The following is a 57671-nucleotide window of genomic DNA, read 5'->3' as shown; positions in this document are numbered from 1 at the left end:
CCGCGTCCTGTTCCGCTCATTATCGGCTCCCTCACACAGCACTACTGGTGCATTTCGAAATCTTTTCAGAATTTCATAGTCCCACTTTATTGACAAAATGTCGATAAGATGGTGACATAAAATACACATAAATAAGGGAGCAGCAAGAATGGGGAAGAACAGGGACAGTGAAGAAACTGTAGCGGCGTCTTCCGAGACCCGAGAAACAAACTTCAATGAAGTCGCGTTGCCCAGGCATCTGCGCCCCGTTGCCTCAATAGGTCCCATTGTATCGTCTGCGCATCTTGCCGAAGGCGGTTCGCCGGGTATGTCCGAGGTTGAATATGGCCTCATTCTCGCATCGCACGCGTTTTCGCGCTGGATGGTTCGCTGCATGGCTGCAGCAGGATTGCCGGGGCTCTCTCCCATCGAAGTGCTGATTCTTCATTCGATCCGTCATCGTGATCGCGAGAAGAAGCTTGCCGATATCTGCCTTGTTCTCGATATTGAAGATACGCATATTGCGACGTATGCCATCCGCAAGCTTGAAAATGCCGGTCTGCTGACCACCGGCAAGGCAGCGAAGGAAAAGACGGTGAAGATCACCGCCAAAGGAGCAGAAGCCTGCGCGCGCTATGCGCAGATTCGCGAACGCCTTCTGGTTGATTCCACCGCCAATGCGCGCCCGTCTGAAGAAGCGCTTTCGGAAGTGGCTGCCCTTTTGCGTTTCATGTCCGGCGCATTCAATCAGGCCACGCGGTCTGCCATCACACTTTAAGAGGGTTGGAAGTTTGAGCGGAACCGAGTTGAGCGAACGAGTTTCAAAGCCTCTGCTGACCGTTGATGGCCTCAGTGTCGAATTTGGCGCGAGCCGTGTCGTTGACGATCTGAGTTTCTCGGTACATCCGGGTCGCACGCTGGCCGTGGTCGGAGAGTCCGGTTCGGGTAAGTCCATCACGTCGCTTTCCATCATGCGGCTTGCCGATATAAGCGGCGCGAAATTTCCGTCCGGCCGAATTTTGTTCGGCGAGCGCGATTTGCTTAAGGCCGATCAAAAGACGATGCGCGGCATTCGCGGTAAGGAGATCGCCATGATTTTCCAGGAGCCGATGACGTCGCTTAATCCCGTTTTCACCATCGGAAACCAGCTATCCGAAGTGCTGATGCTGCATGAGGGCATGACCCAGCAGGCGGCGCTTGCCGAGGGTAGGCGGCTTCTGGAAATGGTGCGGCTGCCGGATGCGGAAGGACTGCTGAAGCGCTATCCGCACCAGCTTTCTGGCGGGATGCGCCAGCGCGTCATGATCGCCATGGCGCTTGCCTGCCGCCCAAAACTGCTGATTGCCGATGAGCCGACCACCGCACTTGATGTGACTATTCAGGCCCAGATACTGCACATTATCAGAGATTTGCAGCAAGAGCTTGAAATGGCGGTGATTTTCATTACGCACGATATGGGTGTGGTGGCGGAAATGGCCGACGATGTTGTTGTCATGTGGAAGGGCAGGAAGGTTGAGGAAAGCCCGGTCGGGCAGATTTTTTCGAAGCCAGAACATGCCTATACCAAGACGCTGCTGTCGGCGGTCCCGAAACTTGGCAGCATGACGGGCGAAACTTTCCCCAAGCGGATGCCGGTCATGACTATGCGCGATGGCGTGCCGGTTCTGACGGGCGAGGAGCGTATTCAGGACACGGCGCGCTATGATGGGAAGCCGTTGCTTTCGGTAGATGATCTCTATGTGCGCTTTCCGATCAAGAAGAACCTTTTCGGTAAGGTTACGCATGTCTGCAACGCGGTGTCGAAGGTCGCCTTCGATATTTATCCGGGTGAAACGCTGGCGCTGGTCGGTGAATCTGGTTCGGGAAAATCGACCATAGGGCGCACCATCCAGCAATTGCAGACGCCGCTTTCCGGCGATATTCGCTTCAACGGCAAGGCCTATTCGGCCATGAGTGCTGCCGAGCGATATGCCATGCGCCGCGAAGTGCAGTATATTTTCCAGGACCCGTTCGCATCGCTCGACCCGCGCAAAACGGTTGGCTTTTCCATTGCAGAACCGATCCGCACACATGGCCTTCTCGACAATAGTAAGGCGATCGATGCGCGCGTGGCAGAATTGCTGGAGCGGGTTGGTCTCGGCCCCGAACACGCCAAGCGCTATCCGCACGAGTTTTCCGGCGGTCAGCGCCAGCGCGTCTGCATAGCGCGTGCACTTGCCTCCAAGCCGAAGCTCATCATCGCCGATGAAGCGCTGTCGGCACTCGATGTTTCCATTCAGGCGCAGGTTATCAACCTGTTCATGGACCTGCAGAAAGAGCAGGATTTAGCCTATCTCTTCATCAGCCATGACATGGCGGTGGTCGAGAAGATGAGCCATCGCGTCGCTGTACTTTATCTCGGCCAGATCATGGAACTCGGCTCGCGACAGCAAGTTTTCGAAACACCGTCGCATGACTACACGAAGCGGCTTCTCTCAGCGGTGCCGATTGCCGATCCGTCGGCGCGCACCAACCGGCCTGCACTGGAAGGTGAAATTCCAAGCACGACGCGCCGGATCGATGACAAGCCGCCGATCTATCGCCATCGCGAGGTCGCAACCGGGCATTTTGTGGCCGAAACTGCCTGACGCATAAAGTTCAACAGAAACCCAAAGGGGAAAAAACAATGATAAGGAAAACACTTAAAGCCGTTCTCATGGCTTCCGCTCTCTCGGCGGCAGTGTTTGTATCTGCTCCGGCTTTCGCTGCCGGAAAGCTGACCGTTTCGTCGCCGCAGGACCCAGGCAGCTGGGATCCAATCGACACTTTCCTCGTCAACTGGGCTTCTGTCGCCACCAATATTTTCGACGGTCTGGTCTATCGCGGACCGGACCTCAAGATCGTTCCGGCCCTCGCGGCCTCGTGGGAAGAGCTAGACGAAGGCAAGCGCATCCGCTTCCATCTGCGTGAGAACGTCAAGTTCCAGAACGGTGAACCGTTCAATGCTGAAGCCGTCAAGTTCACCTTTGAGCGTCTGCTCGGTGACGAGGGTGCGAAAGGCCCGCAGCGTTCCAACTATATCGCCATCGAGAAGGTGGAAGTCATCGACGACAAGACCGTCGACTTTCATTTGAAGGCACCGGACCCTGTTCTCATCACCAAGCTGGCCGGTTATGGTGGCATGATCGTTCCGCCAAAATACATTCAGGAAAAAGGCGACGATTATTTCAACACGCATCCGGTCGGTACCGGGCCATTCAAATTCGTGTCCTATGAACCGAAGGTGAGCATCAAACTTGAGGCTTTCGCTGATCATTGGGGCGGTGCGCCGAAACTTTCCGAACTGGAATATCGCTTCATCACCGAGCCTTCCACTGCCGTTGCCGAACTTCAGGCCGGTCGCGTCGATCTGGTCATCCCCCCGACCATTCCGATTGGCATGATCCCGACCATTCAGGGCGATCCGAAGCTGGAGCTTGTCACTGCATCGGGTCCAACTGTCTATGCATTGCGCTTCAACACTGCTGACGGCATCACCAAGGACGAGCGCGTTCGCAAGGCGCTAATCATGGCGGTTGACCGTGATGCGATCATCCAGTCCATTCTGGCCGGTCAGGCAGAACCGATTGCAAGCTTTCAGGGCGCGCTGTCCTTCGGTTACGACCCGAACATGAAGCCGTTGCCTTACGATCCGGAAGGCGCGAAGAAGCTGCTCGAAGAAGCTGGTGTGCAGCCTGGCGCAAATGTTCAGATTGACGTGCGCGGTCAGGATGCAAGCTTCAACGAAGTGGCGCAGGCCGTCGCAAGCTTCCTGCAGATGGTTGGTATCAATGCGACGATCAAGCCTTACGACACCAATGTTCTGCTGAATGACATCATCCCGCAAGGCAAGACCGGCGCGATGTTCCAGCAAGCTTGGGGCGGCTGGACCTTCGACTACGATAACACGGCCTATTCCATGTACCATTCCGGTGAGAAGTGGAATCCGTACGACAAGGACGAAAAGCTCGACAAGATGCTGGAAGCTCAGCGTTCGGTTCTTGATCGTGGTGAGCGTGAAAAGCTCCTGCAGGAAATTGCGCATTACGCAGCTGACCGTGCATTGGAAATGCCGCTCTACAATCTCAAGGCGATCTTCGGCGTCAACAAGCGCGTGAAGAATTTTGTGCCGGTTCCCGACAGCCGTCTGCGTCTGACGGATGTGACTGTCGAGTAAGCAAGAATGACAATACGGCAAGCCGGCCATGATCGACTTGCCGCAGCATTTCGGAGGCGCACTGGTGGCCGGATTTCTGATCAAACGAATTTTGCAGGCGCTGTTTGTGCTTGTCGCGATGACGCTGCTTGTCGCTTTCGCGGTCCGCCTGACAGGCGATCCGGCATTGATGCTGACGCAAGGTGCAGGCAGCATTACCGAAGCCGATCTCGCTCGTATCCGTGAAGGGCTTGGCCTCAACCAGCCGTTCTTCGTTCAGTATTGGCAGTTCCTCAAGGGACTGTTCACCATGGATCTCGGACGCAGTTTCCTCGGTGGAACGCCGGTTTCCACGCTCGTTGCTGGTGCTCTGCCCGCCACGCTGATGCTGGCCTTCGCCTCGCTGTTCGTTTCTATCGTGATTTCCGTTCCACTCGGTATCAAGGCTGCGGTGTCGCGTGGAAAATGGGCCGATCAGCTGATCCGCATCTGCTCGCTGGTGGGCCTGTCCTTTCCGAACTTCTGGCTGGCGACCATGCTGGTGCTGCTGTTCGGCATCTCGCTGCAATGGCTACCGCCAAGCGGCATGAGCGGCATTGCAAGCTTCATCATGCCCGCGCTCACCATGGGCATCATCCTGACTGCAACCAATGTTCGTCTTGTGCGCACGGCGATGCTGGAGACGCTGCAATCGCAATATATTATGGTGGCGCGCGCCAAGGGGTTGAGCGAGAACAAGGTTCTCTACAAGCATGCGCTGCGCAATTGCGCCATTCCGTTGATCACCTATCTCGGGCTTCAGTTCGGCGGTCTTCTCGGTGGTATCGTCGTGGTGGAACGCGTATTCAACTGGCCGGGCATGGGCACGCTTGCCTTCGACGCGGTGGCCGGGCGCGATTATCCTGTCCTGCAGGCCACCATCGCGATCCTTTCCATGCTGATCATCGGCGTCAATCTTCTCGTGGACATCGCCTACGGCCTTGTCGATCCGCGTATCCGCACGGAGTAGGACCCATGGCAACCAAGACCTCATCCGTTCTGTTTTCGCGTTTTGCGAGCCTCGAATTCATCGTCGGCGTCGTGCTGACCGGCTGCATTTGTCTGGCGGTGATTTTCTCCGGCTATCTGTTTCCGGGCGGCGCCAACAAGATCGATCTCCTGGCGCGCCTGACGCCGCCATTTGTCAATCAGGCCCATATTTTCGGCACCGATCCGCTGGGCCGCGATGTGCTGGCGCGTGTCATTACCGGCGGCAAGATTTCGCTGTTTGTCGGTTTTGTCTCGGTGATCGGCTCCGTTCTTATCGGCACCATCATGGGTCTCGTCGCGGGCTATTATCGCGGCTTCTGGGATATGGCGCTGATGCGCTTTGTCGATGTGCAGCTGGCCATGCCCTTCATTTTGCTTGCCATCACCGTGATGGCTATTCTGGGTGGCGGGCTTTTCAACACCATCATTTTGCTGATCGTCTCGCAATGCGTGCAATATGCGCGACTGGTGCGCGGCTCGGTGTTGTCGTTGCGCGAGCGCGAGTTCATCCTGTCAGCCCGGGCCATCGGCGTGAAGGACTGGCGCATCATCTTCCAGCATCTGCTGCCGAACCTGCTTGGTCCGGTCATCGTGCTGATGACGCTCAATGTCGCCAATAATATCCTGCTGGAATCGAGCCTGACCTTCCTGGGCCTCGGCGTTGATCCAACCATTCCAAGCTGGGGTGGCATGCTGGCCGACGGGCGCACTTATCTCCAGACCGCATGGTGGGTGAGCATTTTCCCGGGCCTCGCCATTCTATTCACGGTGCTTGGTCTCAATCTTCTTGGCGACTGGCTGCGCGACAGCCTCGATCCAACTGGCAGGAATTCCCGATGAGCGTGCTTTTTGAGAAAACCTATCCGCGTACGGTTCATGCACTTGTCGAACGCTTCCTGAAACCGGAAATGCGCGGCGCGAAGGTGGAAGCCTGGCTGTTCGATGACCAGCCGAGCCGCTTTGCCGCGGAAACGACGCTGCGCGAGGCAGGCGTCGAAGTGCGGCTGCGCTCGGCTTATAAGCCGCTCCTGCACTTCTTTCTGGAAGAAGTTGATGGCTCTGCGCTGAAGTCGGCAGCGATCCGTTATCCGCGTCATGACGCCTGTGTGCAGAACCGGTTTCTGCTTGAGACCTATCCTTTATCAGCACTTCTTCCGGAGGCGGAGATGGATTTCTCGGCTTCGGGCAAAGACGATTTTCATTATGAAGTCGATCTGGCCTTTGCCGATGGCCATACCGAGAGCCGCCGGGTTTTCGCACCGAACCGCGTGCATGTGGATTTCATCGGTGAAACGCTGGTGTCGCCAACCGGCTGGCTGGCCGTCACGCAGCACGGCAAGATTGAAAGCGCGCGCTATGAGACATCCTATGAAAAGCTGTTTCATGACACCATCTCCACCATCGCCGCCCATGACTGGAAGCGTGGCGAACCTTATTTCGATGAGCTGAACATCGCGGTCAGTCTGCCGATCACCGACCGCCGCCTGCCTTACGATGAGGAAACGCTGAGCCTTACCGAAGCCATGCACGAGGATATTTACTTCTCGCTGCTCGAAGTTTTTCAGAAGAAGTCCGGTCGCCCGGTGGGCGATCGTGGTTTGCAACCGGGCCAGATCGTGCCGGAAGTCCGCTTTCGCGATGCCGAGCCGTCGGTCAAAGTGGAGACACGCTCGCTTTCAACCGATGACGCGCTGACGGCAGAACAGGTTCTGGAGACGGCGCAAGCGCCGCTTTCTGCCGATCAGATCCGCCGTGAAATCGCCAGACTGGGCGGCAAGCCGTTCGAGGCAAAGACCCGTTCAGGCAGAACGGTGCGCGCGACCTATCGCAAGGGCAGCGATGCCGCGATGATGATCAGCGCCGGACAGCACGCCAATGAAACGACCGGCGTTGTCGGCGCGTTACGGGCGGCCAACCGGCTTGCTGCGCGCGAAAGCGCGCATTTCACGATCTCCCCGCAGGAAAATCCGGACGGATACGAGATACACAAGTGCCTTTGTGCGCTTCAGCCGCACCACATGCATCACGCCGCGCGCTATACGGCGCTGGGTGACGATCTTGAATATCGCAGCGGTGAGGGGCTTTATGAAAAGGCCATTCGTATCGAGGCTGAAAAGCTGACGGATGCGAAACTGCACGTCAACCTGCATGGTTATCCATCGCATGAATGGACGCGTCCGCTGTCCGGTTATGTGCCGCGTTCCTTTGCCATGTGGACGCTGCCGAAGGGCTTTTTCCTGATCATCCGCCACCATGCCTCCTGGGAGAAGGCAGCAGAAGAACTAATCGACCGCGTGACGAAACATCTGGCCGCGATTGATGGCCTGGTTGCCTATAACAATGCCCAGATCAGGCTGTTCGAGCAGCATGCAGGCGAAACGGGTTTCCGCATCATCAATGGGTTTCCGTGCCTCGTCGGCGTGGATGACCGCCATACGGTGCCATTGACGCTGATCACCGAATATCCGGATGAGACGGTTTATGGCGATGCTTTCGTCAAGGGACACACGGCGCAAATGGAAACCGTGCTGGCATCCTATGATGCCTTGCAAATGATGTTTCCCTAGGATGCGGTTGCTTAAAGATAATAGACGCCAATGCGTTTGCCGCCGATAATTTCGACGGCGATCTCCATCTCGTAAATGTCTGCAAGGATTTCCGGATGAATAAGTTCATCCGGGCTTCCTTGATGCACAACCTTGCCGTGGCGCATGGCGACTATGTGGTCGGAATAGCACGATGCGAAATTGATGTCGTGCAGAACCAGAACAACGGTTTTTCCAAGTTCGTCTGCAGCTCGCCGCAACAGCTTCATCATTGAAGCTGAATGCTTCATATCGAGGTTGTTGAGCGGTTCGTCCAGCAGCACGTAATCTGTGTCCTGGCATAGCACCATCGCTACGAATGCACGCTGGCGCTGTCCGCCCGAAAGTTCATCCAGAAAGCGTCCGCTTAGATCTTCAAGACCGAGATAACCGATGGCCTGCTCGACATGATTGCGGTCTTCACTATTCGGGCGGCCTTTAGAATAGGGATAACGACCGAAGGTTACGAGGTCGCGCACGGTCAGGCGGGAATTGATCGCATTTTCCTGTCGTAGGATCGAAAGGCGTTTTGCCAGCACATCACCGGATGTCGTTGAAACATCGAGTCCGTCTACGGTCACACGACCCTTGTCCATTGGCAGGAGACGGCTCACCATCGAGAGCAGCGTCGATTTTCCTGCCCCATTCGGCCCGATGATCGAGGTTATGCCGCAAGCAGGCAATTTCAGGGTCACATCATCGACGACAAGTGTGCTGTTGTAGGATTTGCTGACTTGGCTGATTTCTATCAACGCGCGTGCCCCCTGACGAGAAGGATGATGAAGACAAGGCCGCCCAGAAACTCGATGATGACACTGAGTGCGGTATTGAACGAGAAGACCCGTTCAAGAATGGTCTGTCCGCCAACGATGCAGAGGATTGCAAGCAAGATGGCTATAGGCAGGATAAACCGGTGTTTTGCCGAACCGGCAAGCATGTAAGCCAGATTGGCAACCAGAAGACCGAAAAAGGTTATAGGTCCAACCAGTGCGGTGGAAACGGAAACCAACACCGTGACCATGAACAGGATTTTGCGCACGATGCGTCGATGATCGACGCCCAGATTGATTGCCGGATCTCTGCCGAGTGACAGGACGTCAAAGACATAGACGAAGCGCAGACCGTAGAGCGAAACAGCCGCGACAATGACGGCTGACATAATCAGAATGTCGCTATTGATGGTGTTGAAACTGGCGAAGAAACGGTCTTGCAGAACCGCGAAAAGATTTGGATCAAGCATCCGCTGCATCAGGTTGGAAATGCTGCGGAAAAAGACACCGCAGACAATGCCGACAAGCATAACGAGGTGCAGGCTGCGCGTTGCTCCGGAGAAGAGCCGGTAATAGAGTGTACCAGCGAAAATCACCATGATAGCGGTTTCTGCCAGAAAGCGAATATTCGGTCCGATCCAATCGATTTGAACGGCGCCGAAGAAGAAGACTACCAATGTCTGAATCAGAATATAAAGCGCGTCGAACCCCATGATCGAGGGGGTTAGGATGCGGTTGTTCGTGACTGTCTGGAACAACACCGTTGATACCGCAATCGAGTATGCGACCAGTAACATGGCTGCAAGCTTGGTGCCGCGGAAGGACAGAATGAAAGACCAGCTTCCCTTTGCGCCGACTGTCATGAATGCTGCCACTGCAAGCAGAGTGAGCACAGAGAGGAGCGAGAGGATCAAGGTAGGGCGCTTAAGCAAGGCGTGAACCCCGCCGCAACAGAAGATAGAGGAATATGACGCTTCCCACGACTCCCATCATCGTACCGATTGGAATTTCGTAAGGAAAGCGGACTACTCGCCCGACAATATCGCAGGCAAGAACAAGTCCAGCGCCGAGTATTGCAACCCACGGTACAGCCCGCCGCATATTGTCGCCGATGAACATGCTGACGACGTTCGGGACGATAAGACCAAGGAAAGGTATCATGCCAACGGTCACGACGACTGATGCGCTGACCATCGAAACGATGACAAGGCCAAGTGTGACTACACGGCGATAATTTAGGCCAAGGTTGGTGGTAAAATCCTCGCCCAATCCCGCGACCGTGAAGCGGTCAGCGGCAATGTAGGCGATGATTGTAAGGAAGAACGCAAGCCACAAGAGTTCATAGCGTCCGCGAAGAACGCCGGAAAAATCGCCGGTTGTCCAGGAATTGAGCGATTGCAGAAGATCAAAGCGGTAAGCAATGAAAGTAGTGATTGCACTGACAACGCCACCAAGCATGATGCCGACCAAGGGCACGACAAGAACGGATCGCAACGGAATGGCGCGAAGAATGCGAAGGAACAAAGCAGTTCCGGCAAGCGCCGTAACAGAAGCGACCAGCATTTTTCCGATTACAGGCGTTTCTGGTGCAAACAGTATGACCAGAAGGATGCCAAGACTGGCAGATTCCACCGTGCCGGCCGTGGATGGTTCAACGAAACGGTTGCGTGTCAGCATCTGCATGATCATGCCTGAGACGGCCATGGACATGCCTGCCAGAATGATTGCAAGGGTGCGTGGAATACGGCTGACAAGCATGACTTCGGCGGCACGGTCAGTGCTTTCGGTGCCGAATAGCGTACTCAGCGACACATCGCTGACGCCGATAAACAGGCTGATGACAGCCAGTACGACAACAACGGCAATGGCTGCTGCAAGTCCCTTCACGCTCGTTTCCTGTTCTGTTGCCTGATCACGATTTCGGGCCACCTGCTATTAACCGAGTGGCCCGACCGGATTGGGTTTGGAAAGCTGTTACTTTGCTTTGTCGAAAGCCTGGGAAAGCTGATCGATCGTGCCGTGAAGCGCGCCGAGACCGCCACCAATCAGATACCAGTTCTGAGCGTTCAGATAGACAAGCTGCTCTCTTTTCCAGGCATTGGTCTGGCGCACGAGCTCATTGTCCAGAACCTGCTTTGCCGAATTGCCTTCACGACCGATGGCAGCATCACGATCGATGACAAACAGCCAGTCGGGATTGGTTTCGAGGATAAATTCCGAGCTCACGGGCTGGCCATGATTGCCGATGGAAAGGTCAGGCGCTGCAGGCTTGACCCCGAAACTGTCATGCAAGACGCCGAAACGAGAACCGGGGCCATAAGCGCTGATTTTGCCGCCGGAAGTGAGGATCAGAAGGCCGGTGCCTTTGTTGGCGGCCTTTTCCTTCAATGCAGCAAGTGCGGTATCAAGCTTCTCGGCTTCCGCCTTTGCTTCTGCTTCCTTCCCGAAAATCTGGCCAAGTTTCTCGACATTGGCTTCAGTGTCGGCGATGAAATTCTTCGCATTGGTCGTCAGATCGATGGTTGGAGCGATCTTCGAAAGCTCACCATATTTCGCAGCCGAACGACCTGCCACAATAATAAGATCTGGTTCTGCCGCATTAACGGCTTCATAGTCAGGCTCGAACAATGTGCCGATTTTCGCATACTCGTCGCCCTGATATTCCTTCAGATATTCAGGAAACGATATGCCGCTGGGAACACCCGTCACCTTGACGCCAAGGCGATCCAGATTGTCGAGGGTGCCAAGATCGAAAACCAGTACCTTTGCCGGTGAGGCTGGAATTGCTGTTTCACCCTGAGCATGCTTGATAGTCACATCAGCAGCATTTGCAGTGGAGGCAATGCTCAGCGCCATTATGGCGGCACCGCACAAGCGTGTAACCTGTTGAGCGATATTCAGCATGATTTTCGATCCTTTCGTCAATCCTGTGCTTTACAGTCAAGTATCTTCTCCGTCAAAGACCGAGAGAGAAAATTCAGTTGTTTTTGCCTTTGGGGTTTTGTTCGAGCACAATGAAATTAAGGCTGTCCGCCACCGTGAGCGGTATCATTGAACCGTGGCTCTCATTCTCGAAACGATGAAAGGCTACGTCGACTTGCGGTAGTTCTGAAAGCTCTTTGAAGATGTCTGAACCGGAAGGTCCGCCACGCAGTTTCTTCAGACGGTCATCGTCCTGTTTCGTCTGGCCGGGGCGGCTACCGCGTTTGCCGGAGGTTTCTATAAGCAAGCGGATTGGGCGAGGGGTATCCTTGAAGCGCGTAATGAACTGATTTTTATCAGTTAGAATTGAACGATCATTCCACCAGATCGATGGGTCCGCTGCGCTATAGCTCTGGAAGGAATTCGTGTGGTTGAACAAGGCATAAAGGGTGAACAATCCGCCCAAAGAGTGGCCGAACAGGGCCTGTCGGCTTTTATCGACGTTGAAACGCTTTTCGACTTCCGGCTTTACCTGATTGTCGATGAAGTCGAAGAATACATCTCGTCCTCCAGTCTTTGGTACATTGGAGTGGACTGGGATCAAATCGTCAGGTGTCGGAGGCGTGAGGTCGAAATATCGCAGGCGGACGATTTCTTCCTGATTGTCAGTCGGGTAGCCGATGCCCACAAATACAGCCTTAAGGGCAGAGTTTTCTGCCATGAGCTTTGCTGCAATCGGCAACATGCGATTGCCGTCGACCATGTATATGACAGGATAACCACCTTCGGGTGCAACCTCCTGCGGTGCAGCGGTGAATATACGATAGGCGATGCCGTTGGCTTCCATATCAAAGGACGAGGTGGAAGGCTCAGCAGCCTTCACGGTGGAAACAATCAGTATCCCCGTCATCATCAGGCATGCCTTCTTCACGATATTCGACAGTGCGCTCATAAGAGCATCCCATTCATGGAAAAGACGCCAGCCATTGCGAGCAGGCGTCTTTTTGTTGTGATACTAGAAGCGGGAGGTCATGCCGACCCAGAGGCGACGACCATCGACGACTGTATTGAAGTCATCGACATCAACCTTCTTGTCGAAGACGTTGTAGACGGCAGCGTTCAAAGTGACATTCTCGCTGAAGTCATACGAACCGCCGATATCGAAGGTTGCATAGGGCTTGTATTTGCGAGCGACTACCTTGCCGTTCCTGTAGACGGGTTCACCGGCTGTGCCGATACGCGCACCCGCATTGGTTTCTTCGCCGTGGTAGTTACCGCTGGCCCATGCACTCAAGCCTTCAACCGGCGTTATCCAATCTGCACGCAAGCTGGCCATGTGCTTCGGCGTACGTGTCAGAGGCAAGCCCTTGTAGTCACCGGTCTGCTGTTCGGAGTCGGTGTAGGTATAGTTGCCGCGCACGGTAATTGTGTCGGTTGCTTCCCAGTTGAAGGTTAACTCCACACCTTGCATGACGGCCTCATCGATATTGAAGCTGTACCAGAGACGATAGTTCGGATCTTCGCTCCAGCGAATAGGATTACCATTGGCATCCGTCACCAGCGCATTGCTGATCTTGTCCTTGAAATCCGTGTAGAAATAGGTTGCGCCGAGGCGAAGGCCAGACTGGTTGTCCCAGAGAACACTCGCTTCATAGCTTGTGCTTTTTTCAGGCTGCAGATCTGGATCGCCGATGATCACGCCACAGGTGCCGTTTGGACCATACGAGCATCCCGCGCCGCCCGTCGTATAAGCATATCCCGGGGCGATAGTACGGAGTTCCGGTGCACGGAAGCCGGTGGAGATACCGCCCTTGAACGTCAGTTGTTCAGTTGCGTGCCAGACGGCATAGCCGCGTGGGCTGAAATGGGAGCCATAAATCTCATGGTCGTCCATACGCAGACCGCCTGTCAGGGCGAAGTCTGGCGTGATCCACCATTCATCTTCTGCAAAGAGCGCCCACTGGCGAACGCTGAACTCTTCATCCAATCCGGTACGACGTCCTGGGTTCTGATCGGTCAGCACCGATTGCGAAAACTGTCCACCGGTTACCAGCGTGTGATTACCGTAAAATTCGAACGGAGTTGTGAACTTGCCATCGAGTACCGAATTACGGATATGCGGCGAACGCAGGTTCTCGACGTAGCTCTTGGTCTTGTTGTCCCAGTTGAAATTGGTGCGTTCTGCCCATTCTTGCTGGAATGAGAATTCCGACGTTGTCGGTCCCCAGCGACCAGTATGGCTGATCGACCAATGATCGCGATCATTGTAGTTGTAGGAATCCGAGCCCGATGCCGCCGTGTTGCCGACGGTGGCGTCGCGACGAAGGCGAGTCTTGCCCAGCTCGAGCATGATATCATGATCTTCATTCGGCGTGATTGTAACGCGACCGGTGATGTCGATATCTTTCTGTTCTGGCGTCCCGCTGACGATATTGTCTTCCTGTCGCTTGAGACCGCGTCCCCAGACCTGAACACCGACGAGGTTCGGGACCAGCGGCCCGGTCATGTAGTAAGACCCCTGCAACGAATTTCCGAATTTGGAATGCTGCTGAACCGTGCCGTCTACAGAGAAAGAACCGCTCCAGGTGTCGGATACTTTCTTGGTGATCACGTTGATAACGCCGCCCATCGCGTCCGATCCGTAGAGCGAAGACATGGGGCCACGAATGACCTCGATCCGTTCGATTGCGTTCGCAGGCGGTAAGAAGCTCTGCTCGAAGCCGGAGTTGCCGTTGGTGCGGGCATCGCGCGTGCTCTGGCGCTTCCCGTCAACGAGCAGCAAAGTATAAGAACCAGGAAGACCACGAATGAATATGTCGCGCTCGGCCGCCGGACCTGTCACCGCGACGCCCTGAACGTCTTTCAGAGCATCGGTCAGATCGCGATAGGCGCCTTTTTCCAACTCTTCGCCAGGAACGACAGTGATGCTTGCCGGAGCGTCGGTGATGTTCTGTTCGAACCCTGTTGCCGTGACAACAATCTGATTAAGTTTGACGGCTCCATCAGTGGTCGTTTCGATGCCCGCTTCCGTTGCCTTTTTCTTCTTGGTGCCAGCTTCGTCTGAAGTTGCCTCTTCCGCAGCGTTGATCGCGGTTTGCGCGATTGCATTCATTTCGCTCAGAAGTAGCGTTGTGGAAAGACACGTCCCTGCAAGGATCGCCCGATAAATGAGCGATTTGCTGGCCAAACGCCTGTTTTGTGTACCATCGGCCCACAATCCCCGAAACAAGCTGGTCATTTTCGTCACCGTTTAAAGTTGAGTTTTCAAGTCTCCTTATGTATGGCTGTCGGGTAACGTCAATCGTGATGTTTTATAAGTGTTCTAAATTTCAAAAACCGCAAATGGACAGGCAAGAAAGTGATGTCGGGCAAGCAGGTGAAAACGCAGCAACAAACGGAGAAAGGTGAGAGTGAAAGCCTTCGTTTGGGACAATTGCGCTTGCTTATCGCTCTTGATGCACTTCTTGTGGAAGGCAGTGTTGGCGGTGCTGCCAAACAGATGGGTTTAAGCATTGCGGCTATGAGCCGACTGCTCGGACAGATTCGCGAAAAGTTCAACGATCCCATTCTGGTTCGCTCTGGCCGAAACATGGTGGCTACACCAAAAGCCGAAGCGCTCCGTGGGCGTCTGCGGCGGTTGGCGAATGAGGCCGAAACGCTGTTGAGTCTGGACTTTACCGAATTGCCGAAGTCGAGCTGTACCGGGCATCACGGGTGGAAGCGAAGCGCCATTGTAACACCGCCGCCGCTCGGAATCCGTAAGGTTGTTGAGCTTGAAAACCATCCGACACCGGAGCAGCTTGCAGCACAGTTCGCCAACATCCAGGATGAAAACGATCCGGTCAGGCGACTAGCGAAATATATAGCTGTTGTAGGGCGAAAAGCCGGGCACACCCGTCCGCTCGAGATGTCTGAGGCCGACGATGCATTCACGACGATCTTTACGGGTAAGGCCGATCCGATGCAGATCAGTGCGTTGCTCCGGCTCATTCACTATCGTGGGGAAACTGCACCGGAACTTGCTGGCATAGCGCGAGCAGCGAGACGAATTTATTCCATGGACGCGGGCTTGAACATGCCGGCGCTGGACTGGCCAGCTTATCTATCGCCGAATTCTGTGCAGTCACCGTGGTTCATGCTTTCAGCCTTGCTAGTCGCGCGGGCTGGTTATCCTGTTGTCTTACACGGTAATTGTGGCACAGGTGAAATCTCGGGCAAGCTTGAGATAGCGGCCGAAGCTATCAATCTCCCGATCGCGACATCACATTCACTCGCAGAAGGTGCATTAAGAGCGCATGGCATCTGTTTTATGCCGTTGGCCGGTTTCGCTCCTCAGATTCATGCGCTGATGGCGCTTTACCCACTGTTCGAGTCGCGTTCATCGATGAATAGCCTCGTTCATTTGCTCAATCCGATGAATCTCAAGGCATCGTTTTTGGGGGTTACACAGCCCACATATCGTGAGTTACACCGCGATGCGGGCGTACTTCTTGATATGCCTTCAATTTCGGTGGTTTCGACCAGCCGGGACGTTGCCGAGTTAGTTCCGCATCGAACGCATACGATCCATAGGCTTCTTAATGGTCGTGAAACAGATTTATTGCTTCCGAGCCTTTCCAAGGAAAGTGGTGACAAGCATTCGAGCTTCAGTTCATTCGAATACTGGTACGGCATCTGGTCTGGCGCGGCAACGGACAAACGCGCAGAAAATACAATCGTTGCGACGGCTGCCATGGCGATGATGACGGCTGCCGCCGCAGACAACGAAAGCCATGCGCAATTTTTCGAGAAAGCCGAAGAGCTCTGGCGAAATCGCCACAGCCGGGCGGCGGCGTGATTTGGAAGTAGTTGCGATTGTGGAACGTAAAACTGTTTCACGTCCGGCAGAATTTGAAAAAGCTTTCTCTCGCTCGTTCGAGGATGGCAAGCCCATGCTTTGTCTACTAATTTTGTAGGCTTTATCTTTCTCCCCGTGAATTCGATTGCAACAGGGGAGCTTCGATGGTCAATCAGGTACTCGGCGAGGCGGGGACGTCTATTTTTGAGGCGATGTCGCGACTTGCTGTTGAGCGTGGAGCCATCAATCTGGGGCAGGGATTTCCAGAAGGCTTTGAACCGCCTGAACTCCTTGATGCCGCTGCTCGCGCTCTTCGTGAAACTTCACAACAATATCCGCCCATGATGGGGCTGCCGGTTCTCCGCCAAGCTGTCGCAGAAAACGCAAGGCGATTTCTCGGTATTGATGTAAACTGGGAAAGGGAAGTGCTAGTTACGTCCGGCGCTACGGAAGCACTCGCCGATACGTTTCTGGCGCATCTGGATACGGGCGACGAGGTTATCTTGTTCGAGCCGGTCTACGATGCTTACGCTACGCTTATCCGCCGCGCAGGCGGGAAGGTGGTGCCGGTACGGCTGAAACCGCCTCATTGGGAACTACCGCGAGAGGAGCTGGTAAAAGCGATCTCTCTTCGTACCAAACTCATTGTCGTCAACACGCCGATGAACCCAATCGGCAAGATACTGGATCCAGATGAGCTGGACTTTCTCGCCGAACTTGCGATCAAGCATGATCTCGTGATCGTTTCGGATGAGGTCTACGAACATCTCGTCTTCGACGGTCACCCGTTTCATTCTATGTTCGGTGTTGAGAAAGTCCGCGACCGTGTCGTGCGAATTGGTTCCGCCGGAAAGAGCTTTTCATTGACAGGATGGAAGGTCGGCTATGTGACAGCCGCCGAAAAACTTCTGGCCCCGATCGCTCGCGCCCACCAGTATGTCACTTTCACCACGCCGCCAGCATTGCAGTCGGCGGTTGCGGTTGGGCTTTCGTTACCTGATAGCTACTTTGTCGGCCTTCGAGCGACGCTGGCATCGCGACGGAATCTGCTGGTTGAAGGGCTGAAATCTGCGGGGTTTGATGTCGTAGCTGTCCCTGCCACCTATTTCGCGGTGGCCGATATAAAGTCGCTCGATCATGGCGGTGACGATCTCGATTTTTGCCGACGGTTGACACTTGAAGCTGGTGTAACCCCGGTTCCTATCTCATCTTTTTATGGTGCACGCGATGTGCGCAGCCACGTCCGTTTCTGTTTCGCCAAGCGCGAAGAAACGCTGCGGGAGGCCGCTTCACGGCTGATCCAGTGGAACAATGAGCACAATTGGCGCGCCGCATCATAGGCGCGCCCGAAAATCACTACAGGGAAAATAAGATGCATTCAGTTTCATTTTTGCGCGGCGCAGTTTCCGCGGCACTCTTCTCAGTGCTCGTCGCTTCACCGGCGCTTGCGGAAAAAATCCGGTTTGGTGTGACGTCGGGGCCGCATGCTGAAATCGCCGAAGCACTCGCACCCGTTGCCAAGGCAAAGGGGCTGGATATCGAGATTGTGGAATTCTCGGACGGTGCACTGATCGATCCGGCGACAAATGATGGCGATCTCGACGCCAATGGCTTTCAGCATACACCCTACTTCGATCAACAGAACAAGGATCGGGGTCTCGGTCTCGTTGCTGTTGGCGGACGTACTGTCTTGCTGCCAATGGCTGGTTACTCACACAAGTACAAATCTTTGAGCGAGCTGCCGGAAGGCGCACAAATTTCCATTCCCAACGATCCGAGCAATGCAGGCCGTGCCTTGAAGCTTCTTGAAGCTGGCGGCGTTATCAAGCTTACGCCGGGTGTAACTTTCAACGCAACAGAACTCGATATTGTCGATAATCCGAAAAAGGTCAAAATCATACCGATGGAAACGGCCCAGCTTCCACGGTCGCTGGAAGACGTGGATTTCTCCGTCATCACTTCACATTTTGCGCTGAGTGCCGGACTGGTTCCGACCCGTGATGCGATCCTGATCGAAGACCAGTTATCCGATTATTTCTGCCTGCTTGCTGTCGCGGGAAAGAACAAGGATGCCCCGTGGGTCAGGACGCTTGTTGAGGCTTATAAATCTCCTGATGTCAAAGCCTTCATTGAGAAGAAGTTCGATGGCAATATCGTAGCGGGTTGGTGACATGAACGTGCTCGTACGCAGCGGACTTGTGTCGAACGCCGTACCGGACGATACAAGTCCGGCGCCGTCGATCATCGACATACGTTCGCTGACAAAGACCTATGACAAGAGGGCTGGTCCGGTCATCGACAATGTCTCGCTTCAAATAGCCAAGGGAACCATTCACGGAATCATTGGTCGTTCAGGCGCTGGAAAAAGCACGCTCGTGCGTTGCCTGAATGGTCTGGTGCACCCAACCGGAGGACAAGTCGTTGTTTCCGGGCGAGAGATCACAACGTTGCGTCGAGGCGAATTGCGACAGGTTCGTCGTGAAGTATCAATGATATTTCAGCATTTTAGTCTGCTGTCTTCACGAACTGCTTTCGGCAACATAGCCCTGCCACTGGAGCTCACAGGCGTTGATCGCAGCACCATAAGAACTCGCGTGAACGATTTGCTTGATCTGGTGGGCCTCAAGGGAAAGGCCGATGCTTATCCATCGGAACTGTCTGGTGGTCAGAAACAGCGTGTGGGTATCGCGCGCGCATTGGCTCTGGAGCCGAGCGTTTTGCTGTCGGATGAGGCGACGTCGGCGCTTGATCCCGAAACCACGGAGCAAATTCTTTCGTTATTGAAAGATATCAATCGGCGACTGGGGCTGACGATTGTACTCATAACGCATGAAATGGACGTGGTGCGCCAGATCGCAGACCACGTGACGGTTCTTGATGGCGGCAAAGTCGTTGAAAGCGGAGCGACCTTCGACGTCTTCGCCTTTCCGCAAACACCGATCGCCCGGTCATTTCTGGCTAGCATCGTCGCCCACGACCTACCGCCGGAAGTATCGCAGCGGGTGCTTCCACAACCAGTTGTCGGATCGGATCCGGTTCTGCGCATTATCTTTTCCGGTGAAGCCGCGCATGCGCCGGTCGTTGCTACGCTCGTGCAGCACTTCGGGATAAATCCGAACATATTGCACGGACGTATAGACTATATCGGTGGCAGACCACTGGGCATCATAACACTCGTCGCTGAGGGTGGTTCCGCCGATCTCGCGGACGTTCGCAATTATCTGTCTTCACTCAATCTTCATGGAGAGGTCATCGGTCATGTTGTCCGATCTGCTTCCGCCGGCACTCGTCGGGCTCTTGCTTGAATCGCTGAAGCAGACGGCTACTATGGTGGCCGCATCTGCCATTCTGTCGACATTGATTGGCCTGCCGCTCGGTGTTGCACTGGTTGTTACCAGTCCGGGCCAGTTTCTCGAACGGCCGGTCTTCAATCGTGTTGCGGGCACTGTCGTCAATCTGGTTCGATCCACGCCATTCATCATTTTGATGGTGGCGATCATTCCCTTAACGCGCCTGATTGCCGGAACGACCGTTGGTACCTATGCGGCCATCGTGCCACTGACCGCGGCAATCACACCTCTCTACGCACGGCTCGCCGAAACGGCGATGCGTGAGGTGGACCAGAACCTGATCGAAGCCGCCGAGAGCATGGGTGCAACGCCAATTCAGATCATCTTCAAGGTGCTCTTGCCTGAAGCGCTACCGGGGATCATTGCGGGGCAAACCGTTACGCTTGTCAGCCTTGTCGGGTACTCGGCGATGGCAGGAACAGTCGGCGGCGGTGGACTTGGCGATCTCGGAATTCGCTTCGGATATCAGCGCTTCATGCCGGAAGTTATGGTGGCCGTCGTCATCATCCTGGTTGTGATCGTGCAATCCATCCAGATCACGGGCGACTACGCCGCCCGTCTTGTCAACCACCGTGTGGCGCGCAGCCGTCGTTCCCGCTGAGAGTTTTTCAGGAGCTTCCAATGACTATACATACCACCCCAATCAATCTGCCTCTGCTTGATTTGTCCCGTTTCAACGGCAGTGCCGAGGAGCGCGACAGTTTCATTGAGGAGCTGCGCCGCACTATTCACGAACATGGCTTTTTCTATCTCACGGGACATGGCGTCGATCCGAAACTCGTGGAGGACGTTGTTGCAACGGCGAAGACGTTCTTCGCACTTCCAGCGGAAGAAAAACTCAAGATAGAAATGGTGAAGTCATCGCATTTCCGCGGTTACAATCGTGCTGGCCTCGAACGGACACGTGGCGAGCAGGATTGGCGCGAACAGCTCGATATCAACACGGAATCAGAACCTGCCGAGATCGGTCCGAATAGCCCGGCATGGAAGCGTTTGATCGGCCCGAACCAGTGGCCGGAAGCCCTGCCGGAACTTAAGCCGTTGCTGCTTGCCTATCAGGCTGAGGTGACGCGCGTTGGCATTGATATTCTGAAGGCTATCGCCGCGGCTTTGGGACAGTCGGAAGACTTTTTCGCCCAGATTTATGAGCCGCATCCATCCCAGCTCCTGAAGATTATCCGTTATCCGGGGCGCGATGTGGCGGAAAGTGAGCAAGGAGTGGGCGCGCATAAGGACGGAGGTTTCGTTACTGTTCTGTTGCAGGATGTTGTCCCCGGTCTGCGTGTTCAGCGGGAAAACGGTGAATGGATCGATGCGCCTCCGGTTCCTGGCACCTTTGTCATCAACACCGGTGAACTGCTTGAACTTGCCACCAATGGGTTCGTGCGGGCGGATGTACACGGCGTTGTTGCACCTCCAGCCGGCGTGGAACGCTTTTCCGTCGCCTTCTTTCTCGGTGCTCGATACGACGCGACGATTCCGGTTATAGATTTGCCAGATGAGTTGAAGACCAAGGAGCGCGGTGTGACTGTCGACGCGCTGAACCCGATCTTCCGAGAGGTCGGTGCAAATAATCTCAAAAGTCGCCTCCGGTCCCATCCTGATGTTGCGCGTGCTCATCATGCGGATTTGCTGACACCCGAACAATTGGTGGATCGCTCGCCCGGATCGGCATATTGACAGGTTGATCGTCATTTTCCAGGGCGTCGTGGTCGTGCTGACGAGGATGCCCTGTTCACCCCATCCCTTGACGGCTAATTGTGCTGGCCTCAACAGTCGTCAAGGAACGAGTTCGGGGGTACGTGGTTGATCCAGATTGTTCCGGATCATGCGACACCCTCACGAGTGACCGCCGCTCATGTTTCGCTTTTTCGCTAACATTTATAAGCTGCGATTGCTGACAGGTGAGCGCGGCAGCTATCATTATGGTGGAAACCTTTTATCATTTTGCCAAGCGGATGCCGGTCTTTTTTCAAAAGTTTCGGCAGATTGACCGCGTAGTTGTCATTTTGAACAATTTGTTCCCACGAAATTTAACAAATCCACGGCTTGATCGTTCAAAGCATCAATGGAAATCTCCCTGCACTTATAAAAGCGTGAAGTAGGGAGGGGATCGCTGAAATGCCTGTAATGCCCAAATTGTGTGCCGATACCATAGTATATAACGGTACGATCTGGTGTGGATATGAAGAGGGCACAGTCGAAGCCCTGGCCATCTGGCAAGGCAAGGTGCTCGCGACGGGTACGAAGGACCAGATCTGGTCTCTGAAGGGCGACGATACGCATTTGATCGATCTGAAAGGGCGCTTTGCCACGCCCGGGCTGAATGACGCTCACCTGCATCTCATTTCGATTGGGTTGACACTCAAGTGGATTGATGCCACGCCGCAGGCGGCCCCGACATTGCAAAGCCTGCTTGACGCCATTCGGGAACAGGCCGCTTCCGCCCCTCCCGGGGCATGGATCAGAGCACGCGGCTATGACCAGACCAAGCTCGATGTCGGTCGCCATCCGCATAAGTCGGAGCTTGATGCTGTTGCTCCAAACAATCCTGTCATGGTGGTACGCGCATGTGGCCACGTTTCGATCTTCAATTCGAAGGCATTTGAACTGGCGGGTATCGACGAAAATTCCCCGGTACCGGATGGCGGCTTGATCGAGCAGAAGAATGGTACTTTGACAGGGATGGTTGCAGAAAATGCGCAAGGTGCCGTCCGCAAAGCGATCCCCAAGGCAACGACGGAAGAGATGATCGAGGCCATTGAGGCCGCAGGCAATCTTCTCCTTTCCTATGGCATCACCAGCATTATGGACGCCGCTGTCGGTCAGGTTGCGGGCTTCGATGAAATCCGTGCCTATAACCTCGCCAAACTCGACAAGCGCTTGCCGGTGCGCACCTGGCTCGTACTGCTCGGCGATCCGGGACCTTCCATTGTCGAAGAATGCTACAAAGCAGGCCTTGTTTCCGGTGTCGGCGATGACATGCTGACAGTCGGTGCCGTCAAGGTTTTCCTAGATGGATCGGCGGGTGGACGCACTGCATGGATGAGCAAGCCGTATCTCGGCGACGACGATAATATCGGTGTCCAGATATTGCCGGATGCAGAACTGGAAGCGCTGGTGCTCGATGCCCATAAAAAGGGTTATCAGTTGGCTTGCCACGCTATCGGCGATGCAGCGATTGGACAGCTCATTACAGCCTATGAAAAGGCACTCGCAGCGCATCCCGATCCAGATCGCCGCCATCGTATCGAACATTGCGGTTTCTCTACGCCGGAACAGCATGAGCGGATGAAGAAAGCCGGGATTTATCCTTGTCCGCAACAGGTCTTCATATACGATTTCGGTGACGCCTATATTTCTGTTCTTGGCGAGGAACGTGCTCGTTCAAGCTATCCGCTGAAAACTTGGAAGGATCTGGGCTTTAACCCTGCGACTGGCAGTGATTCACCGGTCTGCCATCCGAACCCCTATCCAAACATCTATTCGATGCTTACGCGCGAAACGGGTAAGGGAACGGTGATGGATACCCGCGAATGCGTGACCATCGAAGAGGCCCTGCAGGTTTATACGGAGTTCGGTGCTTTCTCTCAGAAGCTGGAGAATGTGAAGGGCAAGCTTGTACCTGGGCAGGTTGCTGATATTGCGGTCTTTTCACGCAATATGCTCACCGCGAGACCGGAAGAGATTCTCAACGACACGTATTGTGTTCTTACCATGCGTGACGGTGAGGTCGTATTCGAACGGTCGTGAGTTAAATGCTCCCGGTTTCCGGGGTCAATAAAAAGAATTGAAGCGTAAACGCTTCGGGGCGATTTCGGGCAGCGAGGTTTCGACAGAGCTGCCCGAAGAACGGTTCATCTGAATCGCAAGAATGACATTTATGAAGGGGAACAACATGAAAAAATTTGCATTGCTGGCTGCGCTGTCCGCAGTCCTGCTGGCCGGAACGGCGGCTTACGCGGCGGACGAACCACGTTCGGGAGGCGTCATCAATTTTGTCGCGCCCTACGGCGACAGCTTCTCGACGCTCGATATTCAAGCATCACCTGCCACACAAGACGAGTTCTACGCCAAGGCGATTCACCGTACGCTCTATGATTGGGATGCTGATCTCAATAAACCGGTACTCGGTCTTGCAACCGATGTGACTGTGTCCGACGACAGGCTCGTCTATACCTACAAGCTTCGTCAGGATGCATTTTTCCACAATGGCAAGCCTTTGACGGCAGACGACATTATCTGGAGCTACACCCGGATCATGGATCCGAAAAAGGCATTCCCACCGGCACGTTACATCGCCGAAATCAAAGGGGCGGAGGAATATACGCAGGGCAAGGCCAAGGAAATTTCCGGTCTGAAGAAGATCGATGACCATACGCTCGAAATCACGCTGAAACAGCCAATTGATCCGGGCTTCCAGTTCATGCGTAACAACACTGCCATTTACCCGGCAGGTGAAGGTGATAGCGAAGAGTTTCAGCGCCACCCGATTGGTCTCGGACCTTATAAGTTTGCGGAATATGTCCCCGGCTCTCGCCTGACAGTGGAGAAGTGGGACAAGTACTACGAAAAGGGCAAGCCCTACGCCGATAAGATCAATATCATGATCATGGGTGATGCGGCCGCGCGCGACGTTGCGTTCCGCAACAAGGAGATCGACGTAGCCGTGCTCGGGCCGGCACAATATACGGCCTATCTGGCCGATCCTGAACTTGCGAAGAATATGGTCGAGGTAGCCGAGGTCTATACGCGCGCCGTCGGCTTTAATCCGGATTTCAAGCCGTTCCAGGACAAACGCGTTCGTCAGGCAATCAACTACGCCATCGATAGCGATCTCATCATCAAGCGTCTCGTCAAAGACAAGGCCTATCGTGCTGTTGGTTGGCTGCCGAACTCATCGCCAGCCTTCGATAAGGATGCGAAGCCTTATCCGTATGACCCTGAAAAAGCAAAAGCTTTGCTTGCTGAAGCAGGGTATCCCAACGGCTTCGAATTCGAATTGACAGCAACACAAAACGAGAGCTGGGGCCTGACTATCGTTCAAGCGATCATTCCGATGCTCGCCAAGGTCGGTATCAAGGTGAAAGCAAAGCCGGTTGAAGCGTCAGTGCTTGCGGATGTAGTTCCGGCTGGCAATTTCCAAGCCTATATGTGGTCGCTCGAAAGCGGTCCGGATGCACTGACGGCGATGCAGTGCTTCTATTCCACGACCCCACAATCTGCGTGTAACTACCAGAAGTTCTCGAACGCAGAATTCGACAAGATTGTCGATGAGGCAAAGGTGGCGAAAACCGAAGAAGAGAAGAACGAGCTTCTGAAGAAGGCCAACAACCTGTTGCAGGAAGAAGCGCCGGTCTGGTTCTTCAACTACAATAAGGCTGTCATGGCACATCAGCCATGGTTGCATGGCCTGCAGCCGAACTCGGCGGAGCTCGCCGTTCAGTCCTATGAAAAGCTGTGGGTTGATGACACGGTTCCGTCCGGTCGCTGATTCTGGCTGATCTGGATCGGCCCGCTCGTTATCGGGCGGGCCTCTGATCCCCTTTGCTCCAGCGTAGTTTACGCTGATCCGAAAGGAGGACCATGTGCTCTATTTTATTTTTCGGCGCATCTTGCAGATGATACCGACGGTTGTCGCTGTATCGCTGCTGATCTTCGTCATTTTCAGTGTTGTTCCGGGCAGCATCGCTTCTGGCCTAATTGCCAATGGCAAGGGCATGAACGACCCGAAGATGGTCGAAAAGATCACCCAGGAATTTGGCCTCGACAAGCCTGTCCATGTGCGTTTCGGCAATTATCTGGTTCAACTGGCACAGTTTGATCTTGGTACGTCCTATCGATCCAGACAACCGGTCGTCTCGCTTATTCAGGAGCGCATGTGGCCGACATTGAAGCTCGCTTTTGCGGCTATGGGGTTTGCGATCCTGATAGGCGTACCGCTTGGGTTTCTCGCGGCACTTAAACCCGGAAGTCTTCTCGACAGTGTGACGATGATAGGCGCAGTCTCGGGCCTCTCGCTACCACAGTTCTGGCTTGGCCTGCTGGCCATGTATCTCTTCGCACTGACACTCGGATGGTTGCCGAGTTTCGGCTATGGCGATGGAGGCATCAGAAACGTCATTCTGCCCGCGCTGACGTTGGGTGTTGCGCCATTGGCGTTGCTGGCGAGAACAACGCGTGCAGCCGTGCTTGAAGTGATGGGCGCTGATTTCATTCGCACGGCGCGTTCTAAAGGCATGAGCAGCTTTCGCTTGGTGAAATGGCATGTCATGCGCAATGCGCTGGTGCTGATTATCACGACAATCGGCTTGCAATTCGGATCGATGATGGGGCAGGCCGTGGTGGTGGAGAAGCTATTCTCATGGCCGGGCCTTGGCTCCTTGCTGATCGATAGCGTTTCGCTGCGCGACATTCCCGTGGTGCAGGGGGCAATTCTCGTAATCGTGTTGTGGTTTTTGGTCATCAATACGATCGTTGACATTCTCTACGCGGTTATCGACCCGCGCATAAGCCACGAGTAAGCCAATGAAGCTCCGTTTCAATCTCGTATTTGGCGGGTTCGTGTGCATCGTAATCGTTGGCGCTGCCGTATTTGCACCATTGCTGGCGCACTATAATCCGGTTCTCGATGCCGATCTGATGAATGCAGAACTGCCACCCGATGCACAATTCTGGTTCGGCACCGACGCACAGGGCCGCGATGTTTATTCGCGCATCCTCTTTGGTGCGCAAGTATCTTTGACCGTTGGTGTCGTCTCGCAGTGCATCAACACTGTTATCGGTCTGTGTTTCGGCATTTCGGCCGGTTATTTCGGCGGATGGTGGGATGATTTCGTCAACGGTCTCACCAACCTGATGCTCGCAATTCCGTCGCTGATTTTCGCGCTGGCAATCATGGCTGTCCTCGGCCCCGGCTTGCCAAGCCTTCTGCTCGCGCTTGGTCTGACGAATTGGTCCTGGACTTGCCGCATTGCGCGCAGTTCCACCCTTTCGCTAAAGAAGCAGGGCTATATTCAGGCTGCCAAGATGCTTGGCTATAGCGATGCCCGCATCATGATCACGCAGATCGTGCCAAACATGATCGGACCGATCCTCGTTATCGGCACTCTTGGAATGGGCGACGCAATTCTCGCAGAAGCAGCACTTTCTTATCTTGGTCTTGGGATCAGTCCACCGGATCCAAGCTGGGGCAACATGCTCACTGATGCGCGTGAGTTGATCGTGAACGCGCCTTGGGCTGCCGTGTTTCCCGGTTTGGCCATCTTCTTCACGGTGCTTGGACTCAATCTGTTCGGCGACGGTCTTCGCGACTGGCTCGACCCGCATATGAGGACACGCAAGGTATGAGCGAACAAGCACTTCTTGAGGTAGAGAACCTCCGGATCGATATTGTTTCTGGTTCGAGTAAACATAACGTGGTCGAAGACGTATCGTTCACTATCGGAGCTGGCGAGACATTCGGACTGGTTGGAGAGTCTGGCTGCGGAAAGAGCATCACTGCACTATCGATGATCGGATTGCTGCGCAAACCACTGTCGATAACGGATGGTGTGATACGCTTCAAAGGGCAGGATTTGCGGTCAATGTCGTCGCGTGAAATGCGCAAGCTGCGCGGCAATCGCATAGCGATGATCTTTCAGGAGCCGATGACTGCTCTCAATCCGTTGTCGCCAGTAGGGCGTCAGATTGCGGAAATGTTCGTGCTGCATCAGGGCGCGACCTGGCACGAGGCGGAGCGCAAAGCGATCGAAGCGCTTGCCAGTGTTCAAGTTCCTGCACCAGAGCAACGCGTGAAGAACTATCCGCATCAGATGTCGGGTGGTATGCGCCAGCGTGTGATGATCGCTATCGCACTCGCATGTGATCCAGATTTGCTGATCGCTGACGAACCCACGACCGCGCTTGATGTGACTGTTCAGGCGGAAATTCTTCGTCTGATGCAAGAGCTTTGCACTGCACGAGGAACTTCTGTCCTGATGATTAGTCATGATCTTGGTGTCATCGCGAAAATGTGTCGTCGCGTGGGGGTCATGTATGCTGGGCATTTGGTCGAGCAGCGCATAACAGCAGGCCTGTTTCACCACCCGGCTCATCCTTATGCGCATGGTCTTCTGGCCTCTCTACCGCAGCTCGGCTCACGACAGAAAGCAGGTCAGTTGCGGCTGCAGGAAATCGGAGGCGTCGTGCCTTCTATTTCCGCTTTTCCAAAGGGCTGCAGGTTCGAGCCGCGTTGTACGCGCGCGACTGATATTTGCCGTGCGCAAAAACCGGGCTGGACGCCACTTGAAGATGCCGGTGTGGTGAGGTGTTTCCATCATGAATGACACGCATTCAACCAAACTGGCAGAACCATTGGTCCGCATCGACGATGTCTGCGTTTACTTCCCGGTGAGCGGTGGCATTTTCAGTCGCTCAAAGCAATTGCTGCGTGCGGTCAACAACCTCAGCCTGACCCTCAACAAAGGCGAGTGTCTTTCGATTGTTGGAGAGTCTGGTTGCGGTAAATCTACGCTTGCACTCTCCCTCGTCGGCTTGCAAAAGCCGACGAACGGGCAAATCTATTTTGAAGGGCGACCGATCACCGGAAAGGACGAACCGTCCCGGCTGGAACGGGCGAAGATGGCGCAGATGGTCTTTCAAGATCCGTTCGCTTCACTCAATCCGCGCCAGACAGTCTATACGTCGCTAGCGGCGCCCTTGCGACTTCACGGTGTGACCTCGCGCAGCGAAGTCGATGGGCGCGTCGAGGAAATTCTGCGTCTTGTCGGTTTGAAGCCCGAGCAGGCAAAGCGTTTTCCGCACGAGTTTTCGGGTGGGCAACGCCAGCGCATCGGCATAGCACGTGCGCTGCTGCTCAATCCGAAAGTTATCGTGCTTGATGAGCCTGTTTCGGCGCTCGATGTTTCGATTCGGGCTCAGATCATCAATCTGCTGCTGGAACTGAAAGAACGGCTCGGTCTCTCTTACATCATGATCAGCCATGATCTGAGTGTCGTAGAGCATATGAGCGACCGTGTGGCGGTTATGTATTTCGGGCAGATTGTTGAGAGCGGACCGTGGGATCGGATATTCTTGAATCCGACACATCCTTATACGCGGCGACTGATTTCGGCCATTCCCGATCCGATGACCGAATTGATGGGTGGTCGGTTGATCAACGATACGAGCCCGCCGCAAGCACCAGAAGGTTGCGCATTTTACCCCGAAAGCTTTGGCACGCACGATGTTCATGAAGTGCCGCCACGAACACAATTCATCGATATCGGTGGAGACCATCGCATCCGCGTTATCGAGAAAGCTTGAGTCTCAAGTAAAGAACTAAAAAGCGCCGATAACCGGCGCTTTTTATTGTCGTAATATAAAGATCAACCGCTGATCAGCTTTACTTCCATGAAGTCTTCCAGGCCCCATTTGCCACCTTCGCGACCGTTGCCCGATTGCTTATAGCCACCAAATGGGCTGCCAGGTGCGCGTGATGTGCCGTTGATCTGCACCATACCAGCGCGCAATTTGCGAGCCACGCGTTTTGCGCGTTCTGGACTACCGGTCTGGATATAGGCTGCAAGCCCGTATGGAGTGTCGTTGGCGATGGCGACGGCTTCTTCTTCGGTATCGAACGGGATCATTGCAAGCACCGGTCCGAAGATTTCTTCGCGAGCAATCGTCATGTCATTGTTTACATCGGCAAAGACGGTTGGCTTGACGAAATCACCTTCGGTGAACCCGTCGGGACGTCCCGTACCGCCCGCAACAAGCCGTGCACCTTCATCAATGCCCTTCTGGATCAGGTGTTGAACTTTCTCGAACTGGATTGAGGAGGAAAGCGGGCCGATGTGATCGCCTTCCTTTGTCGGGTCGCCGACCTTCGTGCCTTCGGTTACCTTCTTCGCGATCTCCACGGCCTTGTCGTAGACGGAGCGCTCCACCAGCATGCGCGTCGGCGCATTACAGGACTGTCCGGTATTCTCGAAGCAATGCGCAAGGCTGCGTGCCATGGTCTTTTCAAGATCGGCGTCGGCGAAGACGATGTTCGGCGATTTGCCACCAAGCTCCAGCGAAACACGCTTTACCGTTGCTGCTGCTGCTTGCGAAACTGCTGTTCCGGCGCGGGTCGAGCCGGTGAAGGACATCATGTCGACATCTGTATGTTGCGACAAGGCTTCGCCAACAACGGTGCCTTCACCATTGACGAGATTGAAAACGCCTTTCGGGAAACCTGCCTGATCCACAAATTCGGCAAAGAGCATGGCCGACATCGGCGCAATCTCGGACGGCTTCAAGACTACCGTGCAGCCAACCGCAAGTGCTGGAATAACTTTCAGCGCGATCTGGTTCATCGGCCAGTTCCACGGCGTAATGAGGCCGCAAACACCGATTGGTTCGCGCACGACCGTCTGGTTCGGGTATTTCGGAGAAAGGATCTCTTCGAACTCGAAGTTTTCGAAGGCCGCAATGAAAGCCTTGGTATGAGAGAGGCCTGCCGCTGCCTGCGATTCCCGCGCAAGCGTAATCGGCGCACCCATTTCGAGTGAAATTGCCTTGGCCATTTCCTCCAGTCGGGTTTCGTAAATTTCCACTAACCGTCGGATATAACCGATGCGTTTTTCTGCCGGGGTTTCGCTCCAGGACGGAAAAGCCTTGCGTGCGGCTGCGACCGCCAGGTCGATGTCTTTTGCGGAACCGGCAGAGATGACGGCATAAGGCTTTTCGTTGGCGGGGTTGATGACCTCAATGATCTTGGCTTCTATCGGAGCGCGCCACGCTCCATCAATATAGAAGTCTGTTTTCTGGTCGAGGTTTTTCTGAAGCATTGTGCCGTCCTCCGTCGCGCTGAATGTTCGAGTTCAGCATAAGCCAACCCGATTTGCTTTCGACACTAATGCCGGGACATGGCAGCGTCAAAACAGAAGGGTGCATGGAAACATCAATTTTTCTTATTCATTATCGTAGGCTTCAACATCAAAACCCAAGGCAACCAGTCCTTCTTCCAGATAATCTCCGAGAAGCGGTGTGCCTATCAGATATTTGGCTTCACGGCCGTTGTCGCGATCAGCGGCGGTCGCAAGAGCTTCATCCCATTCTTCTGCACTAAAATCGCCGCGTCCAACCCACATCAAAGCGAGCAGTTCCTGCCGCTCATCTATGTTCAGGGAGCGGATAGCCGCAAAAAGTTCCTTGCGGGTGGGATTTGCCAGTGAGGCGTCGAGAATATCAACTTCATTGTCATCGCTGGCATTTGACCCGGATTCTTCATCGGTTGCGGGAACCTGAACGTCATACTCCCGGGCCTTGGCGATTATAAACTCCAGATTGTCGATATTGTTGACCAGCTCGACCACGCTTGCCTCCGTTACCTAGAGCATTTCCAGCAAAAATGCGAAGTGGTTTTGCGTAGGATAATGCGTAAAAACAAAGAGATAGAGCATTTTTAGTGGTTCAGTTTAAGCTAGAAATGCTCTGAGTTGTTTGGCAAACAACGCTTCCGTAGAGGCTTGGTTCCGGCTTTCTCAGGGAGCTGGATCAGCTTCGCGCAGCCTGTAGCCGACGCCTGTTTCGGTTAGAATATAATGCGGCTGATCCGGGAGTTTTTCAATCTTCTGTCTCAGCTGACGGACATAGATGCGAAGATATTGCACATCAGCCGCCGGCCCCCAGACCTGGCTGAGAATGAAATGGTGCGTCAGCACTTTTCCGGCATGCTGCACGAGAAGACGGAGAATATCGTATTCCTTCGGCGACAGTTTAATTTCTTCACCATTGAGTTTCACAATACGGCGCACAAGATCGACGGTTAGGCCGTCACTCTGGAAAAGTGGCTTTTCTCCCTGCTGTTGCAACCTGTGTCGCAACGCGACCCGCAAACGCGCGGCAAGTTCCTTTATACCAAAAGGTTTCGGGACATAATCATCGGCTCCTTCTTCAAGTGCACGAACAATCCCCGCTTCGTCGGTTCGGCTTGAGAGGACGAGAATAGGCAAGGTCACGCCGGTTTCTCTCCAGCGTTGAAGCAGCGCATGCCCATCAGTGTCAGGAAGGCCCAGATCAAGTACCACAATATCGGGCTTTTCCGTCGTAATGCGCTCGTCGGCTTCGCCACCATTCACGGCCTCGACGACGGTGTAGCCTTCCGTCGTCAGTCCGACCCGCAACAGTTTGCGGATGGCTGGTTCATCGTCGACAACAAGAATTTTCAGTTTCGGATCGTTCATGAGTTCCTGTCAACTTCATCAGCTGGGACGGGCAAAGCGATTGTAAAGACGGCACCGGTGCCTTCATGCCGATTTCCGGCCCGAATAGAGCCCCCCATTGCTTCGATGAAACCGCGAGCGATTGAAAGCCCCAGTCCGGTACCGGCCTGCACGTGATCACCTTTACGCACACGATAGAACGTATCGAACACGCGCTCCAGATCGCCAGGTGGAATACCTGGACCCCGATCACTGATTTCCAGTGTTATACGAGACGGAGCAGCATGAGCCTTAATTGTAATCGGTGTGTTTTCAGGGGCATATTTCGCCGCATTGTCGAACAGATTGAACAAGACCTGCTCGAACAGAACGGCATCAAGCTGAACCATAGGCAAATCAGCTGGAACGGCAATATTGACCTGATGATGAACCAGAATCTTGGCTGCACGATTGAGCGCTGCTCCGACAAGATCACCAACGTAGTGAAGCGACAGATTGGGCTTCATCGCTCCCGCTTCAATCCGCGTCATATTGAGGAGGTTAGCGATGAAGCGGTTCAAGCGCTCTGATTGGTCGACCACGGTTGCAACGAGATCGGAACGGTCTGTATCTGGCAATGAGCTGGAATAGTCGCGCAAGGTCGTGGCTGCGCCCAGAATTGCCGCCAGCGGGGTCTTCAGATCGTGTGAGATTGAGGTGAGCAGGGCTGAACGCAATTTGTCAGCTTCGGCGGCGAGTTTTGCTCGCTCCACATCATCGACAAGCTGAACGCGTTCGATGGCAATTGCGGCCTGATCGGCCAAAGCCTCGAAGAGACGCTGTTGTTCAGGCGTGAGGATAGGCCCCATGCGATCATTGTCGAGGCCGATGACGCCAACTGATGTTCTGGCGGTTTTGAGAGGCAAATAGAGTCGCTTGGCACCCGGCAAAGTATTGGCACCACGCCCAGCGGGAAGGTCGTGCTCCCAGGTCCAGTGTGCTGCAGCGATATCGGCGTCATCCAGAGTGTCATCAGGCGGATAACCACCTCTGACCGTTATACTGTTTCCTTCAGGGAGAAGGATCACGACGCGCACCTTGAGCATTGATGCGATCTGGAATGCGGTGGCCCATAACACATCATCGAGCGAGCCAGTCCCTGCCAGCTTTTTGCTGAAGAGATACAGATCTTCCGTCATGCGTGCACGTTGCCGTGCCGCTGCAGCCTGCCGCTGGACCCGGCTCGCCAGATTGCTGGCAATGAAACTCACGAACAGGAAGAAAACCAGCGCCACAACACTTTCAGGATCGGCGATGGAAAGCGTGTAGAGGGGAGAAAGAAAGAAGAAATTATAGGCGAACGCGCTAAGTACGGATGCGAAAAGCGCTGGCCAAAGACCAAGGGTGACTGCAACACCGAGAACACCGACAACGAACACCAACGCTATGCTGCGCACATCCAGAAACTGTTCGAGCAGCAATCCGATGACGAGCGCTATACCTGTCATCGCAGCGCCGATCAGATAGGGCGTGATGTCGTGCGTTGCCTTCTGGCTGGCGGTATTTACCTTACGAGGGGTTCCTTCGTTCTCCTGGTCGACAGCCGCCGTTATGTGGATATCGATTGCGCCGGAGAGCCGCACCAGTTCTCGTGCGATGGAGCCGTCAATCATCTCACGCCAGCGCGATTTTATCGATTTTCCGGCGACGATCTGGGTAAAGTTGTGTGTTGAAGCATAGCGAACAATGTCTTCGGCGACGGATTGACCGGGAATGATGATTGTTTCCCCGCCGAGCTGTTCGGCAAGCCTCAATGCCGTTGCAAGCCTGTCCTTTGCTTCTTCAGTAAGCCCCGCAGACCGTGCCGTTTCTATATGGATGGCCGCCCAAGGTGCGCGAAGACGATCCGCAAGCCGACGCGCATAGCGAACCAGCGATATACTACGGGGGCGTTCATCGACCGCAACCAATATGCGGTCGCCTGCAGCCCATGGCCCTTCAATGGCATGGGCGCGCATGTGACTGAGCAGTTGCTCGTCGACACGCTGGGCGGTGCGGCGCAGTGCCAATTCACGCAACGCGGTCAGATTCCCGGGAGAAAAGTAATTGCGGATCGCTCGTTTCGCGGTCTTTGGTAGGTAAATCTTGCCTTCATTAAGACGTTTGATGAGATCATTCGGCGTGAGATCGATAAGCTCAATGTCGTCGGCACGGTCGATGATGCTGTCGGGTACTGTTTCACGCACACGGATACGCGTGATCTGTGCCACAACATCATTTAGGCTTTCGACATGCTGGATGTTGAGCGTCGTATAGACATCAATCCCGCGCGCCAGAATTTCCTCGACATCCTGATAACGTTTGGGGTGTCTGCTGCCCGGTGCATTCGTGTGCGCCAGTTCATCCACAAGAACCAGTTGCGGTTTGCGAGCCAGCACCGCATCGATATCCATTTCATCCAAGAGATGCCCGCGATAGGCCACTTGCGCACGCGGAATAATCTCAAGCCCTTCCGTCAGCGCTTCGGTTTCCACTCGACCATGTGTCTCGACAACGCCGATGACGACATCTATGCCATCAGCTTTGCGCGCGCGACCGGACATCAGCATTTCATAGGTTTTACCAACACCCGGCGCGGCACCGAGAAATATCTTCAGGCGGCCAAGCGTTTCGCGTTCCGCCTGTTCAAGCAGAGCATCGGGAGAAGGTCTGTTCTCGCCGAAGCGAAGCGGGTCCGATGTCAAATAAAGCTCCTGAAAGGATGGGCGGCAAATCATGCCGCCGCCAGTTATTCTACTTGGTGCTGGTCCTGTCCAGAACAAGGTTCAGCTTCAGAACATTGACCACCGGTTCCCCGAGAAATCCGAGCTCACGAGCTTCAACTTGTTGCTCAACAATTCCTCGCAATGCGGCTTCATCGATCCCGCGCGCCTTTGCGACACGCGGCACCTGATAGAAAGCTGCTTCCGGTGAAATATGCGGATCGAGACCGCTTGCGGATGTTGTCACAAGGTCAATCGGTGGTCGTGCAGAACCTTCGTCTTGTGACAGAGCGGTGGCGTCAGCTTTAATTCGCTCAATGAGTTTTGGATTTGTTGGGCCAAAATTGGACCCGCCAGAACTAGCGGCATCATAACCGTTTTGTCCTGCCGCAGATGGGCGACCGTGAAAATAGTGGTCGGCGTTAAACCCCTGTCCGATCAACTCGGAACCAATGATTGTACCGTCCTTTTCGATCAGACTGCCATTGGCATTAGCGGGAAAGATCGCCTGGGCGATACCTGTCATGCCGAGCGGATAGAGCAACCCGGTTATGACAGTGAGCGACACGATCATCACAAGCGCTGGACGAAGTTGTTTGAGCATTTTTGCCAATCCTTATGCGAGGCCAAGGGCGGTAATGGCCATATCGATGGCCTTGATGCCGATGAACGGCACGATGACGCCGCCGAGGCCGTAGATCAGAAGATTGCGCGAGAGGAGCGCACCTGCGCCGACCGGCTTGTAGGTCACACCTTTCAGCGAAAGCGGGATCAGAGCCACAATAATCAGAGCATTGAAGATGATGGCCGACAGGATGGCGCTCTGTGGCGTGGAGAGCCCCATGATATTGAGCGCGCCAAGCTGAGGATAGAAAGCCAGAAACATAGCCGGAATGATCGCAAAATATTTTGCAATGTCATTGGCGATGGAGAAGGTCGTCAACGCTCCCCGTGTCATCAGCAATTGTTTGCCGATTTCAACGATTTCAATGAGCTTGGTGGGATCGCTATCAAGATCGACCATATTGCCTGCTTCTCGCGCGGCAACCGTGCCGGTATTCATGGCCACGCCGACATCCGCCTGAGCAAGGGCAGGGGCGTCGTTTGTACCGTCTCCGCACATTGCAACAAGTTTCCCCTTCGCCTGTTCCTCTCGGATAAGCGACAGCTTGTTTTCTGGCGTTGCCTGCGCAAGAAAGTCATCCACACCTGCTTCGGCAGCGATGGCTGCTGCTGTCATAGGGTTGTCGCCGGTAATCATGACAGTGCGGATACCCATCCGGCGCAACTCGGCAAAGCGCTCGCGGATGCCACCTTTGACGATGTCCTTCAAATGCACGACACCGAGAAGGTGGCCATCTTTAGCGACAGCAAGCGGTGTGCCGCCAGCCTTGGCGATTGTGTCAGAGATAGACTGCAGTTCCGACAGTGTTCTTTCATCGGAGTGGCTATTCTGGCCCACATAGGCAAGCACAGCATCCACAGCACCTTTGCGAATGACGGAACCCTCAATATCGACGCCGCTCATGCGGCTTTGCGCGGTGAATGGTACAAAATGCGCGTGAAGACCTTGCATGTCACGCCCACGTAAACCGTATTTTTCCTTGGCCAGCACGACGATGGAACGACCTTCGGGCGTTTCGTCGACAAGCGAGGCCAGTTGCGCTGCATCGGCAAGCTCTTGCTCGGTTACTCCATTGACCGGCGCAAAAGCGGTCGCCTGACGATTGCCAAGAGTGATCGTGCCGGTCTTGTCAAGCAGAAGCGTGTCCACATCACCCGCTGCCTCGACCGCACGACCGGACATGGCAAGCACGTTGAAGCGTACGAGGCGGTCCATGCCTGCGATGCCAATGGCAGAAAGCAAGGCGCCGATTGTCGTCGGGATCAGGGTGACGAAGAGCGCAACCAGCACCGTGACGGGGATATAACCGTCTGCATAAGTTGCAAAGCTAGGGATCGTAACAACGGCGAGCACGAATATCAGCGTCATGCCTGCAAGCAGAATGTTGAGTGCGATCTCGTTGGGTGTCTTCTGGCGTTCGGCACCTTCCACCAGACTAATCATCTTGTCGATGAAGGTGGAGCCCTGTGCGGCGGTGATGCGCACCTTGATCCAGTCGGACAGAACTTGTGTTCCGCCTGTAACGGCAGAGCGGTCGCCGCCGGATTCACGGATGACAGGCGCGGATTCGCCGGTAATGGCGGCTTCATTGACGGATGCGACACCTTCAATGACTTCACCGTCTGAAGGGATGATGTCATTGGCTTCCACAAGAACGATATCGCCAACTTTCAAGCTCGTTCCTGGCACACTTTTCCAGTTTGGTCCCTCGGGACTATCCAGAAGTTTAGCTTGTGTTTCCGTTCGTGTCCGGCGCAGCGAGTCTGCTTGTGCCTTGCCTCGGCCTTCTGCGACGGCCTCGGCAAAATTCGCAAACAGAACTGTGAACCACAGCCACAAGACGATCTGGAATGAAAAGCCGACATTGGGATTGCCGGTGGTGACGTCCTTCAGCAGCAGCAAAGTTGTAAGCGCTGAAACGACGGCAACCACGAACATCACCGGATTGCGCGCAAGACTCCTTGGGTTGAGCTTACGAAAGGCATCGCCGATGGCGGGTAAAAGGATGCGGGCATCAAGAATGCTCGCGGATTTGGACTGGCTCATAACAGAGGCTCCAGTAAAATTACGTTTCCGTTCGGAAAGCTCAGATCAATCCGGCAAGCTGAACCGCGAGAAGGAGGGCGGTCATTGCCAAAAGGATCGAGAGAATGCAGCTTGAGGGTTTGAGCATCAAAACATCTGCCCCTTGATCATTGCGAGGTGTTCGGCAATGGGGCCAAGCGCCAGCGCCGGGAAGAAGATCAGTCCTCCAACCACAAGAATGACACCGATCAGCAAGCCGACGAAAAGCGGCCCTGTCGTCGGGAAGGTGCCTGCAGATTGCGGTGCAGCTTTCTTGGCGACAAGTGAACCGGCGATCGCCATGGCAGGCAGGATCACGAGAAACCGGCCCATCAGCATGGCAAGTCCGATGGTGATGTTATACCAGGGCGTATTGCCGGAGAGGCCGCCAAAGGCCGAACCATTATTCGCTGTGCCTGAAGTATAGGCATAGAGAATTTCCGAGAAACCATGTGGTCCGGGATTGGCGATCGATGCCAGCCCTGTTGGAATAACGGACGCTATGGCGGTAAAACCCAGAATTGATAACGGAAGGCAGAGAACGGCGAGCATCGCCATTTTCACTTCCTTGGCTTCGATCTTCTTGCCCAGATATTCGGGAGTGCGTCCAACCATCAACCCGGCCACGAAAATGGCAACGACAACAAACAGGACGATACCGTAGAAGCCTGCACCTACGCCGCCGATGATGATCTCGCCCAGCATCATGTTGATCATGGGGATCATTCCGCCCAGTGCCATCATGCTGTCATGCATGGCGATCACGGCACCGCATGATGCAGCGGTGGTAACAACGGCGAAGAGCGCGGACATTGCGATGCCGAAACGTGTCTCCTTGCCTTCCATGTTGCCACCATCAACACCGAGTGCATGGATGAGGGGATTACCGGCAGCTTCTGCCCAGTAGCAGATTGCAACGCCTGCGACGAACAATATGCCCATCGCAGCAAAGATTGCCCAACCCTGACGTTCGTTGCCGACCATTCGCCCGAAGACGTTGGTGAGCGAAGCTCCGATTGCGAAGATCGCAACCATCTGGATCATGTTGGAGATGGCATCCGGGTTTTCAAAAGGATGCGCGGAATTGGCATTGAAGAAACCGCCGCCATTGGTGCCGAGCATCTTGATGGCGAGCTGCGAGGCAACCGGCCCAAGCGCGATCACCTGTCTCGCGCCTTCCAGCGTTGTTGCTTCGGCATAAGCACCAATCGTTTGCGGCACACCGAGGCTGACGAAAGCCAAGGTAAGGATAATGCACAAGGGCAAAAGGACGTAGAGTGTGCATCGTGTAAGATCGACCCAGAAATTTCCGAGCGTCGTCATGGATTTGCGCGAGAATGCACGAATGAGTGCAATGGCGATGGCAACGCCAGTAGCAGCCGAGACGAAGTTCTGTACCGTCAGTCCTGCCATTTGCGTCAGGTAGGACATGGTGCTTTCGCCACCATAGTTCTGCCAGTTGGTATTGGTAACAAAACTGGCAGTGGTGTTGAAGGCCAGATCCGCGGGGACGTTGCTCATACCCATCGGGTTGAAGGGCAGGGAGCCCTGAAACCGTTGCAGCATGTAAAGCAGCAAAAAGCCGGCCAGATTGAACAATAGCAGGGAAGCAGCATAGATTGTCCAGTGCTGTTCTTCTCGTTCGGTTGTGCCTGCGAGGCGGTAAAGCCCCCGCTCGACCGGAACGAGTACAGGTGAAAGGAGCGTCCGTTCACCGCCGAAAACGCGCGTCATGTAGCCGCCGAGCGGTTTGACGAGCAAAATGATGATCCCGCAAAAAACGAGGATCTGAATCCATCCATTGATTGTCATGGTCTTTTCCGAGGCCTGAAAGGCTGCCGGTTACGCGGGCTTGGCCGGAGATCGGCCTAGAACCGCTCCGGTCGTATGAGCGCGTAAAGGAGATAAGCGGCTATAAAAGCTGCAACCAAGGCGCCAGCGACGTATTCGATCATCATAGCGCCGCCTCAAAGCCTTTCGCAGATGCGCAGATAGCCGAACAGCAGCGCGAAGAAGCCGATGCCGATTGAAAGGACGGCGAAATCCATAGTCATGCCTGAATTGCCCGAAAGGGCTCCCTGTTTCTTACAGGGACATTATGTTGCCGCATTGCATAGGGTTTCGAGAGCGAGCGCTGCTTCAAAAAATAAAAAACTCATATATGGAATGCGGTCGATAAAGGCCGATGTTGCCGTCTTGTCTTTCATTAGAGCGATGTTGCCGCGGCAGCTGCACGACCGGCCGTTCGTCCGGAAAAGATGCAGCCGCCGAGGAATGTGCCTTCAAGTGCATTGTACCCATGATAACCGCCACCGCCGAAGCCTGCAGCTTCGCCTGCAGCGTATAGACCGGGCACCTTTTCTCCTGCCGCATTGAGAACTTGGGCGTCCATGTCGGTATGTAAACCGCCAAGTGTCTTGCGTGTCAGAATATGAAGTTTGACGGCAATAAGCGGACCGTTGGAGGGTTCCAGCAGAGAATGCAGCGGCACGGCGCGCGTGAGACGATCACCGATATAGGCTCGGGCATTTTGGACCGCCATCACCTGTGCATCCTTGGAGTAGCGGTTGACGATCTCGCGATCTCGCGCTTCGATTTGATCACGGATATGGTCAGGCTTCAGAAGTTTCTCTCCCGTCAAACCGTTCATTTTTGCAATGAGCTCATCCAGTGTTCCGGCTGTGATGAAATCTGCTCCGTTATCGAGAAAGGCTTGGACCGGCGGCGGTGGCGCTTTACCGAGGCGACTTTTAAGCAAAAGCTTCCAGTTTTTGCCCGTGAGGTCCGGATTTTGTTCCGATCCGGACAGAGAGAACTCTTTGCGGATGATTTTTTCGGTCAGGATGAACCACGAATAGTCGTAGCCGGTCGAAAGAATATGTTTGAGCGTGCCAAGAGTGTCGAAGCCAGGAAGATAGGGAGCGGGAAGACGATTGCCCTTAGCGTCGAACCAAATGGAAGAAGGCCCCGGCAGAATGCGAATGCCATGGTTCGGCCAGATCGGGTTCCAGTTTCGCACGCCTTCCGTATAGTGCCACATGCGATCAGTATTGATGACATGCCCGCCCGCAGCCACGGCAATATCTATGCCGCGTCCATCAACATGAGCTGGTACTCCCAATACCATTTCTTTCGGGGGAATGCCGAGTCTGTCGCGTGGCCATGCCCTTCGAACCTTGTCGGGGTCACCGCCTATGCCGCCAGATGTGACGATTACACAGTCAGCAAAATAGGCAAATTCGCCAATGGTGTCGCGTGACGAAGATTGCCCGCGCTCGACAGTCGATGGCACCAGCACCTCTCCATAGACACCACTGACGCGCCCGCCGGTAGTGGCGATGCTATTGGCTCTATGACGGCATTTTAGGGTTATGAGCCCTTTGCTGATTGCTGCACGGAGCGATCGTTCAAATGGTGCTACGACAGCAGGTCCTGTTCCCCAGGTAACATGAAAGCGTGGCACTGAATTGCCGTGACCATCGGCTTTTGCTCCGCCACGCTCCGCCCAGCCAACAACAGGAAACCAGCGCATGCCGAGACCATGCAGCCACGGGCGCATTTCTCCTGCGGCAAACTCCAGATAGGACTCGGCCCAGCGTTTCGGCCAACGATCTTCCGGTCGATCAAATTGTGCCGATCCGAACCAGTCCTGCCGCGCGAGGTCGATATTGTCCTTGATGCCAAGGCGACGCTGTTCCGGGCTGTCGACCATAAATAATCCGCCGAGTGACCAGAACGCTTGTCCACCAATGGAATTGTCACCTTCCTGTTCGAGAAGAATGACGTTGCGACCCGCGAGAGCCAGCTCATGAGCGGCAACAAGCCCAGCTAATCCGGCACCGATGATGATTGCATCCGCATTCTCCATCCCCGCTTCCTCTCTCCCAAAAGGCGCTCGATGAGCGCATCGTGACTGAAGGGATGATGTGTTGCAAGCGGTCGTCGGGTGTATTCAACCGAAGAAATAAGGCACGATCCAGTCGGCAATCAGCTTGATGGAAAGTCCAAACAAGGTCAGCTGCACGAACAGGAAAAATGGACCGTCGGGCATTATCCGGGTTAGTTTGGCACCGACGAAGGTGCCAATGACTGCCGCTGGGACCAACCAAAGGCCGAGCGAGGTATCGAGATTGGAGAACTGCTGCAACTGCCAGTAGGGAACGAGTTTTGCGGCGTTGACGATGGCAAAAAGAATAGTCGAGGTACCGGCGAAGACGAGTTTTGGAAGATGCTGCGGCAGCACGTACATCTGGAACGGTGGCGCCCCGGAATGAGAGACAAAGCTGGTCAGACCTGTGAGAGCGCCCCAAAAGACGCCGCCAGGAACATCCGCCTTTCGTGCGCTTTTGCGGTAACGCGCCCCGAACCAAGCATTGAAGCAGAAAAGGATGCCGACCAAGCCGACCAGCATTCCGATGAAGGTAGGAGAAAGATGGGCGCTAAACATCCAACCAACGCCAACGCCGAGAATTGCTGCTGGGGTCAGGATTGCAAGATTGCGTGCTGAGAAGTGATGGCGATAAAGATATAGGCCAAACATGTCGCTGATGACATAGATCGGAAGCAAAAGCGCGGCGGCGGTGACCGGCGATATGACCAGCGCCATCAAAGGAACCGCGAGCGTACCGACGGACGGCAAGCCACCTTTCGAAAGCCCGACAAGAAATGCCGCAATGACTGCGATTGCGAGAAAAAGAGGCGTGTGTTCGAGCATGTGTTAGGGCAGCTTTGCGGTGGGGGGGAGAAAACGTCTCCGGCGTTGGGCCGGAGATGTTGTGATTGGATGTCAGGCGTGGGCCCATTCCCAGTAAAGCGCACGCGCCCGCTTCGTCAGTGGTCCATATTCAAGTTTGCGATCATCAAAACCGACAATTGGCACAACTTTGCTCATATTGCCTGTCGAGAAGATTTCGTCCGCTTCGCGGAAATCTTCGATCTTCAAAGTGGTTTCATGGACGGTGACGCCTGCTGTGCGCAAAAGCCCGATTACGCGCTGGCGAGTAATGCCGTTGAGGAATGTACCATTGGGCGCTGGTGTGAAAACCTCGCCACCACGTACCATGAAGACGTTTGAGGTTGCTGTCTCCGCAACGTTGCCAAGCACGTCGGTCACCAGCGCATTGTGAAAGCCTTTTGCCTTTGCCTCGCGCAGCATGCGCGCGTTGTTCGGATAAAGGCAGGCGGCCTTGGCATTGACCGGCATGACTTCCAGATATGGCCGACGGAACGATGTCGTGGTGACCGTGAAACCCTTCGGCTCGACCATGGGGATCGCTTCAAGGCAGAGTGCAAAATCCGTTGACGATGCGAGCGGAGCGACTGCGCTGGCGTCACCTTCTTCTGCCCAGTACATGGGGCGGATATAAACGTCTGTTCCAGGCGTGAACTTTTTCAGGCCCTCACGCGCAAGCGTCTCGATGTCATTGGCGGAAAGTGTCGGTTCTAATCCCAAAACACGGGCTGAATCATTAGCGCGGGTAGAATGGCGGTCAAGGTCTGGTGTTACGCCTTCAAAGAGGCGTGCGCCATCAAATACCAGCGAACCAAGCCAAGTCGCTTGTGAGGCTGCACCGAGAATGCGAACATCGCCTTCACGCCATTCGCCCTTGTAATAGGTCCACATCGCGCGTTTATCGGTCATTTCCCTAGTCCTTTGACAATATATTTCTCGTGCTTCTGCCCGCGTCAGAGCGCTGTCAAACACAAATCGTTATCGAAAAAATGCTCAAAGCGTCTTGATATGGTTGAATCAGGTTAACGTCCTAAGCACTTCTGTTTGAAGCGTTATTTCATCAACCGTGGACAGGCTACCTATATCGTAGGAGCAGGCAACGCCGGAGACAAGCGCGAACTTGTCACTGCTCGCTTTCAAGATTGTTCGGCCTTGTCTTCAACAAGCGCGGGGGTTGGTTCCGATGTGACGACAGCCGGAGGCCCCTCAACACCGCGTTGTCTTTCGCGGATAAAGGTGAAGAGACCGGAAATGGTAATGAGAACGATGCCGATCAGCATGGGCATATCTATGTGATCGTGGAAAACAAAATATCCGAAAAGGATCGCCCATATCATCTGGCTATACTGTGGGGACGCAATTGCACTTGCTGGCGCACGTTGGGCTGCAAGCATCAGCAGGATATTGGCTAGCGCGGCGAGAAGGCCATAGCCTGCGAGATAAACCCATTGCTCGGTATTTGGCGGCTCGTAGGACGGGACCATCAAAAACCCGCAGATGATGATCGGGCCGACAAGTCCGCTTGTATAAAGCGATATGCGCTTTTCATGTTTACCCATGACGCGGAAGATGATGATGCTCATCGCACCGCCCATGCCAGCCGCCAGTGCGCCTAGGTGGCCGATCGAGAGCTCCCTGAACCCCGGGCGAAGCACAATCAGAACGCCGATAAAGCCGATCAGAACCGCTGACCATCGCCGCCAGCCAACCTGTTCCTTCAAGAATACTACTGAAAGTATAGTCACGTAGGCCGGGAGAAGGAAAATGAGCGCGAAGGCTTCCGCCATAGAGAGATGTGTGAATGCCGTAACGCTTCCTATTGTTCCCATAGCCGCCGTTACGGTTCGCAATAGCCACATTTTGATATTGGTGGTGCGAAACATATCGAGCCAGACATCGTCAGCTTTCTTTGTAAATGGAATAGCCAGCAGACCAAGTACAGCGCCGAAGAATGCCACTTCGTAAGGTGACAGCGTGCCATCAAGAAACTTGACGCAGGCGTCGCTTACAGCGAATGCCGCATAGGACGCAAACGCGAGAAAAATACCGTAAAGCATGTCAATGTCCGAAAGAAACGGGGGAGGAGTTCGTTCCTGCCGCTCCCTTAATCGATTAGAAGCTTATTGGCAAAAGGCTTTTCTGAAAATTCGCATTTAAGACTATAAGTGGGCCATTGCTTGGAAAAGAAGTAAATTCGACCTTTTCAAGGTTTTGAGCTCAAGCAAAAACGCATGCCTCATTTGCAATCATATCCGTGGTGGAAATTTGGGCAAACGCCTATTTGATAATCATCCAAACGAGGAGAAAGCAAATGAACATTCGTCAGAAAGTACAGCAGTTCGTGTCCCGCCGCCGCGCTATCCGTGAGCTCGGTGCAATGGACGACCATCTTCTTGCCGATATCGGTGTTTCGCGTTCGCAGATTCACAGCGCCGTTTTCGGTAAGTAATAGCTTATGGCGTTTCTCTCGAAAGATCGCCCCATAAGTGAAAATCGAATAAAGTAACAAAGCGTCGGTCTCCAGTCCCGGCGCTTTTGTTTTATGCGTTGCCCCTTAAATAGTTTCTTGACCTGAAGGTCTGTGGTTCTGACTGCGCGATGCCGCTTTCCCAGTCGTTACAGCTTTAGTTTCTTGCCCGCTCATTATTCAGCTGTTTATCGCTAATGAGACATAATCCATACCATTTTGGGACAGATCGCTGTTGTTGCCAACGCAATTTTCCGCCAGCTTGTATTTGCGGGGGCAGGCGATGAAGATACGGCGTTTCCGTTTTAAACTGCGGTTTGTTTGCTAAACTTCATCGCCTCATATTTCATAGCAATGTCTATTGCCGGTTGGTGTTGCGTTTATTGTTCTAAATTATTGCCAGTCAGTATTGCGTGGAATGCAGGAGTGCACGCAATCTAGCTCTTGCGCATCGGGCGGTGTCAGGCTTATCTGGCCGCCCGATGACGCAAAGGCAGATACAGCATGGATATTATCTGGCGCGGGATTCTGATTGGAATTGGCGCAACCGTCGTAATGGACTTGTGGGCGCTGATACTGGCCGCAATACCGGGGCAGAGGCGCCCAAATTGGGGGCTGGTCGGTCGCTGGTTCTGGCATCTCCGCCACGGGCAAATTTTCCACGATAATATTTCTGATGCCAAGCCCTATAAGCATGAAGTAGCACTTGGCTGGATTGGGCATTATGCGGTCGGTATTCTTTACGGTGTCATCTTTGCCATTTATGGTGGCGCGGAATGGTTTTCCGACCCGGTTTTTTTGCCGGTTTGGATTTTCGGTATACTGACAGTATCGGCAGGGTGGTTTTTGTTGCAACCCGGTTTGGGAATCGGTTGGGCGGCTTCAAAATTGCCGAATGCGCGTAATGTACGTTTGCTCAATCTTATTGCACATACGTTTTTTGCTCTTGGCATGTATGGCACGGCTTTGCTCTTACAAAGCCCATTTCAATCAGTTAGTTAGAAATAATCGCGCCCCTCTCGCAAGTTGTCTTTTTTGAATCTGTTTCAAATATTTCCCGGCAAATGAGTGACTGGCGCGTGGTGAAATCTCAGTCCACACTAAATCATGTCAACAAACTGGCATTCACGCGGCAGAACTGTGCTTTTGTCCGTGATGGGTGTATGGGGAACTTGTCCGACTGCAAATCTGCAGCGGCAACTAACATTATGGCAATCGCATAGGTTGCCTCAGCTCGGCTCTTTACGAAGCGCAACAGGTTGCGCGTCGTGATTTTACGCGAACTGGGGCGCCAATTGACGGGCGCTTGCCTTGGAGGGACGATGCTCGAAAAGCTGTTCAAATTACAGGAACACGGCACTACGGCGAGAACGGAAATCATTGCCGGCGTGACGACCTTCCTGACGATGTCTTACATCATCTTCGTGAACCCGGACATTCTGTCCACTACGGGTATGGACCGAAACGCTGTTTTCGTTGCCACCTGCCTTGCGGCAGCTCTTGGCTCGATCATCATGGCGCTCGTTGCGAACTGGCCTATCGGCATGGCGCCCGGCATGGGGCTTAACGCCTTCTTCGCCTTCACCGTAGTCGGGGCGATGGGTTTTTCCTGGCAGCAGGCGCTTGGTGCCGTTTTCATTTCCGGCATCATCTTCCTGATCTTGACGGTGACGGGTGTACGCCGCTGGTTGGTCGAAGGCATTCCGCATTCGCTGCGTAGCGCGATTGCTGCGGGTATCGGTATGTTCCTGGCCCTGATCGGTCTCAAAAGCGCTGGTGTTGTTGTTGGCAACCAGGCAACTTTGGTCGGTCTGGGGGATCTGACGAAAGCTGGCCCGCTGCTGGCGATTGCCGGTTTCTTCATCATCGCGGTGTTAGATGCCCTGAAAGTTCGCGGTGCGATCCTCATCGGTATTCTTGTCGTCACCGTCGCATCGATTGCTCTCGGTATCAGCCAGTTCGGCGGCGTTTTCTCGGCTCCTCCGAGCCTGGGGCCAACGTTCCTTCAGCTTGATGTGATGGGCGCTCTGCATACCGGCATTCTGCACGTCATTCTGGTTTTCGTACTGGTTGAAGTTTTTGACGCCACTGGCACGCTGATCGGTGTGGCAAAGCGTGGTGGTCTGATCGAACCGGGTAAACCAAACCGTCTCGGACGCGCCCTTTTTGCCGATAGCACGGCAATCCTTGGTGGCTCGCTTCTCGGTACGTCTTCTACGACGGCCTATGTTGAAAGCGCGTCTGGCGTTCAGGCTGGCGGCCGCACAGGTCTGACGGCTCTGGTTGTTGCACTCCTGTTCCTTGCTGCCTTGTTCATTTCGCCGCTCGCCGGTTCGGTTCCGGCCTATGCTACGGCACCGGCTCTGATCTACGTCGCTTGCTTGATGATGCGTGAACTGACCGAGATCGAATGGCACGACGTAACGGAAGCCGCACCTGCTGCGCTGACGGCTTTGGCTATCCCGTTCACCTATTCGATTGCGAACGGTCTCGCCTTTGGCTTCATCAGCTACGTCGTGCTCAAGGCCTTCACCGGCAAGGCACGTGATGTGCATCTTGCTACCTGGTTGGTTGCTGCACTCTTCGTCATCCGCTTCGCATTCTTTGCGGAGTAACAATAGATGCGTCGGACCGAAACGGTCCGGCGCTTTTCTGCAACATCGGGAGGAATAGAACCGTGCAAACGGATGAACTGAAACTGCTTGAAAAACTGATCGACGTTATCGAGCAGGATGTCATTCCGCTGACCGAACGAGGCGTTGCGGAAGGCAACAAGGTTTTCGGCGCAGCTTTGTTGCGCAAATCAGATCTATCCCTTGTTCTTGCGGAAACCAACAACGAGACTGAAAACCCGCTCTGGCACGGTGAAGTGCACACTTTGAAGCGTTTCTACGAAATGCCGGAGAATGGGCGTCCGGATACGAAAGACATGGTCTTTCTTTCCACTCATGAACCTTGCTCCATGTGCCTTTCGGCCATTACCTGGAGCGGTTTCGACAATTTTTACTACCTGTTCAGCCATGAGGATTCACGAGATGCTTTCTCGATCCCTCACGATTTGAAGATCCTCAAGGAAGTCTTCACGCTGGAGCCGGGTGGGTATAACCGCGATAATGCCTTCTGGCACAGTCATTCGATTCCGAAGATGGTTGCGTCGCTACCAGACGCTGACCGTCATCGTCTCGGCAAAAGGCTCGATGCTATTTTCGCCAAGTATGACGAATTGTCCGGCACTTATCAGGCAAGCAAAGATGGAAACGCTATTCCTCTCAATTGAGGAGAAATCGTTTCATATGGTCATACGCCTGAAATAGGCACATGCCAGAGGGGATGCGCGATGTCGGATATTCGGCTCGCGCATTTTTCATGTCTGACAGGACGAGCATCATGACCTCTGACCATACAATATCAGCGATTGGCTTCTGCACCCCTACGGGTGACGGTAATTTCAGCACGCTTGAGGGCGCAATCCGCAATATCGTCGAACTGGGTTCGGAAGCTGTCGAATTGTCGCTATATGGCGAAGAAATAATCTCAGGCGGTCGTCTCATTCCGCATCGCGTGGATCGTCTCGTCGATATCACCAGACAGTTCGACACGCGCTACAGCGTTCACGGACAAATTGTTTCCAACTTCATGGATCGAGAGCATCTGGATTATCAAAAGGCGGTTGTTCGGGCGATGCTGGAACTCTGTGACCGCGTCGGAGCGGAAATTCTGGTTCATCACTCCGGCCATGCTCCGATGCCTGCACTTTCTCGTATTCCCGACCTCGACAAGATGGAACGGGACGCGCTCGCAGAATTGGCGGAGCTTGCGAAAACTTATGGCGTCCGGATCGCGCTGGAGAATATTTTCGCGATGAGCGATGCTGAATATCGCCAGACACCGGCTCAGGTTGCCGAAACAGTAGTTGCGGTCAATCATTCTGCCGTTTGCGGTTTGATCGATTTCAGCCATGCCTATATTGAATGCACACGTCTGGGGCTTGACTGGCGTTCGCAAATTCGCGCTATGGCTCCTGTGACCGGACATCTGCACGTTCACGATAGTTTTGGTCGTCCTTATACAATGACCAAGTTTTATCATCCTGCCGAGGCGACAGCACTCGGTATCGGCGATCTGCACTTGCCGATCGGATGGGGAGACATTCCGTGGGAAGAAATTTTCGACGAACTGACTTTCCTGCCCGATACATTCCTGATCATGGAAATCGGAGAAGATCGTTTCAGTACCGAACAAGCCGACAGTCTTGCACGTGCTCGCAAGTTGGCTGAACGCGTCAACAACCGCCTGAAAGCAGCCTGAATGAAATGAAACAGGCCGCGCAAAGAGCGTGGCCTGTTCTTTTGGTTCAGGCTTTTACTATTTGCGGATTTCACCAAGCTGCTTTTGCACTGCGTCGATAATGTCATCCCCGATCTGAGACTTATATTTGGCGTAGATCGGCTGGGACTTTTCAAGCATGCGAGCATGCTCTTCCGGTGACAGTGTGTTTACTTCCAGGCCCGCTTCCTTGATCTTCTCGAGCGACTTCTGGTTCAGTTCGCGAATGACTTTGCGTTCAATGTCGCGACCGACTACGGCACACTCACGCAAGGCGGCCTGTTCTTCCGGTGAGTACGTGTCGAAGATCGGCTTGGAGTAAAGGAACAGAAACGGTGTATAGGCATGTTTCGTTTCCGTTACGTATTTCTGCACTTCGTAGAACTTGGACGTATCGATTGTGACGTAAGGGTTTTCCTGTGCATCGATAGCCTTTGTTTCCAGCGCCGAGAAAATTTCACCGAAAGCCATCGGAGTAGCGTTGGCACCAAAGTTCTGGAATGTGTCGAGGAAGATGTTGTTCTGCATCACGCGGACTTTCATGCCGCTGAAATCTTCCCACTTGTTAACCGCGTGTTTTGAGTTTGAAAGATTTCGGAAGCCATTTTCCCAATAGGCCAGATTGACGAGGCCAACAGCCGCAAGCTTTTCGTCCATCATCTTGCCGAAGGGGCCATCGACGACGGCGTCTGCTTCTTTATCATTTGCGAAGAGAAATGGCAGATCGAAGACACCAAGTGCAGGAACGATGCCAACGAGCGGCGATGACGACGTGACGACGCCTTCCTGCACACCGGAACGCAGTGCCTGTGTGGCCTGCAAATCACCTCCGAGTGCACCGCCCCAGAACGCGGTTATCTTCATCTTGCCGCCGGACTTTTCAGCAAGACATTCATTCATTGCCTTGATGCCATTGCCGACAGGGTGATCCTCGTTAATACCGTTCGAAACGCGGATATTGCGATCCTGAAACTCTGCAAATGCAGGAACGGTTAGCGCTCCCGCCATAAGGGCGGTCGTTACCAGCATAATCAGTTTTCTCATTGAACTCTCCTCCCAGAGTTGATGTTAAACCTAATGAAGCCAGTTCATGGGTACCAACACGAGGCTTGGGAACAGAACCAGCAGCAACAATACGATCACCTGCGAAATCAGGAACGGATTTACGCCTGCGACCACTTTTCCTAGCGGAACCTTTGAGACGCCGCTCACGACATTTAGCACGACGCCCACTGGGGGTGTGATAAGTCCGATACTATTGTTCATGATGAACAGGACACCGAAATAAGCCGGATCAATACCCGCCTGCTTCACGATGGGCATCAGAACTGGCGTCAGGATGAGAATTGTCGGCGTGAGATCCAATGCCGTTCCAACAATCAACACCAGGATCATGATCGCAAGCATCAACAGTTTTGGGCTGTCGATTAACGGTGCAATATAGCCGCTGATTTCTGCCGGAATGTTTGCGGCCGTTATCAGCCATGACGAAACCAGCGCCGAAGCGACGAGAAACATGATGATGGATGTTGTCTTGGCTGCTCGCAGGAAGACGCCGTAAAGATCGACAAATCTCAGCTCGCGGTAGACGAACATACCGACAAAGAGGGCATAGGCTGCCGCTACCACGGCTGCTTCAGTCGGTGTCATGACGCCCATACGTATGCCACCTAGGATGATGATTGGCATGCCCAGCGCCCACAGTGCGCGTCCGGTTGCTTGTAGCCGATCTTTGCCTGATTGCTTGGGAAGCACTTTGAGATTGTCTTTTCTGACGACGATCTGCCACGTGAAGAGCAGGGCGATACCCATCATCAGACCCGGCACAATGCCAGCCATGAAAAGCTGCGTTATGGATACATTGGCGGCAACGCCGAATACGATCATAGCCATAGATGGCGGGATAACAGGTGCGATAATGCCGCCGGCAGCCATCAGTCCGGCAGAGCGCGGGATGTTATAGCCCGCTTTCGCCATCATGGGGACGAGGATCGTTGCAAGCGCTGCAGTATCTGCAGCAGCTGAACCCGATACGCTGGCCATGATGATGGCCGCAAGAATGGCAACGACACCGAGACCGCCTCGAATATGGCCAACGCAAGCTATGGCGAAATCAATGATGCGACGGGACAAGCCGCCCGAATTCATTAGTTCACCAGCCAGAATGAAGAACGGAATTGCCAGAAGGGTGAAGGAGTCAACACCAGCAATCATGTTCTGCGCTATGATCTGCGTGTTGAACATCCCCATGTACAACATGAGAATGACACCGCAGAACATAAGTGAGAAGGCGATCGGAACACCAATGGCCATAGCGCTGAGGAGTGAGCCGACAAATACTACAAGCGTCATGTCGTTTACTCCATCAGATGGTCGAGCGAATGTTCGCCCGCAAAGGTGGCAATTTCCTCATCGGTCAAGCGACCGGTGACAGCGCGCAGGAAACGCTCGGCCGCGATGATGAACATTGCGCCGCCGGTGAATAGTCCGACGCCGTAAACCCAGATCATCGAGAGCCCGGTGACGGGTGCAACCATGCTGGCGTTGATGTCGAATTGTTTCCATGTGCCCCAGAAGAAAATTCCCGAACACAGTGCGACGATCAGATAGCTGATCGCCATGCAAGTAATGCGACCCTGCCGCCCGAAGCGGGCAACGAGCGTCTCGATGCCCAAATGGCTGTTCTCGCGAAAAGTAAGAACGGCTCCGAGAAACGATACCCAGACGAAGAAATAACGCGCAAGTTCTTCCGATACGGTCAGTCCTGAATTTGCGGCGTAGCGCAAAATCACATTGACGAAGACCATAAAGGCCATGCCGGCAAGGAGGAAGACGAGAATTGCGCCAAGTATCTTGTAGAAGAAATCTATGGCTTTCGTCATATATCCATCCTCAAATTTTATCGAGCAGATTGCGCGCTTCCAGGTTTCGGATCAGCGCCCTTATGCCGAATGTCCATTCGGGACATTTGTCGGTCCTGTCGACCCAATTGACGAGGCGACCGAGCTTGGGAGTTGATATCTCCACACGGTCGCCGACTTCATGTGTGAAACCTTGTCCGGCACCGCGACGGTCCTTGACAGGTGCGAACATCGTGCCAAGGAACAACACGGCGCCGTCTGGGTATTGATGATTGCGGTTCATCATCTGCGATGCAAGATTTTCAGGATCGCGACTAATCGCTTCCATCGGGCTTTCGCCGGTCATCTCGAAACCGTCAGCTCCGTGAACAGTCAGCGACAGCTTGAGCTTGCGCAACACATCCATGGTGAATTCGCCATCGAACAGGCGAATAAAGGGACCGATAGCACAAGAAGCATTGTTATCCTTGGCTTTGCCGAGCAAAAGAGCCGAACGCCCTTCGACGTCCCTGAGATTGACATCGTTGCCCAGAGTTGCTCCAACAATGCGTCCATCAGAAGCGACGATCAAAACCACTTCCGGTTCCGGGTTGTTCCATTGTGAAATCGGTAGAATGCCGACAGTTGCGCCGCACCCGACGGCGGACATCGGCTGGGACTTGGTGAAAATCTCTGCATCAGGGCCAATACCCACTTCCAGATATTGTGACCAGAGCCCCATTTCTTGAAGGAGTGCTTTAACCTCCGCCGCCTTTTCGGAACCAGCTGCGACGCCTCTCAAATTGTCGCCAATGACAGGGGCCAGACGTTCGCGAATTTCACGGGCGCGGGAGGGGTCGCCTTTTGCCTGTTCTTCGATCACGCGTTCAAGCATGCTGTCTGCAAAGGTGACACCGGCTGCTTTGATCGACTGCAGATCGATGGGAGCAAGCAGCTCTCCGCGATCACCGGAAAGAAAATCATCCAGAGAGCCGAGATTGGTGAAGTTTTCTGTGCTTTCTAACTCGCGTAACAGTGAGTTGTGCTCCAGAAGACCCGAAACTGTAGCGGACAAGCTGGATATATCGTGCACGTGACCGTTTTTCACCAGTACTGGACAAGGGCCGTTTTCGGCTTTCGACCATACGCGACCGATCAAGATCGCAGAATGGCTGTCCTCGGGCAAAATCGCCGTTGCTTTCACTTCACGCTTGTCTTGCACAGATATCCTCCCATTTCATGACCTTTCCCATAGGTCATATGTTGTCAGGATGTCTGACAACAAGAGCGTTATTGTTATTAGCAGTCTGGGGCTGTGTCCAGACTTTAGGCCGAGCCAACATCAAAAATTAGATCGATCTGTTTTTCTTCGGCTGACGGTATAGGCCTTGTCCATTTCTGGGTGAAGTTCCATGCCAAGTCCTGCGCCGGGTGGAACCGTGATCATCCCGTTCTTCACTTCGGGCAGGGCCGTGACCAGATCGCGATACCAGGTCTTGTAGAATGCGCGGACGCTTTCCTGAATGAGGGCATTCGGTGCATTCAGTGACAGGTGCGTTGAGGCACACAAGACGACTGGTCCGGTACAATCATGAGGGGCGACCGGCAGATGCCAGGCCTCCGCCATGGCGGCAATTTTGCGGGCTTCCGAGAGACCACCACACCAGCTCAAATCGAGCATGACGACGCCAGCCACTCCAGTTTCGAGAAGATCACGAAACGCCCAGCGACTCCCCAGTGTTTCAGAGGCGCAGATCGGCGCTATGCTTGCTTCCGCATAACGCTTGAGACTGCCAAGACTATCCATCTTGATCGGGTCTTCGTGCCAGAAGGTCTTGAAAGGCGCGAGTTCACGGGCGATCTGCATGGCAGGCAAGAGCTGCCACATTGAATGAAATTCAACCATGATATCCATGCGGTCACCGACGGCTGCACGGATTTTCTCGAAAGGCTGTAATGCCGCCTTTAGATCAGACTGAGAGATATACTGCCCGCGTGTCTTTTCTGCCGCCATGTCGAATGGCCAGATTTTCATCGCAGTTATGCCCTCGTCCAGCAACGAGAGCGCAAGTTCGTCTGCGTGGTGCAGGAAGCCATTAAGATCGTCATAATTAGCTCCAGCACCCGCCAGACCATAATTGGCGGATTGCTGGCCGGTAGCCTTCTTGATGTATTCCGTTCCGGCGCAGGTATTATAGGTTCGGATGGACTGACGGCTGAAACCGCCGAGAAGTTGAGCAATCGGGAGGTTGGCAGCTTTGCCGTATAGATCCCACAGGGCAATATCGAATGCAGAGTTGCCGCGCACTTCCGCGCCGGTTGAACGGAAACCGAGATAGCCCACAAGGTCAGATGCCAGCAGATCGATTTGCAAAGGATCGCGACCGACAACGCGCGGCGCAACATATTCGTGGAGATAGGCCTCGACCGTTTCGGACATGAAAAAGGTCTCACCGAGTCCGGTAATTCCTTCGTCCGTATGAACTTCCACCCACAACAGGTTTGGCCGTTCGGCGATACGGATGGTTTCGATTGCGGTGATCTTCATTGCACCTCCCAATGCAGCTCGATTGCCTGCAAACTAGCTTTTCTGACCTTCATTGAGCTTTTCAAGATGAAGGAGCAGGGCGCTGTGATCCTTCTCGCCACCGCCTTCGTCCACGAAAGCTGCGAAGGCTTCGCGTACGGTCTCGGTCAATGGTAAGCTCAACGATAGGTCGCCCGCAGTCTTGAGGATCGAATTGAGATCTTTGAGCTGGATGCGCGATGTGCCGCCCGGCTCAAAATTTCGGTCAATCATCCGTTTGCCGTGCAGTTCGAGAATGCGGCTTTCACAGAAACCACCGCGGATGGCGTCGCGAAATGCTGCCCGCGACCCACCGCCTTTTTCAACCAGAACCATTGCTTCAGCGATTGCTCCGATAGTTACGGCGACAATCTGCTGATTGGCAAGTTTTGCGAGCTGACCGGCACCTGACGGGCCGACGCGGGTGAGGCGTCCCATTGGTTTGAACACATCGGCAAGGCCAGCGATGATCGCTTCATCTCCTCCGGCCATGATGGCAAGCGTGCCTTCCTGGGCACCCACCACGCCACCGGAAACCGGGGCATCGATGTGATTGATGTCAATTGCCTTTAGACGCTTGGTATGTTCGCGTGCGAAGTCTGGTGAAATTGAACTCATGTCAATGACTGCACTGCCTTTTTTCAAGACTGCTGCGGCCCCTCGATCGAAAAGGACGTCGCGTACTGCCGGGCCATCGGTCAACATCGTGATGACTAAATCCGCGGTCTCTGCTGCCTCGGCGGCAGACTGAGCAAGTTTGGCACCTTTTTCAGCAAGAGGGGCAGCCTTGGCGCTGTTCCGGTTCCAGACGGTTACATCAAAGCCTGCATCCAGAAGCCGACTGGCCATTGGTGCGCCCATCAGGCCGGTTCCAAGAAAAGCGATCTTGCGTGTCAACGTTGGCCTCCCATTTCATCTTCGATGTGAACGCGAATGATCTCATCAAAGGATGTTTCAGCGGTGAAGCCAAGAGCCTGGGCGCGTTTTGCTTCAAAACCGGGAGCCCAGCCTGCAACCATACGCATGATCATTTCGTCTGGCTCATGGCGGATCAGACCTACCGCCTTTTCCCCCGCAACGCGACGTAATGCTTCAATCTGCTCGCCTACAGTCGCACTGAGGCCCGGCATGGAAAGATTGCGACGTGCTCCAAGTGCTTCCGTATCGATGGTGGCTCCATGGATTAGAAAGCCGACGGCTGAGCGCGGCGAAGCATGCCAATGCCGGACATCTTCAGGAACAGGCAAGATTGCTTCTTGCCCGGAGAGTGGCTCACGCAGGATATTGGAGAAAAAGCCGGATGCAGCCTTGTTCGGTTTGCCGGGGCGTATGCAGATCGTTGGCAGGCGAACGCCGATGCCGTCGAAGAAACCGCGCCGGGTGTAGTCTGACAACAGAAGTTCGCTGATAGCCTTCTGCGTGCCGTAGCTCGTCAACGGGGTCGTGTGAAATTCATCAGGGATCGGGTAGGGGAGCGGAGCACCAAAAACGGCAATGGACGATGTGAAAACCACGCGAGGCTTATAGCCGTCAGCAATGTGTGCAAGCCTGATCGCATCGAACAGATGGCGGGTGCCATCCAGATTGATTCGATACCCCTTATCGAAATCTAGTTCTGCTTCACCGGACACGATTGCCGCGAGGTGGAAGATGACGTCAGGGCGTCCTGACACGATCTTCTGAGCGGTTTCCATGGTGGATATATCTGCTGCCAGAGTATCGACCGATCCTGCAAAGCCTTTCGGAGGTTCCGCTGCAACGATATCGATAAGTGTCAGTTTTTCAACTGGAGTTTCCCCGAGATGGCCGTCGTTTGAAAGGCGCTGTGTTAGTTTGCGCCCGACCATGCCGGCAGCGCCGATGATTGCAATATGCATCTAGAAGGCTCCTCCTTGCCTCGCAGCCGACCCTACTCGAAAACGTGGCGTTGGCTACCATTACGACACTTCTCCAGTCTCCTACCAGATTTGTGTTGTAGGGTTGTCTGATAACCTTATATGTAGGCATTGAAAACGGTTTTCTCCATCATGCCACAGGAATGAAACGGAAAAGCCTGCCGCATCTTAAAAACTGTCGTACATCCGCGACAGCGCATTGCATATCGGTAAAGCCAAGAGGATATCATGTACGGTTCGGGGGACATGACTGGAAACAAGCAGGCCGATCTCGTTGCTCTTTTGGGCGATGATCTGGTTATGACCGGGAGAAACGACATGCTTGGCTATTGTCGCGACTGGCCGGGGGATGTGGAGAATACGGCAGTTGCCTTGATCCGACCACGTTCGACAGCGGAGGTTTCTGCTGCGGTTAAAGCCTGCACCTCACTGGGGTTGTCTATCATTCCGCAAGGCGGAAATACCGGTTTGGTGCAAGGCGGCGTACCGGATGGGCGCGACAATCTGGTCATTCTAAGCCTTGAGCGGATGGATCATATTCGGAAGATTGATCCGGATGATTTTTCGGCGGTTGTGGATGCCGGTTGCATTCTCTCCGAAATGAAAGACAAACTGGCAGCCGAAGGGATGTTTTTTCCATTAGCACTTGGTGCACAGGGAAGCTGCCGCATCGGGGGAAATGTCAGCACCAATGCCGGAGGCATCAACGTGTTGCGTTATGGCATGACCCGTGAGCTGGTCCTGGGGCTGGAGGTTGTGCTGCCAGACGGTACGATATTCAATGGTCTTTCGACGTTGAGAAAAGACAATCGTGGGATTGACCTGAAACAGCTATTTATCGGGGCAGAAGGCATTCTGGGAGTAGTGACCGGTGTGGCAATCAAACTTATGCCCTTACCGGACAAGGTGGAAACTGCCCTGCTGGGGCTCAATTCGCTGGATGACGCGATTACCCTTTATCGGCGCGCGCGTGTGCAGTGCTGTGATTTGATGTCCGCCTTTGAATTCATGCCGCCAGTGGCTTTTACCTTGGCGCGAGAGGCGATGCCGGAGCTTGCCATGCCACTTGGACAATACCCGGCCTATGTCTTGATGGAGGTCTCGGGTTCAGGGCTGGTCGACATACTATCCTTGATGGAACAGTTTCTCGCTGGCGCGATGGAAGATGGCCTCGTTCTTGACGGGACAATAGCGTCCTCTCGTGCGCAAGGTCAAAATCTCTGGACATTTCGTGAAGCGATGAACGAAGGACAGGCGCTGCGTGGCAAGCACCTGCGTACCGACATCTCGGTACCGCTTTCAAAGCTGGCATCATTCGTCGGAGAAACAGAAAGGGAACTGGCCAAGGTCCTTCCAGATTGTCTCGCCGTTTCTTATGGGCATGTCGGCGACGGCAACGTGCATCTCAATGTAATTCCTGAAAGCAATCTCGATGTTGCGGCGAAAGACAAGAAGATCAAACTTGCCAAGGAAACGATCAATGCTGTTCTGGATCGTTACGCAGGCAGCATCAGTGCAGAGCACGGCATTGGTCGCCTCAAAAGGGAAGATTTCGAGAAGCGCATTGACCCTGCACGG

Annotated in this window: 50 protein-coding genes (2 of these 50 running past the window's edge); 24 read left to right on the top strand and 26 right to left on the bottom strand. The window is 54.2% G+C overall.

Annotated elements, in window-relative coordinates:
• Nucleotides 1–20, bottom strand: the beginning of a protein-coding gene (locus tag AAE521_RS01660; protein ID WP_342060339.1) for a hydantoinase B/oxoprolinase family protein. 3601 nt of this gene lie to the left of the window's left edge; the window shows 20 of its 3621 coding nt (coding positions 1–20); it begins with the start codon at nucleotides 18–20; its stop codon lies beyond the left edge, outside the window.
• A 128-nt stretch (nucleotides 21–148) separates the two neighbouring features.
• Between AAE521_RS01660 and AAE521_RS01655 the strand changes: the two genes are divergently transcribed.
• From AAE521_RS01655 to AAE521_RS01630, 6 genes are all read left to right on the top strand, one after another.
• Entirely contained in the window at nucleotides 149–757 is a 609-nt protein-coding gene (locus tag AAE521_RS01655) for a winged helix DNA-binding protein (protein WP_071632153.1), read from the top strand.
• A 13-nt stretch (nucleotides 758–770) separates the two neighbouring features.
• Nucleotides 771–2606 carry an ABC transporter ATP-binding protein gene (locus AAE521_RS01650; RefSeq protein ID WP_071632154.1) on the top strand — a complete coding sequence of 612 codons (1836 nt, stop codon included), beginning with the start codon at nucleotides 771–773 and terminating at the stop codon, nucleotides 2604–2606.
• Between the two features lie 38 nt (nucleotides 2607–2644).
• Nucleotides 2645–4174, top strand: a complete 1530-nt coding sequence (locus AAE521_RS01645; protein WP_071632155.1) for an ABC transporter substrate-binding protein — start codon at nucleotides 2645–2647, stop codon at nucleotides 4172–4174.
• Between the two features lie 64 nt (nucleotides 4175–4238).
• Complete coding sequence (locus AAE521_RS01640; protein ID WP_071632246.1) at nucleotides 4239–5162, top strand: ABC transporter permease; 924 nt, start codon at nucleotides 4239–4241, stop codon at nucleotides 5160–5162.
• 5 nt (nucleotides 5163–5167) lie between these two features.
• Entirely contained in the window at nucleotides 5168–6022 is an 855-nt protein-coding gene (locus AAE521_RS01635; protein WP_342060338.1) for an ABC transporter permease, read from the top strand.
• Nucleotides 6019–7749 carry a M14 family metallopeptidase gene (locus tag AAE521_RS01630; RefSeq protein ID WP_071632156.1) on the top strand — a complete coding sequence of 577 codons (1731 nt, stop codon included), beginning with the start codon at nucleotides 6019–6021 and terminating at the stop codon, nucleotides 7747–7749. Before AAE521_RS01635 ends, AAE521_RS01630 begins: the two co-directional genes overlap by 4 nt.
• An 11-nt stretch (nucleotides 7750–7760) precedes the next feature.
• Here the strand turns inward: AAE521_RS01630 and AAE521_RS01625 are convergent, their stop codons facing one another.
• The 6 genes from AAE521_RS01625 to AAE521_RS01600 form a co-directional block, all read right to left on the bottom strand.
• The gene (locus tag AAE521_RS01625) at nucleotides 7761–8519 is read right to left on the bottom strand and encodes an iron ABC transporter ATP-binding protein (protein ID WP_010658986.1); all 759 of its coding nucleotides are present in this window, start codon (nucleotides 8517–8519) and stop codon (nucleotides 7761–7763) included.
• A complete protein-coding gene (locus AAE521_RS01620) occupies nucleotides 8516–9469 on the bottom strand; it encodes an iron chelate uptake ABC transporter family permease subunit (RefSeq protein WP_342060337.1) in 954 nt (317 codons plus the stop codon). The genes AAE521_RS01625 and AAE521_RS01620 overlap by 4 nt, the downstream gene beginning before the upstream one ends.
• Nucleotides 9462–10424: an ABC transporter permease gene (locus AAE521_RS01615; protein WP_071632158.1), complete on the bottom strand. Its 963-nt coding sequence runs from the start codon at nucleotides 10422–10424 to the stop codon at nucleotides 9462–9464. The genes AAE521_RS01620 and AAE521_RS01615 overlap by 8 nt, the downstream gene beginning before the upstream one ends.
• Nucleotides 10425–10511: 87 nt before the next feature.
• On the bottom strand, nucleotides 10512–11441 hold the full coding sequence (locus AAE521_RS01610) for a siderophore ABC transporter substrate-binding protein (RefSeq protein ID WP_342060336.1): 930 nt from the start codon (nucleotides 11439–11441) through the stop codon (nucleotides 10512–10514).
• Nucleotides 11442–11514: 73 nt separating this feature from the next.
• Nucleotides 11515–12411 (bottom strand): alpha/beta hydrolase, encoded by an 897-nt coding sequence (locus tag AAE521_RS01605; protein WP_071632159.1) that lies wholly within the window; start codon nucleotides 12409–12411, stop codon nucleotides 11515–11517.
• A 63-nt stretch (nucleotides 12412–12474) separates the two neighbouring features.
• On the bottom strand, nucleotides 12475–14697 hold the full coding sequence (locus AAE521_RS01600) for a TonB-dependent receptor domain-containing protein (RefSeq protein WP_143132765.1): 2223 nt from the start codon (nucleotides 14695–14697) through the stop codon (nucleotides 12475–12477).
• Nucleotides 14698–14820: 123 nt separating this feature from the next.
• Between AAE521_RS01600 and AAE521_RS01595 the strand changes: the two genes are divergently transcribed.
• The 12 genes from AAE521_RS01595 to AAE521_RS01540 all read left to right on the top strand — a co-directional run bounded on the left by AAE521_RS01595 (nucleotide 14821) and on the right by AAE521_RS01540 (nucleotide 28952).
• The gene (locus AAE521_RS01595; RefSeq protein WP_071632160.1) at nucleotides 14821–16296 is read left to right on the top strand and encodes a glycosyl transferase family protein; all 1476 of its coding nucleotides are present in this window, start codon (nucleotides 14821–14823) and stop codon (nucleotides 16294–16296) included.
• 164 nt (nucleotides 16297–16460) lie between these two features.
• Complete coding sequence (locus AAE521_RS01590; protein ID WP_071632161.1) at nucleotides 16461–17636, top strand: aminotransferase; 1176 nt, start codon at nucleotides 16461–16463, stop codon at nucleotides 17634–17636.
• Nucleotides 17637–17668: 32 nt separating this feature from the next.
• Nucleotides 17669–18466 (top strand): MetQ/NlpA family ABC transporter substrate-binding protein, encoded by a 798-nt coding sequence (locus AAE521_RS01585; protein WP_071632162.1) that lies wholly within the window; start codon nucleotides 17669–17671, stop codon nucleotides 18464–18466.
• Nucleotide 18467: 1 nt separating this feature from the next.
• Nucleotides 18468–19601 (top strand): methionine ABC transporter ATP-binding protein, encoded by a 1134-nt coding sequence (locus AAE521_RS01580; RefSeq protein ID WP_342060335.1) that lies wholly within the window; start codon nucleotides 18468–18470, stop codon nucleotides 19599–19601.
• Nucleotides 19555–20247, top strand: a complete 693-nt coding sequence (locus AAE521_RS01575) for a methionine ABC transporter permease (RefSeq protein ID WP_342060334.1) — start codon at nucleotides 19555–19557, stop codon at nucleotides 20245–20247. Before AAE521_RS01580 ends, AAE521_RS01575 begins: the two co-directional genes overlap by 47 nt.
• A 20-nt stretch (nucleotides 20248–20267) precedes the next feature.
• Nucleotides 20268–21326, top strand: a complete 1059-nt coding sequence (locus AAE521_RS01570) for an isopenicillin N synthase family dioxygenase (RefSeq protein ID WP_071632164.1) — start codon at nucleotides 20268–20270, stop codon at nucleotides 21324–21326.
• A gap of 450 nt (nucleotides 21327–21776) precedes the next feature.
• Nucleotides 21777–23399: an amidohydrolase gene (locus AAE521_RS01565; RefSeq protein ID WP_374864431.1), complete on the top strand. Its 1623-nt coding sequence runs from the start codon at nucleotides 21777–21779 to the stop codon at nucleotides 23397–23399.
• Nucleotides 23400–23544: 145 nt separating this feature from the next.
• Entirely contained in the window at nucleotides 23545–25140 is a 1596-nt protein-coding gene (locus tag AAE521_RS01560) for an ABC transporter substrate-binding protein (protein WP_342060332.1), read from the top strand.
• Between the two features lie 94 nt (nucleotides 25141–25234).
• Nucleotides 25235–26170: an ABC transporter permease gene (locus AAE521_RS01555; RefSeq protein WP_012093151.1), complete on the top strand. Its 936-nt coding sequence runs from the start codon at nucleotides 25235–25237 to the stop codon at nucleotides 26168–26170.
• A gap of 4 nt (nucleotides 26171–26174) precedes the next feature.
• The gene (locus tag AAE521_RS01550) at nucleotides 26175–26996 is read left to right on the top strand and encodes an ABC transporter permease (RefSeq protein WP_342060331.1); all 822 of its coding nucleotides are present in this window, start codon (nucleotides 26175–26177) and stop codon (nucleotides 26994–26996) included.
• Entirely contained in the window at nucleotides 26993–27973 is a 981-nt protein-coding gene (locus tag AAE521_RS01545; RefSeq protein WP_342060330.1) for an ABC transporter ATP-binding protein, read from the top strand. Before AAE521_RS01550 ends, AAE521_RS01545 begins: the two co-directional genes overlap by 4 nt.
• Entirely contained in the window at nucleotides 27966–28952 is a 987-nt protein-coding gene (locus AAE521_RS01540; RefSeq protein WP_342060329.1) for an ABC transporter ATP-binding protein, read from the top strand. The genes AAE521_RS01545 and AAE521_RS01540 overlap by 8 nt, the downstream gene beginning before the upstream one ends.
• 62 nt (nucleotides 28953–29014) lie before the next feature.
• Here the strand turns inward: AAE521_RS01540 and AAE521_RS01535 are convergent, their stop codons facing one another.
• The 12 genes from AAE521_RS01535 to AAE521_RS01480 all read right to left on the bottom strand — a co-directional run bounded on the left by AAE521_RS01535 (nucleotide 29015) and on the right by AAE521_RS01480 (nucleotide 44056).
• A complete protein-coding gene (locus AAE521_RS01535) occupies nucleotides 29015–30460 on the bottom strand; it encodes an aldehyde dehydrogenase family protein (protein WP_342060328.1) in 1446 nt (481 codons plus the stop codon).
• 123 nt (nucleotides 30461–30583) lie between these two features.
• Complete coding sequence (locus AAE521_RS01530; RefSeq protein WP_010658967.1) at nucleotides 30584–30988, bottom strand: DUF3775 domain-containing protein; 405 nt, start codon at nucleotides 30986–30988, stop codon at nucleotides 30584–30586.
• Nucleotides 30989–31156: 168 nt separating this feature from the next.
• Nucleotides 31157–31858, bottom strand: a complete 702-nt coding sequence (locus AAE521_RS01525) for a response regulator transcription factor (RefSeq protein WP_342060327.1) — start codon at nucleotides 31856–31858, stop codon at nucleotides 31157–31159.
• Complete coding sequence (locus tag AAE521_RS01520) at nucleotides 31855–34593, bottom strand: DUF4118 domain-containing protein (RefSeq protein ID WP_374864428.1); 2739 nt, start codon at nucleotides 34591–34593, stop codon at nucleotides 31855–31857. The genes AAE521_RS01525 and AAE521_RS01520 overlap by 4 nt, the downstream gene beginning before the upstream one ends.
• A 16-nt stretch (nucleotides 34594–34609) precedes the next feature.
• A complete protein-coding gene (gene kdpC, locus AAE521_RS01515) occupies nucleotides 34610–35182 on the bottom strand; it encodes a potassium-transporting ATPase subunit KdpC (RefSeq protein WP_342060325.1) in 573 nt (190 codons plus the stop codon).
• Between the two features lie 12 nt (nucleotides 35183–35194).
• A complete protein-coding gene (gene kdpB / locus AAE521_RS01510) occupies nucleotides 35195–37249 on the bottom strand; it encodes a potassium-transporting ATPase subunit KdpB (RefSeq protein WP_342060324.1) in 2055 nt (684 codons plus the stop codon).
• A gap of 126 nt (nucleotides 37250–37375) precedes the next feature.
• Nucleotides 37376–39079, bottom strand: coding sequence for a potassium-transporting ATPase subunit KdpA (kdpA, locus tag AAE521_RS01505; RefSeq protein WP_342060323.1), 1704 nt, complete (start codon nucleotides 39077–39079; stop codon nucleotides 37376–37378).
• A 56-nt stretch (nucleotides 39080–39135) separates the two neighbouring features.
• Complete coding sequence (gene kdpF, locus AAE521_RS01500) at nucleotides 39136–39222, bottom strand: K(+)-transporting ATPase subunit F (RefSeq protein WP_226622622.1); 87 nt, start codon at nucleotides 39220–39222, stop codon at nucleotides 39136–39138.
• 251 nt (nucleotides 39223–39473) lie between these two features.
• Nucleotides 39474–41135, bottom strand: a complete 1662-nt coding sequence (locus AAE521_RS01495) for an FAD-binding dehydrogenase (protein ID WP_342060322.1) — start codon at nucleotides 41133–41135, stop codon at nucleotides 39474–39476.
• Nucleotides 41136–41219: 84 nt separating this feature from the next.
• A complete protein-coding gene (locus tag AAE521_RS01490; protein WP_342060321.1) occupies nucleotides 41220–41981 on the bottom strand; it encodes a sulfite exporter TauE/SafE family protein in 762 nt (253 codons plus the stop codon).
• A gap of 72 nt (nucleotides 41982–42053) precedes the next feature.
• Nucleotides 42054–42908, bottom strand: coding sequence for a branched-chain amino acid aminotransferase (locus tag AAE521_RS01485; RefSeq protein ID WP_071632182.1), 855 nt, complete (start codon nucleotides 42906–42908; stop codon nucleotides 42054–42056).
• Nucleotides 42909–43135: 227 nt separating this feature from the next.
• Nucleotides 43136–44056: a DMT family transporter gene (locus AAE521_RS01480; protein WP_029927194.1), complete on the bottom strand. Its 921-nt coding sequence runs from the start codon at nucleotides 44054–44056 to the stop codon at nucleotides 43136–43138.
• Between the two features lie 254 nt (nucleotides 44057–44310).
• On the opposite strand from AAE521_RS01480, the gene AAE521_RS01475 reads away from it, so the two are divergent.
• The 5 genes from AAE521_RS01475 (at nucleotide 44311) to AAE521_RS01455 (ending at nucleotide 48774) form a co-directional block, all read left to right on the top strand.
• Nucleotides 44311–44448: a DUF1127 domain-containing protein gene (locus tag AAE521_RS01475; protein ID WP_010658957.1), complete on the top strand. Its 138-nt coding sequence runs from the start codon at nucleotides 44311–44313 to the stop codon at nucleotides 44446–44448.
• 522 nt (nucleotides 44449–44970) lie between these two features.
• The gene (locus AAE521_RS01470) at nucleotides 44971–45468 is read left to right on the top strand and encodes a DUF2938 domain-containing protein (protein WP_012093138.1); all 498 of its coding nucleotides are present in this window, start codon (nucleotides 44971–44973) and stop codon (nucleotides 45466–45468) included.
• Between the two features lie 320 nt (nucleotides 45469–45788).
• Nucleotides 45789–47081, top strand: a complete 1293-nt coding sequence (locus AAE521_RS01465) for an NCS2 family permease (RefSeq protein ID WP_342060320.1) — start codon at nucleotides 45789–45791, stop codon at nucleotides 47079–47081.
• 62 nt (nucleotides 47082–47143) lie between these two features.
• Nucleotides 47144–47743 carry a nucleoside deaminase gene (locus AAE521_RS01460; RefSeq protein ID WP_342060319.1) on the top strand — a complete coding sequence of 200 codons (600 nt, stop codon included), beginning with the start codon at nucleotides 47144–47146 and terminating at the stop codon, nucleotides 47741–47743.
• A 110-nt stretch (nucleotides 47744–47853) separates the two neighbouring features.
• Nucleotides 47854–48774, top strand: a complete 921-nt coding sequence (locus tag AAE521_RS01455; RefSeq protein WP_342060318.1) for a sugar phosphate isomerase/epimerase family protein — start codon at nucleotides 47854–47856, stop codon at nucleotides 48772–48774.
• A gap of 57 nt (nucleotides 48775–48831) precedes the next feature.
• Here the strand turns inward: AAE521_RS01455 and AAE521_RS01450 are convergent, their stop codons facing one another.
• The 7 genes from AAE521_RS01450 to denD all read right to left on the bottom strand — a co-directional run bounded on the left by AAE521_RS01450 (nucleotide 48832) and on the right by denD (nucleotide 56075).
• Nucleotides 48832–49836, bottom strand: coding sequence for a TRAP transporter substrate-binding protein (locus AAE521_RS01450; protein ID WP_342060317.1), 1005 nt, complete (start codon nucleotides 49834–49836; stop codon nucleotides 48832–48834).
• 30 nt (nucleotides 49837–49866) lie between these two features.
• On the bottom strand, nucleotides 49867–51144 hold the full coding sequence (locus AAE521_RS01445) for a TRAP transporter large permease (RefSeq protein ID WP_342060316.1): 1278 nt from the start codon (nucleotides 51142–51144) through the stop codon (nucleotides 49867–49869).
• A gap of 5 nt (nucleotides 51145–51149) precedes the next feature.
• On the bottom strand, nucleotides 51150–51674 hold the full coding sequence (locus tag AAE521_RS01440) for a TRAP transporter small permease (protein WP_342060315.1): 525 nt from the start codon (nucleotides 51672–51674) through the stop codon (nucleotides 51150–51152).
• 10 nt (nucleotides 51675–51684) lie between these two features.
• Entirely contained in the window at nucleotides 51685–52854 is a 1170-nt protein-coding gene (locus AAE521_RS01435; protein WP_342060314.1) for a fumarylacetoacetate hydrolase family protein, read from the bottom strand.
• Between the two features lie 120 nt (nucleotides 52855–52974).
• The gene (locus AAE521_RS01430; protein WP_342060313.1) at nucleotides 52975–54180 is read right to left on the bottom strand and encodes a mandelate racemase/muconate lactonizing enzyme family protein; all 1206 of its coding nucleotides are present in this window, start codon (nucleotides 54178–54180) and stop codon (nucleotides 52975–52977) included.
• Between the two features lie 33 nt (nucleotides 54181–54213).
• Entirely contained in the window at nucleotides 54214–55095 is an 882-nt protein-coding gene (locus tag AAE521_RS01425; protein ID WP_342060312.1) for an NAD(P)-dependent oxidoreductase, read from the bottom strand.
• On the bottom strand, nucleotides 55092–56075 hold the full coding sequence (gene denD / locus AAE521_RS01420) for a D-erythronate dehydrogenase (RefSeq protein WP_342060311.1): 984 nt from the start codon (nucleotides 56073–56075) through the stop codon (nucleotides 55092–55094). The genes AAE521_RS01425 and denD overlap by 4 nt, the downstream gene beginning before the upstream one ends.
• A 246-nt stretch (nucleotides 56076–56321) precedes the next feature.
• On the opposite strand from denD, the gene AAE521_RS01415 reads away from it, so the two are divergent.
• On the top strand, nucleotides 56322–57671 hold the 5' portion of the coding sequence (locus AAE521_RS01415; protein ID WP_342060310.1) for an FAD-binding oxidoreductase. Its footprint extends 93 nt past the window's final position; the window shows 1350 of its 1443 coding nt (coding positions 1–1350); its start codon is at nucleotides 56322–56324; its stop codon lies off the right edge, out of view.

The sequence above is a fragment of the Brucella cytisi genome, from assembly GCF_038433355.1.
In the GTDB taxonomy this organism is placed as follows: Bacteria; Pseudomonadota; Alphaproteobacteria; order Rhizobiales; family Rhizobiaceae; genus Brucella; species Brucella cytisi.
The sequence above is the reverse complement of the archived record's forward strand: the minus strand, read 5'-3'. Positions and strand labels throughout refer to the sequence as shown.

Excerpts from the sequence above, each read along its gene's own strand:
- AAE521_RS01655 (WP_071632153.1), top strand. The coding sequence starts at position 149 with ATGGGGAAGAACAGGGACAGTGAAGAAACTGTAGCGGCGTCTTCCGAG.
- AAE521_RS01645 (WP_071632155.1), top strand. The coding sequence starts at position 2,645 with ATGATAAGGAAAACACTTAAAGCCGTTCTCATGGCTTCCGCTCTCTCG.
- AAE521_RS01635 (WP_342060338.1), top strand. The coding sequence starts at position 5,168 with ATGGCAACCAAGACCTCATCCGTTCTGTTTTCGCGTTTTGCGAGCCTC.
- AAE521_RS01630 (WP_071632156.1), top strand. The coding sequence starts at position 6,019 with ATGAGCGTGCTTTTTGAGAAAACCTATCCGCGTACGGTTCATGCACTT.
- AAE521_RS01610 (WP_342060336.1), bottom strand. The coding sequence starts at position 11,441 with ATGCTGAATATCGCTCAACAGGTTACACGCTTGTGCGGTGCCGCCATA.
- AAE521_RS01605 (WP_071632159.1), bottom strand. The coding sequence starts at position 12,411 with ATGAGCGCACTGTCGAATATCGTGAAGAAGGCATGCCTGATGATGACG.
- AAE521_RS01600 (WP_143132765.1), bottom strand. The coding sequence starts at position 14,697 with ATGACCAGCTTGTTTCGGGGATTGTGGGCCGATGGTACACAAAACAGG.
- AAE521_RS01595 (WP_071632160.1), top strand. The coding sequence starts at position 14,821 with ATGTCGGGCAAGCAGGTGAAAACGCAGCAACAAACGGAGAAAGGTGAG.
- AAE521_RS01590 (WP_071632161.1), top strand. The coding sequence starts at position 16,461 with ATGGTCAATCAGGTACTCGGCGAGGCGGGGACGTCTATTTTTGAGGCG.
- AAE521_RS01585 (WP_071632162.1), top strand. The coding sequence starts at position 17,669 with ATGCATTCAGTTTCATTTTTGCGCGGCGCAGTTTCCGCGGCACTCTTC.
- AAE521_RS01580 (WP_342060335.1), top strand. The coding sequence starts at position 18,468 with ATGAACGTGCTCGTACGCAGCGGACTTGTGTCGAACGCCGTACCGGAC.
- AAE521_RS01575 (WP_342060334.1), top strand. The coding sequence starts at position 19,555 with ATGTTGTCCGATCTGCTTCCGCCGGCACTCGTCGGGCTCTTGCTTGAA.
- AAE521_RS01570 (WP_071632164.1), top strand. The coding sequence starts at position 20,268 with ATGACTATACATACCACCCCAATCAATCTGCCTCTGCTTGATTTGTCC.
- AAE521_RS01565 (WP_374864431.1), top strand. The coding sequence starts at position 21,777 with ATGCCCAAATTGTGTGCCGATACCATAGTATATAACGGTACGATCTGG.
- AAE521_RS01560 (WP_342060332.1), top strand. The coding sequence starts at position 23,545 with ATGAAAAAATTTGCATTGCTGGCTGCGCTGTCCGCAGTCCTGCTGGCC.
- AAE521_RS01550 (WP_342060331.1), top strand. The coding sequence starts at position 26,175 with ATGAAGCTCCGTTTCAATCTCGTATTTGGCGGGTTCGTGTGCATCGTA.
- AAE521_RS01545 (WP_342060330.1), top strand. The coding sequence starts at position 26,993 with ATGAGCGAACAAGCACTTCTTGAGGTAGAGAACCTCCGGATCGATATT.
- AAE521_RS01540 (WP_342060329.1), top strand. The coding sequence starts at position 27,966 with ATGAATGACACGCATTCAACCAAACTGGCAGAACCATTGGTCCGCATC.
- AAE521_RS01535 (WP_342060328.1), bottom strand. The coding sequence starts at position 30,460 with ATGCTTCAGAAAAACCTCGACCAGAAAACAGACTTCTATATTGATGGA.
- AAE521_RS01525 (WP_342060327.1), bottom strand. The coding sequence starts at position 31,858 with ATGAACGATCCGAAACTGAAAATTCTTGTTGTCGACGATGAACCAGCC.
- AAE521_RS01520 (WP_374864428.1), bottom strand. The coding sequence starts at position 34,593 with ATGATTTGCCGCCCATCCTTTCAGGAGCTTTATTTGACATCGGACCCG.
- kdpC (WP_342060325.1), bottom strand. The coding sequence starts at position 35,182 with ATGCTCAAACAACTTCGTCCAGCGCTTGTGATGATCGTGTCGCTCACT.
- kdpB (WP_342060324.1), bottom strand. The coding sequence starts at position 37,249 with ATGAGCCAGTCCAAATCCGCGAGCATTCTTGATGCCCGCATCCTTTTA.
- kdpA (WP_342060323.1), bottom strand. The coding sequence starts at position 39,079 with ATGACAATCAATGGATGGATTCAGATCCTCGTTTTTTGCGGGATCATC.
- kdpF (WP_226622622.1), bottom strand. The coding sequence starts at position 39,222 with ATGATCGAATACGTCGCTGGCGCCTTGGTTGCAGCTTTTATAGCCGCT.
- AAE521_RS01495 (WP_342060322.1), bottom strand. The coding sequence starts at position 41,135 with ATGGAGAATGCGGATGCAATCATCATCGGTGCCGGATTAGCTGGGCTT.
- AAE521_RS01490 (WP_342060321.1), bottom strand. The coding sequence starts at position 41,981 with ATGCTCGAACACACGCCTCTTTTTCTCGCAATCGCAGTCATTGCGGCA.
- AAE521_RS01485 (WP_071632182.1), bottom strand. The coding sequence starts at position 42,908 with ATGACCGATAAACGCGCGATGTGGACCTATTACAAGGGCGAATGGCGT.
- AAE521_RS01480 (WP_029927194.1), bottom strand. The coding sequence starts at position 44,056 with ATGCTTTACGGTATTTTTCTCGCGTTTGCGTCCTATGCGGCATTCGCT.
- AAE521_RS01475 (WP_010658957.1), top strand. The coding sequence starts at position 44,311 with ATGAACATTCGTCAGAAAGTACAGCAGTTCGTGTCCCGCCGCCGCGCT.
- AAE521_RS01470 (WP_012093138.1), top strand. The coding sequence starts at position 44,971 with ATGGATATTATCTGGCGCGGGATTCTGATTGGAATTGGCGCAACCGTC.
- AAE521_RS01465 (WP_342060320.1), top strand. The coding sequence starts at position 45,789 with ATGCTCGAAAAGCTGTTCAAATTACAGGAACACGGCACTACGGCGAGA.
- AAE521_RS01455 (WP_342060318.1), top strand. The coding sequence starts at position 47,854 with ATGACCTCTGACCATACAATATCAGCGATTGGCTTCTGCACCCCTACG.
- AAE521_RS01450 (WP_342060317.1), bottom strand. The coding sequence starts at position 49,836 with ATGAGAAAACTGATTATGCTGGTAACGACCGCCCTTATGGCGGGAGCG.
- AAE521_RS01445 (WP_342060316.1), bottom strand. The coding sequence starts at position 51,144 with ATGACGCTTGTAGTATTTGTCGGCTCACTCCTCAGCGCTATGGCCATT.
- AAE521_RS01440 (WP_342060315.1), bottom strand. The coding sequence starts at position 51,674 with ATGACGAAAGCCATAGATTTCTTCTACAAGATACTTGGCGCAATTCTC.
- AAE521_RS01430 (WP_342060313.1), bottom strand. The coding sequence starts at position 54,180 with ATGAAGATCACCGCAATCGAAACCATCCGTATCGCCGAACGGCCAAAC.
- denD (WP_342060311.1), bottom strand. The coding sequence starts at position 56,075 with ATGCATATTGCAATCATCGGCGCTGCCGGCATGGTCGGGCGCAAACTA.